Source organism: Rothia sp. HMSC08A08 (assembly GCF_001808385.1).
GTDB classification, from domain to species: Bacteria; Actinomycetota; Actinomycetes; order Actinomycetales; family Micrococcaceae; genus Rothia; species Rothia dentocariosa.
Genome location: NZ_KV793081.1, coordinates 61,659 through 119,329, shown reverse-complemented (window position 1 = coordinate 119,329; position 57,671 = coordinate 61,659). Strand labels below are relative to the sequence as shown.

Sequence of the window (57,671 nt, the reverse complement as noted above, 5' to 3'; positions counted from 1 at the left end):
CGCGCTCTCGAAGAGAAAATCGCCTCCTACACCCCCGATTACGTTGTATTCGCCGGGTTCATGCGCATTGTGGATGCGCAGCTGGTCGCCCGCTTCGAGAACCGGATTATCAACACTCACCCCGCGTTGCTGCCCTCATTCCCCGGGGCACACGGTGTGCGGGATGCGCTCGCCCACGGCGTTAAAATCACCGGGTTGACGGTTCATTTCGTGGATTCCGGGGTCGATACCGGCACGATTATCGCCCAGGCCGCGGTGCCCGTCGAGGACGGTGACACCGAAGAAAGCCTGCATGAGCGCATCAAGGTGCAAGAACGTCAGCTCTTGGTGCGGATCCTCGCAGAATTTGCTGCCCTCCCCAAAACTCAAAACCCCTAGAACTTCCTGCCCGCACGGCGCCGCATCCTGGTGCATGCGGGCAGTATCAATACCCCGCCACGGGGTACCACCCATTCACCGAGCAAGAAGCAACGGAGTAATTAGTGTCTATGAAGAAGCTCGATCGTCTGCCCCTGCGCCGCGCCCTCATTTCCGTGTACGACAAGACTAATCTGGCGGAGTTCGCCCGCGGTCTGCACGAGGCAGGCGTGAAGCTGGTGTCTACCGGTTCGACCGCATCCACGATCGCCGCCGCCGGTGTGCCCGTCACAGAAGTTACCGAGGTTACCGAGTTCCCCGAGTGCCTGGAAGGCCGCGTGAAGACCCTGCACCCGCGCATCCACGCCGGTATTTTGGCCGACCGCCGCAAGCAGGAGCATATCGACACCCTTAACGAACTCGACGTTGAGCCCTTCGACCTGGTGGTCGTGAACCTATACCCCTTCGCAGAGACCGTGGCATCCGGTGCTGACCAAGACGCTATTATCGAGAAAATTGATATCGGCGGTCCCTCAATGGTGCGTGCCGCCGCGAAGAATCACGATGCGGTCGCTGTCGTGGTAGACCCCAAAGACTACGAACGGACCGTGACCGCCGCCCAGGATGGCGGGTTTTCCCTGGAGGAGCGTCGCCGTCTGGCCGCCGGTGCCTTCGCCCATACCGCCGCTTACGATACCGCCGTCGCTACCTGGACCGCCGCGCAGTTCCAGCAGGATGAAGACGCTAACTTCTGGCCCCCGTACGCTGGTTTGGGCTTTGAACGCAGCGAGACCCTGCGTTACGGCGAGAATCCGCATCAGCGCGCGGCTCTGTATGTGGATCCCGCAGCAGCCCCCGGTATCGCCCAGGCTGAGCAGATTCACGGCAAGGCGATGAGCTACAACAACTATGTGGATGCCGATGCCGCCCTGCGCGCAGCCTACGATTTTGATGAGCCTGCGGTCGCCATCATCAAGCACAACAACCCCTGCGGTATTGCAATTGCAAGCCCTAATGTCGCAGATCCAATTGCCGATGCGTACGCTAAGGCTCATGCTTGCGATCCGCTGTCCGCCTATGGCAGCGTGATCGCGGCAAACCGCCCGGTCACCAAGGATATGGCGCAGGCCGTTAAAGATATTTTCACCGAGGTTATTGTGGCGCCCGGATACGAGCCGGAAGCCCTCGAAATCCTGGAAACCAAGAAAAATCTCCGCCTGCTGGTGCTTCCCGAGGGATTCGGGCGTGAGACTATCGAGTACCGCTCGATTTCTGGCGGTGCGCTCTTCCAGGAAGCCGACCGCCTTAACGCCGAGGGTGATAACCCGCAGAATTGGCAGCTGGTCGCCGGTGAACCTGCCGACGAAGCCACTCTGCGCGATCTTGAATTCGCGTGGCGTGCCCTGCGTGCCCCCAAATCGAACGCGATTATGCTCGCCCATAATGGTGCCGCCGTGGGTATCGGCATGGGGCAGGTTAACCGCGTGGATTCGTGCAAACTCTCGGTTGAACGCGCCAATACACTCGGCGGAGAAGGCCACGAGCGTGCCCGCGGTGCGGTTGCCGCATCCGACGCTTTCTTCCCCTTCGCGGACGGCCTGCAGGTTCTTCTCGACGCCGGTATCCGTGCGGTCGTGCACCCCGGCGGCTCGATCCGTGATGACGAAGTTATTCAGGCCGCGAAGGATGCGGGCGTCACCATGTACCTGACTGGAACCCGCCACTTCTTCCACTAAATTCCGGCATTGTCTCAACAATCGAATGCGCCAGCCAGGTAGGCTGATGCACGGTGAATATTGCCAACCCAATCCGGCTGCAAAAGTTATGGTGTGCACGGGTTGGGTTGGCACGCATACGGGGTAAATATTCGATAGGATTAAGACGTGCCTAAAGTCAGTGAAGAATACAAAAAGAACAGGCGTATACAGATTATCGATGTCGCCCGTGAATGCTTTATTAAAGGCGGGTATCAAAAGACCTCGATGAACGAGATTATTGCCGCCACCGGGCTCTCCGCAGGAGCTATCTACAACCACTTTTCCTCGAAAGAAGAGATCATGGTAGAGGCCGCACGCCTTGACATGGCTCCCTTCGAGAAAGTGCGTGCGGATTCTCCATGGGATTATGTTCTGGGGTTCTTGAAGATTCTTGATACGGCAAAAACCCGCCGCTTTCTGCTCGCCACCTGGGGCGAGGCTGTCTCAATGCCCGCTATCAACGCCGTAGTGGGGGAGCAAATGCATCAACTGCGCGCCATGGCAATGGAACGTTACCGTGCCTGGGGCGAACGCGAACTCGATGTAACCGCTGAAGAGCTTGAGCAGTGGCTTAATGTCATGGGCGCGGCGGTGCTTTCGGTGCTTAGCGGGTATGTGGTGCAGACTCAGCTTCTCGGAAAAGAAAACCGTGAAGCCTATTTCGCATATGCAACCGCTATTTTGACTCAGGAATAACCCGGTGTATATGCGCCGCCTGCGCGCGTCTGCCTCCTTCGGGACAATACTCACGGTTCGGCATGGAAAACTCGCTGCAAGGATCGCCGCGAACATGCCAAAGAGCCCTTGGTATGGCCATCTCATACGGTGGGCGTCATATCTGTGCAGGCACTAACCTATACGGTAAGATGAGAGTCACATCATAAGCTCTCATCACATTTTATGCAGAATCACACTTTGAGGAGTGGTATGACCGAGCAGACTCGAACCGTGCTTGAGGCTCCCCTCGCGGAGCTTGACCCCGAGGTCGCCGAAGCACTCGATCTGGAACGTAAGCGCCAGCAAAACACCCTGGAAATGATCGCTTCCGAAAACTTCGTGCCGCGTGCCGTACTCCAGGGGCAGGGGTCAGTGCTGACCAATAAATATGCGGAAGGCTACCCGGGTCGCCGCTACTATGGTGGCTGCGAATTCGTCGATATCGTTGAAGACCTGGCTATTAAACGGGTTAAGGAGCTCTTCGGCGCCGAACACGCCAACGTACAGCCTCACTCCGGTGCCCAGGCGAATAACGCCGTCATGCACGCCCTGCTGACCCCCGGTGAGAAGATCATGGGTCTTTCACTGGCTCACGGTGGGCACCTCTCGCACGGTATGAAGCTGAACGTCTCGGGTAAGCTCTACGAGGTTGTTGCCTACGAGGTAGGCGAAGACGGTCGGATCGATATGGAACAGGTTCGGCAGCTCGCACTCGCTGAGCGTCCCAAGGTTATTATTGCCGGATGGTCGGCATACCCCCGTCAGCTGGATTTCGCGAAATTCCGTGAGATTGCCGATGAAGTTGGTGCCTACCTGTGGGTTGATATGGCCCATTTTGCCGGTCTAGTAGCGGCGGGTCTGCACCCCAACCCGGTACCGCACGCCCACGTGGTTTCGTCGACCGTGCACAAGACCTTAGGCGGACCCCGCTCCGGGTTTATCCTGTGCACCGAAGAGCTCAAGAAAAAGATCGACTCAGCGGTATTCCCCGGGCAGCAGGGCGGACCGCTCATGCACGTGATTGCCGCGAAAGCGACCGCGTTCAAGGTTGCCGCGACCGAAGAGTTTAAAGACCGTCAGAAGCGCACAATCGAGGGGGCGCGCATCCTAGCAGAGCGCCTGACCCACCAGGATATGCGCGATGCGGGCGTTTCCATCGCCACCGACGGTACCGACGTGCACCTGGTACTGGTCGATCTGCGCCACCACGAGCTCACCGGTAAAGAGGCTGAAGACCTGCTGCACGACGCGGGTATTACCGTTAACCGCAACGCGGTGCCGAACGATCCCCGCCCGCCGATGGTGACCTCCGGGCTGCGCATCGGTACCTCGGCCCTGGCAACCCGCGGTTTCGATGCCGAAGGCTTTACCGAGGTCGCCGATATTATCGCTTCGGTGCTGTTGCCGCAGCACGATATCGCCGCCTTGCGCGAGCGCGTGAATAAGCTCTGCGATAAGTACCCGCTCTATGTGGGAAGTGAGAGCTGGTAAAACTTATGAAGACCCCGTTGTACGCTTCGTAAAGCGTCTGCGGGGTCTTTTGCCCAGTGTAAACCTCTCACGGATGAATCCATGACATGAACAGAAAGGAAAACTGCTATGCCGCAGATTCTTGATGGTAAGGCAACCGCCGCCGCCATTAAATCCGAGCTGACTGAGCGCGTTGAGGCGCTCAAAGCACGGGGCATTACCCCCGGTTTGGGAACGGTACTCGTGGGGGATGATCCCGCCTCACACTCCTATGTGGGCGCTAAACACCGCGACTGCGCGGAGATTGGCATTAATTCGATCCGTGTAGATCTGCCCGCCGATATCACCCAGGAAGAGCTTGAAGCCGAGATTGATAAGCTCAATCACGACCCTGCCTGCACGAGCTACATTGTGCAGCTTCCCTTGCCCAAGCACCTGGATACTAACCGTATTTTGGAGAAGATTGTGCCTGAGAAGGACGCTGACGGTTTGCACCCCACTAACCTTGGCAAGCTGGTGCTGAACGTTTCGGAGCCGTTAGATTCACCCCTGCCGTGCACCCCGAACGGCGTGATTGAGTTGGTGAAACGCCACGGTATCGACTGGAACGGTAAGAATGTGGTTGTGCTCGGTCGCGGTATTACCGTGGGTCGTCCTCTAGGGCTGCTGCTGACCCGCCGTGAGATCAATGCAACCGCGACCTTGGCGCATACCGGTACCCAGAACCTTGACGAGGTTCTGCGCCAGGCGGATGTTATTGTCGCCGCCGTGGGTGTGCCGCATGTGCTCAAAGCGGATCAGGTGAAGGACGGCGCAATTCTGCTGGATGTGGGAGTCTCCCGTGCCGAAGACCCTGAAACCGGTAAGAAGAAACTCTTCGGCGACGTTTCCCCCGAGGCGGCCGCGAAGGCATCTTGGGTATCCCCGAACCCCGGCGGTGTGGGCCCCATGACCCGCGCGGAGCTGCTGGTGAATGTCGTAGAGACCGCAGAACGTCAGGCAGCGAAGAACTAGCCTGGCCGTCAGCTCAACGTTCCATGCCGCAGCACGTGAGAGGGCTCTGAGGATAACCGCGCGCCATTGTGAAACACGCTAGGTACGACAATGCCCGGGTGCATATTGTTGTCGCACTCGGGCACTGTTATCGCCCGTCTTATGCCTGCTGTGGAGTTTTTTACAGCAGCATCTCGTAAAAATAGGCATCCCCTTTATAGAGCGTCACGCTGTGCTCAACGGGTGAACCCTGCGAGGTATAGCTGGTGGTGGTCACCTTGAAAGCAGCGGCACCCACGGTTGGCAGATGATTGAAGGCTTCCGCATCCGCCTCGGTCATCAGGGTTGCTTCCATGCGCATCATGCCGTGTTCGATTGTGTACTCGCAATGGTCGTGAGGATCTTTGCGTGAACCGCCAGAGGCCATCGTTTCAAGCAGGCATGTTGCAACCTCAGGTGTCAAATAGGCGAGCTCAAAACCGATAGGCTCACCCTCAGCCAAGCGCAAACGCTTAACCAAAAGCACCGAAGAATCTATGGTGACACTCAAATAACGTGAAATTTCTTCTGTCACCTCAACCCACTGGGTTGAAAGCATTCTGGTTGAAGCCTGCAGCCCGCGCCGCTCCATATCTTCGGCGAACGAGCATACTCGCGGAATGTAGCTTCCCTGAGAACGATCGGCAACGTATGTTCCAGAACCCTGAACGTTATAGATAAGACCGCGCTCCAGTAGAGCCTTGATAGCATTGCGCACCGTCTGGCGGCTTACCTTGAACTTCTCCTGAATAGCGCGTTCAGTCGGGAGTTTATCTCCGGGAGAACCCGGGATTACATATTTTTGTTCCAGGTAGCGGATAACCTGCTCATATTTAGGGCCAGGAACCGGCGGTAGCATGGTGGGATCGTCGTGAAGTTCCTCGGCGTTCTCCATCATAGAACCACGCGCAGAAGCCTCGGGTGCCTCGTGGGAACCCGAGTTAGAGACAGAACCTGAAAAGTTGAGTGAATGAGTCATCACAGATAGTTTACGCCTATCCGACCCTAAAAGCGTTGCACTACGTGTATGTCGAGGCATTTATCCTGGCATAATTGATGTTATGCACACACGCGAGCAAAATTCTGTAACCACCGCCGACTCCGATAACGCCTCCGTGCGTAAAGCCATTATTGGGTCCTGCATCGGCGTTGGGCTCCTTGTACTTCTTCTCGTTCTGGCAATTTTCAACGCCAACAGCGTGCTCGGTTGGATCCTGGCAGGCCTTATTCTTGGATGGCTGGCGCTCGCCGTCTACTTAGTGCGTATCGTGCTGGTATCCATCAAACAGGATCGTGCCGAATTTAGCCGCATCCACCGCGAAGAATCGGATGCGATGCTCGCCGATAAACTTGCCCACAGCTTTCAGATCGTGCTTGTGCAGTCCCGCGAAATTGCCAACCACCTCACGGACGACAGCGAAGAATCTCGCGCCATGATCGAGCGGGCTTTAGATACTATTAACACCACAGCGTCCAATGGGATGGGAATGGTCAACGACGAAATGAGGGGTGAAGAATGAGCCGCGCCGCTAAAACTCTGCGCGTCGCCAGCGTGAACGTCAACGGTATTCGTGCCGCCTACAGGAAAGATATGGCCACGTGGCTCGCTGGCCGCGACGTTGATATTCTCTGCCTGCAGGAGGTTCGTGCCCCCGATAAGATCGTGCGCGAACTTCTCAACGAAGACGACTGGAATATTCTGCACGCCGAAGCCGCCGCCAAAGGACGCGCCGGGGTACTGGTGGCAACCCGCAAGCACCCCAATGCGAACGGTGAGCTTCTGAAAAACCAGCCTGTCGCTACCCGCTCCACGATCGGCGAAGACTATTTCGCAGACGCTGGCCGCTGGGTTGAGGCGGACTACACCCTGCCCACCGGCGAAACCCTGACCGTCGTAAGCGCTTACGTGCACTCCGGCGAGGTTGGAACGCCCCGCCAGGATGACAAGTACCGCTTTCTCGACCGCATGCTCGTGCGCCTGCCCGAACTCGCTCAGCATTCAGATCACGTGCTCATTGTGGGAGACCTCAACGTGGGGCACACCGAGCTCGACATTAAAAACTGGAAGGCAAACCAGAAACGCGCCGGTTTCCTGCCCGAAGAACGTGCATACTTCGATAAATTCTTTGGCGAAATCGGCTATGAAGACGTGGCGCGCAAACTCGCAGGTGAGGTGCCCGGGCCCTATACCTGGTGGTCCTACCGCGGCAAAGCCTTCGATAACGACGCCGGGTGGCGCATTGACTACCATATGGCTACCCCAGCGCTCGCTGCGAAAGCCGTGGAAGCAACGGTCGATCGTGCCGCCTCCTATGATGAACGGTTCAGCGATCACGCGCCGCTCGTCGTCGATTATCAGTTCTAGAATTCACCTGCCGATAAGATGCCGGATGCGCTGGCTAACCGGCCGTCCGCATCGTGCGCCCCTTGAAGAAAGTATCTATCATGTCTGACGAAAAGAAACAGGATAAATCACTCATTCCCAATGCGTCTTTGGATCGTGTGCGTGTCTACTCCGGTGCGCAGCCTTCCGCAGATTCGATGCACCTGGGCAACTATATTGGCGCGGTGAACAACTGGGTTGCCCTGCAGGAGAACCCCGCCAACGAGTGCCTGTTCTTTATCCCCGATATGCACGCTATTACCGTGCCCCAAGACCCACAGTCCCTGCGCGAACGCACCCGCCTGACCGCCGCCCAGTATATTGCCGCCGGTATTGACCCTGCGCGTTCCCCGTTCTTTGTGCAGTCGCAGGTGCCTGAGCACGCGCAGCTTGCCTGGGTACTGAACTGCTTCACGGGTTTTGGTGAGGCCTCACGCATGACCCAGTTCAAGGACAAATCGCAGAAGCAGGGTGCTGATAACGCCTCGGTGGGGTTATTTACCTACCCGGTGCTGATGGCGGCGGATATTCTGCTGTATCAGGTCGATGGCGTACCGGTGGGCGAGGATCAGCGCCAGCACCTAGAGCTTACCCGCAACCTGGCGCAACGGTTCAACTCGCGCTTTGGCGAAACCTTCGTGGTGCCCGAACCCATTATTATGAAGGAAACCGCCAAGATTTATGATTTGCAGGAGCCGACCTCGAAGATGTCGAAATCTGCCACCTCCGATAAGGGGCTTATCAAACTTTTGGATGAGCCGAAGGCGACTGTGAAGAAGATTAAGTCTGCCGTGACTGACGACGGCTCCGTTATTGCTTATGATCGTGAGGCGAAACCTGGCGTCTCTAATCTGCTCTCGATCTATTCCGCGATGACTGGTGAGAGCATCGACTCTCTCGTCAAACGTTATGAGGGTAAGATGTACGGTCATCTCAAGGTTGATTTGGCGGATGTTGTGGTCGAGAAACTTTCGCCCCTGCGTGAGCGTACCCTAGAGCTTATGGCGGACCCCGCCGAGCTTGACCGCTTGCTGGCATTGGGTGCTCGGAAAGCTCGTGAAATAGCGACTGTTACTATCGAGAATGTCTACGATAAAGTGGGTTTTTTGCCCGCACAGCGCGGCTAGACCGAAGGAGGTACGCTGTGACTGTTAAGAACACCTGCGAGAATCTATCACACACTGAGGAATCGCCCACTCTTCACCCCGGGCAGCGTTATTTGAGTCTGATTGCTCACGTGAACGGACCGCTGGGGCAGCGTCTTGTGGACTGGAAGAAGAGAACCGGCATGACTCTTCCCACTGATTTGAGTAATCATGTGACTGTGTATGTTAGCGAGCTGACCGAGCAGAATGAGAACGACTGGCGTTCGGATGCACTGGCGCATTCACTCGCCGCAATTGGTACGGCGCAGGCGCGCGCTGGGGGAGTGTGCACCTTCCGCCCAAACTCTGAGATCGAGTATCTGGACGTTATCTTAGGTGCCGATACTTTTGCCGAACTTCATGGCGCGTGCGTGCAGGAGTTAGGGCAGTGGGCATCGCCTTTCCCTTACGTTCCGCATATTACCTTGGGGCGTTCTTTGACGCCGGATCAGGTGCGGCAAGCGCATCGGATTTTCGACGATTTACCAGAACAAGAACGCTCGTTCACTGTAGATACTCTGCACGTATATGCCTATGATGGCTCGGATTGGGAACCTCTGGGAGCACTATCTCTTAAGCCATAACTGCGCTCCACAATCTTGATATATGTACCTACAGCGCAAGCCCCGATACCGGTTCAGGTATCGGGGCTTGCGCTCTCTAACTTCTTCCTAGTGGGAGTCCGCAGTTACGGGCGCCGCATTCGCGGAAGACACACCGCTGAGTTCATTAGGAACCTGCGGCAGATCAATGCTCATGAGGGTCTTTGGATGAGAAGCATCCGAGAGTGATACCGCGTGAAGCTTCTTCGTCTCAGGGTCGGTCACATAGGCAGTTTTACCGTCTACCCACAATGCCGGGCGAGGATCCTGCCAAGTTTCTGACTCGGTCCACGTATTCATTAGCTGTACAGACCCAAGCTCGGTGCCGTTTGCCGGGTCGTAGATACGCAGCTTACCGTCCGTGGTGAGCAGCAGAGCCTCACCGTTAGGTCCGCGGCCCATGGAACGGAAGGTGTAGCTGACTCCTTTGGGGAGTGAGTATACCTCTCGCGTGCGGGCGACCGTATCAATGATGGCAAACTTCTCGGGACGCTCAAGTTTGGCGTCCTTATCCGTCTTATAATCCGCCAGAACGTAAGGGGAGTCTGCCGTTCCTGCCTGGTTGCCCGAGCGTGAGTAGGGATCTTGGGGGTTTGTCACCTTCGTGAAAGTGCCGTCCCGGTAGATGAGTACGCCGTCGGTGCATCCGATCGTGAAGGTATTATCCCGCGCGATAGCTTCGCCGTGTACACCGGGGCATTCCTTGTTCTCTGTTATGGTCTTACCGTTAGCGTCTACCACGGCTGCGCCCGTGCGGGTTTTGGAATCCCCGACTGCTACGAGGTACTGGTCATTCGGCAGGGGAATAGCGAATCCGTGGTGAGGATTGGGGAGCTTAACCTGCTTGGTTTCAAGGTTAGTTGCCGTGCGCTTATTGGATACCAGGTTTGCGGGGTCGTATACGTCGAAGGTGCCGGTACCGTCTGCGAATGCCGCAACCTTACCGTTATCGGCAATAACATGCCCGGTGTGGTCGGCCTGAAGCGACAGTGTCGAGAGGCTGGGAGCGGTGGTGTAGTAGTGTGAGTGGTCACCGTGTGCTACCGACCATACGCCGGTGTCGAGGAAGGTGTAGCTGGATCCATCGGCTACGATCAGATGGCGGTTATCACCCGCATCGTTCAGGCGCAGGAAACCATCTTTGTGAATATCCTGCAGAAGCTTCATATCTTTACCGTCGTACACCATCACGCCGCCGTCATAAGTGATGGCTAGGCGGGTTGACGCGCCTTTGCCTTCAACGATGGGAGACTGCGAGGCGCTTGCGTTTGAATCCCCTGAGGACGCTCCTGCGGAAGGCTCTGAGGAGCCTGCAGAGGATGTGCCGCCCGCGCATCCTGCAAGGAGCAGGGAGGATACGAGACCGAGTGAACTTAGTGACGTCAAAAATGATTTTCGTGTGTTGGACATACACAGAGACTATCACACATGAGAATCATTATTGAATAAGTAAGAGCCGGGATATAAATAATGGGTGGATCAGCGCGAATATCATGCCGATCCACCCGATGAGTGAGTGTTGAGAATGTTATAAACGCCATACGGCGTGGTTATTTAAGCGATGGCCGCTTTTAGAGAAGATCAGCCAAGCCGCGATCTTTGAGCTCGGCAACTGTGTCTTTCACGGCCTGAGCCTGCTCACGCGGTGCGACGAGGAGCGCATCGGGGGTATCAACCACCACAATATCGTCAAGGCCAATCACCGAGATCTTGCGGTTGCTATTCGCGACAACAATACCGCTGCAGCCTTGATTGATCACATTGTCTTCGTCACCGAGAATTGTGAGGCCTTCACCATGCTTCTCTTGGTTAAGACGAGCAACGGCATCAAAGTCTCCCACGTCGTCCCAGCTGAAGGAGCCGGGGACCATTGCAACATCGCCAGCAGCAGCGGCAGGCTCAGCAACGGCGTAGTCGATTGCGGTCTTGGGGAGAGTGCCCCAAGTCTGTTCCATAATGCTCTCACGCTCGGGAGTATCCCAAGCCTTGGCGATCTTCATAACCCCGGCGTAAAGCTCGGGCTCGTTCTTTTCAAGATGCTGCAGCATCAGGGATACGGGCGCCACGAACATGCCAGCGTTCCAGGTGTAGTCCCCGGAGTCTAGGTATTTTTGCGCGGTTTCGCTATCGGGTTTTTCAACAAAAGACTCGACCGCAAGGGCGTTCGGTGCGTGAGCAAGCCCCAGTGGAGTGCACGCTCTGATATATCCGAACGCGCTCGACGGCTCGGTGGGGGTAATGCCGATAGTGACAATCTTTCCTGAAGCTGCCGTGATAACCGCCTCGGTCACCACGCGTTGAAATTCATCAACGGGGTTGATGACGTGATCAGCGGCGAAGGAACCAATAATCGCATCCGGTTCACGCTCGTGAATAATAGCGCACGCTAAACCAATAGCGGCTGCAGAATCCTTCGGGGAGGGCTCCAAGACGAGGTCGGAGGCTCGTAATTCGGGAATCTGCTGGGTTACAGCGTTGGCATGAGAAGTGCCGGTCACGACCATGACGGAGCCGTTGCTCAAATCAATGAGACGGTCGTAAGTATCACGCAAGAGCGATTTACCTGAATCTGTGAGGTCGAGAAGGAACTTCGGCGCCTGAGCACGCGAAAGCGGCCACAAACGCGAACCAACACCGCCAGCTGGAATAAGCGGGCGGAAACGGGTTAATGCAGTATTCATCAGTTCCAGAATACCGGGGGCTTTTGTAATATGCCGAATTCTTAGAGTGATTTCCAGGAAAGTCTCAGATAAAAAATATCAAGAGATGCATCACATTAGGTAAAGGTTAGTTCCGCATGAACTCAGCTCACGGAGGGGTATCGCAAAATAACTATTTCGTAATTAACCTTGTAGTTTCCTGCGAAATAAGGAGACGAGGTGTCAATAAGCCTGTGAATTACCTGGTATCTTGAAACTAACAATATGAAATCACAGGAGTTGCTGAGCGCGCTTCCCGCCGAGGTTAAACACACAGACCCCGACGTCGTCTCAGCGGCGACAGGAGGTTATTCAGTGCTGAATAGTTCAAAGGGGACCCTGTACCGCGGCCGATGGGGCATGTGGTCTTGGGTCGCTCATCGTGTGACAGGTATCGCTATATTCTTCTTCCTACTGGTTCACGTACTTGATACCGCCGTGGTCCGTATCTCTCCCGAGGCATACAATAGCGTTCTCGGCCTCTACAAAAACCCCGTGATGGGTCTGGGAGAGACCGCGCTCGTGGCAGCCATCGTGTACCACGCCTTCAACGGTATTCGCATTATTCTTATCGACTTCTGGGGAACAGCTACTAACGCCAAAGTCGAGCATGTGATGAGCAAAGGCAAAGACGGTTCCCCCGAGATCAACCAGAAGGCTACCTATCCGCACATTAAGATTCTGTGGGTTGTTCTGTTCCTGTGGGCAATTACTGTTGCAGGATTCGCGGCTCGCCACCTGCCGATCGTCTTCTCACACCTTGGAGGTCACTAAGCTATGTCTACTCCACTCAAATCACGCGTTTCGGTTCCTCGCCTGCGCGATAACAAGATTGATGGTGTGAAATACAACCGCTCCTCCAGCAAGCGCAACAACTTTGAAATGTTCGCCTGGCTGGGGATGCGCCTCTCCGGTGTCGTGCTGGTTGTGCTGATTTTCGGGCACCTCTTCGTGAACCTCATGGTGGGGGACGGCATTCACGCGATCGACTTCGGTTTCGTGGGCGGTAAATGGGCAAACCCCTTCTGGCAAATCTGGGATCTGCTGCTGCTGTGGCTGGCTATGCTCCACGGCACCAACGGCATCCGCGTGGTCATTGACGATTACGCCGAAAAGGATCGCGTGCGTGTGTGGCTGAAGATTATCCTCTTCGCAGCATCCGCTTTTGTGCTGCTGGTCGGAACCCTCACGATCTTCGCTTTTGATCCCTGCCCCTCGGGTGCGGCGGCTAATCTGCTGCCTAGTTTCTGCCCGGCCCCCTAAGGGTAAAACACTAAAGATTTTTGACATACGAGAGAGAGCATCATGCAGGTACATAAGTACGATGTAGTGATTGTTGGCGCTGGCGGCGCAGGTATGCGTGCCGCTATTGAGGCGGGGCAGCGCGTACGAACCGCGGTGCTGACGAAGCTATACCCCACCCGCTCGCACACCGGTGCGGCACAGGGCGGTATGTGCGCCGCCTTAGCTAACGTTGAGGAAGACAACTGGGAGTGGCATACCTTTGACACCGTCAAGGGCGGCGACTACCTTGTCGATCAGGATGCGGCAGAGATTATGGCGAAAGAAGCTATTGACGCCGTGCTCGACCTTGAAAAAATGGGTCTTCCCTTCAACCGTACCCCCGAGGGGCGCATCGACCAGCGTCGTTTTGGCGGGCATACCCGCGATCACGGTAAAGCCGCCGTGCGTCGCGCATGCTACGCTGCCGACCGCACTGGTCACATGATTCTGCAGACCCTCTACCAGAACTGCGTGCGTCACAATGTCGAGTTCTACAACGAGTTCTACGTGCTCGACCTCATTATGTCAGAAGATGAAAACGGCAACCCCCGACCTGCAGGTGTTGTCTCCTATGACCTGGCAACCGGCGAAGTACACGTTTTCCAATCGAAATCCGTGATTTTCGCATCCGGCGGATGCGGCAAGATTTTCAAAACTACCTCAAACGCGCACACCCTTACGGGTGATGGCATGGCAATCGCCTTGCGTGCAGGTCTTCCCCTAGAGGATATGGAATTCGTGCAGTTCCACCCCACCGGTCTTGCGGGCCTGGGTATTCTCGTGACCGAGGGTGCCCGCGGTGAGGGCGGTATTCTGCGTAACTCCGAGGGCGAGCGTTTCATGGAACGTTACGCACCGACCATTAAGGACCTAGCCCCCCGCGATATCGTGGCTCGTGCAATGGCGAACGAGGTGCGTGAAGGTCGCGGCTGCGGACCGCATAAAGACTATGTGCTCCTAGACCTCACTCACCTCGAACCCGCACATATCGACGAGAAACTGCCGGATATTACCGAATTCGCGCGTACCTATCTGGCAGTTGAGCCGCACCACCAGCCTATTCCGGTGTTCCCCACCGCGCACTATGCGATGGGCGGTATTCCCACGAACAACGATACCGAGGTGTACCGCAACAGCGAAGAGACTATTCCAGGACTATACGCAGCCGGTGAGGTAGCCTGCGTGTCGGTACACGGTGCAAACCGTTTGGGAACCAACTCACTTCTGGACATTAACGTGTTTGGTAAGCGTGCTGGCCGCCGCGCCGCAGAATACGCCGCATCCGCAGATTTCGTGCCTGTTCCGGATGACGCTGCCGATCGCACTCTCGCGATGCTCAATAGTATTCGTGACGGGCAGGGCACCGAAAAGGTTGGCGCTATCCGCACCGAGCTGCAGCGTGTGATGGAAGCCGATATGCAGGTGTTCCGTACCGAAGAAACCATTCGCAAGGCTCTCGCCGCCATTGACGAGCTCGAAAAGCGCTACGCAAATATCTCGATTCAGGATAAAGGCAAGCGCTTCAACCTTGACCTGTTGGAGGCTGTTGAGCTCGGCTTCCTGCTGCAGCTTGCCAAGGTGATGTCGGTGGGCGCACTGCACCGCCAGGAATCCCGAGGTGGTCACTACCGCGAGGACTTCCCGAAGCGCGACGACGTGAACTTCATGAAGCACTCGATGGTTTATCTAGATCCCGAGTCTGAGTTTGAGGGTGTGCAGGGTCTGCGTTTTGATACCAAGCCCGTTGTCTACACTCGCTACGAACCCAAGGAGCGTAAGTACTAAAATGGCTGAACACGAAACTCCCGAACCGGAATCGGTCAAGCTCTTTGAAGGTATGTCCGGTTCAGACTCCGGGAACATCCCCACCTATGACGTGACGATTCGCGTGCGCCGTTACAACCCCGAAGTATCGGATAAAGCATACTGGGATGACTTCAACCTGACCATGTACCGCACCGACCGCGTGCTGGATGCATTGCATAAGATCAAGTGGGAGCTCGACGGCTCGGTCTCATTCCGTCGTTCCTGCGCGCACGGTATCTGTGGGTCGGATGCGATGCGCATCAACGGACGTAACCGCCTAGCGTGCAAGACCCTGCTCAAGGATCTGGACATTACCAAGCCCATTATCGTTGAGCCGATTAAGGGTCTTCCCTGCGAGAAGGACCTGATTGTCGATATGGAGCCTTTCTTCCAGGCGTACCGCGAGATCATGCCCTTCTTCATCAATGACTCGAATGAACCGGAACGTGAGCGTCTGCAGTCTGCGGAAGAACGTGCCCGATTCGACGACACCACAAAGTGTATTCTGTGCGCGGCTTGTACCTCCTCTTGCCCCGTTTTCTGGACGGACGGTCAGTACTTCGGTCCTTCTGCCATCGTGAATGCGCATCGTTTTATCTTCGATTCGCGCGATGACGCTGGGGACCTGCGTTTGGAAATCCTCAATGATAAAGAAGGCGTGTGGCGCTGCCGCACAACCTTCAACTGCACCGAGGCTTGCCCGCGTGGCATTCAGATCACTAAGGCTATTGCCGAGGTCAAGCAGGCTATTTTGGCGCGAGCCCTCTAAGCCTAGCGGCTGGAGAACTCGTAGAGACACAAAATATGCGGTGTGGGCGCAAGGTTGGTGTGCCCACACCACATTTTTGTTTGCGATATTAGGACGAACTGGTGCTCGCTAGATAATTTCCGCGTCTGCAGGCGGCGGTTTCAGTCTCGTCACAATCCGTCACAATGTCATAAATCCGCCACACAACGCGATGATTCGTCACGTCGCGTACAAAAACTTCAACGAACGTAAGAGGGCCGCCGGAAGGTGTGTACTGGCTGCGGATTCGCGCTATTCTCGAACTATGGTTTTTGCAAACTCACGTTACGATCTTTCGACCCCTGTCTTCGACGACTGGGCGGCTCGCATGATGCCTACCCTTGTGGAATTCCGCCGCGAGGTGCACCGTACCCCGGAGCTCTCATTCCGCGAGGTGAAAACGACTGAACGCATTATGACGACGCTGCGTGAGGCAGGGCTGAACCCTATCGCTTGCGAAGGCACCGGCTGCTACGTTGATATCGGAAACGGACCGTTTGCTTTAGCTCTTCGCGCTGATATTGATGCGCTTCCTATCGTCGAACAGACGGATCTGCCTTATTCATCGACCATACCCGGGGTGATGCACGCCTGCGGGCACGATATTCACCAGACCGTCATGCTCGGGGTTGCTCTGGCGCTTCACGAGCTGAACGAAAAGACTCCGCTGGGGCGCAGCGTGCGTATCCTGTTCCAGCCCGCCGAGGAACAGTTGCCGGGCGGGGCTGTGCAGATGATTGAGCAAGGTCTTTTACGCAATATCCCGCGTGCTTTTGCTCTGCATTGCGATCCGAAGGTCGAACTGGGGAAAATTGGCACGCGCATCGGGGCGATTACGAGTGCTTCAGACACGATTAAGATTCACCTGAGTGGTCACGGTGGTCATACCTCTCGGCCGCATCTGACCGAGGATCTTATCTACGCGATGAGTCAGATTGCTGTGCAGGTTCCTTCCGTGCTCACGCGCCGTACCGATGTGCGTTCCGGCGTGCTGGTCGCGTGGGGGCAGGTGAGCGCCGGGGTTGCCCCGAACGCTATTCCCGCTGAAGGCTATTTGGCGGGCACCATGAGATGTCTGGATGTTGAGGTGTGGCGTCAGGCGGGTAACCTGCTGGACGAGGTAATTGAGCAGGTCGCGGTTCCCTTTGGCGTGCAGGCGAGGGTTGAACATATTCGTGGTGTGCCCCCGGTCGTCAATACCGACGCGGAAACTACCATGTTGGAAAACGCGGCGCGCGCCGAATTAGGCGAAGAGTCCATCGTGTTGGTTGAGCAATCAATGGGTGGAGAAGACTTCGCGTGGATTCTGCAGGAGGTTCCAGGCTCGATGTTCCGCCTAGGAACTCGCGCCCCGGAAGATCCTGTCTACGACTTACATCAGGGGGACTACGCTCCTAATGAGCAGGCGATTGGCGTGGGTGTGCGCGTGATGGCGGCGACCGCGTTGCGTGCCGTGCGTTTTGAGCTCGCGAAGGCTGCGAAGGCCGCGAACCCGGTGCGGGATGAGGCGCGTTAATATTACGGACAACCTGTAATAGAGGATATTCCGGGCACTGGCGCCGAAGCACGCAGCACCGAGAAATATTTATGGGGGTCTCCGCCAAATCTTTACGAAAACTTTATGAAAGAACGGGTTTCGTCACAGGAGGAATACGTCAAGTGCGGGTGCATCGCCGAAATAGCGGGCATCTGCCGGGGGAGTGGGATTGCGCCTGAAAAACCAAAATAGTGATGTCTACCCTAGAAAAAACGGTGTTAAGCCGCGCATGAACGTCAAAACCTGCGTCATACCCACTCATGAACAACATTTGCAGGATAAACTATAGGGGATGACCGAACCGCGCCGCATCATTGCGGGGCACCGAACAGCTGACGAGTGGGAGAACTCTGTGGGATTCTTTGGAATCGGTAAGAAGAAGTGGGAAGAGCAGGCGAAAGCCGCCCAGGCTGAGGCAGAAGCACAGGCTGACGACGTAAAATCCGCCCTCCCTAACTCCGATGCAGAGGCATCGGATCGTACCCTCGCGGAACGTGTGAATGAACAGCAGCGTTGGGAGAATTCCCTGCGCCGGTTTGTGCAGGCTGAGAGCACTCGCATGCAACAGGAAGAGCAGAAGAGCAAAGATACTTCTGACCTTAACGTCGATGCTTTGAAACAGTCTGCACAGCACAGCGGCTCTTCTGCTGAGCCTTCGGCGTCCACAGCAGGCGAAGCGAGGACTTCCGGGTCAGCAGAAGGCAAGAAAACCGTGGGCGCTTCCTCACAGGCTGCGAACGCAGATGCCGCTCAGACGGGTTCTTTCACACAGGAATCAGCTCAGGCACCCGACGCTTCCGCCCCGAAACGTGCACCCCAGATTTCTGAATACCGCGCAACGAGTATGCCTGCGGATGCATTTGAGACTAACTCTTCCGCCACTGCGGTTCCCTCATCGAACGCAGTGTCGGTTTCGGGTACCGCGTCGGTACAGAGTGAAGCAGGCTCCCAGAAACAAAACGTGCAGGACGCACTTAAAGAATTTAACGAGACGAAATACGGCACCGAGTACAAGGGGAATACCTCCTCAGTATCCTCACACGCCGAAGCGGCTGCTTCCCCGTCTTCTTCTGCAGAGAAAGAATCTGCGGACATCAAGACCCCGAACGTTGAGGATCGTGAGCGGGAGAAACTTGCCGCAGGAGTCGTGCCTACCGATGCCGAAGAGAAGCCTGCTTTCGTGCCCGCGCCCGGTGTTGAGTCTAAGAACTCAAACGATAAGAAGACAGCGAACGCCGACTCGAAGTCTACGCTTGAGTCCACACCCCAAGAATCCGAATCTGCTTCGGATGTAAAAGTCTCTGCTTACGAGAAAAAGTCACCTAGCCCTGAGGCTCAGGCGACGAGCGGGTTGGAGTCTACACCGTCGGCTTCGAAGAAGTCCGACAAGATCGAGTTTGTCGGCTCGGGGGCAACGGGCTCCGCCAAACATCTTGATGACCGTAACGACCCTGAAACCTTGGCTCCCGAGAAGAATCGCAGCGTCGAAACTTCGGCTGAGAAAACCTCTGCCGAGAAGATGGCTGTACAGCACGAGAAGACCGTGGCCGATGAGGTCCCAGCCCACTCTTCCACAGATAAAGACTCCAAGAAGCAGGACGTCGAAAAAATTGCGCGCGATGAAAAAGCCTCTCAGAGCGGCGCCGCAGCCGCATCATCGCATGCGGCGGCAGCATCCGTTGAAGGGAACGAAAAGGCGGAGGTTCTCACCCCCGAGAATCCGCTGCACGACCTCGTAACTGCGATGTGCGGATACGGCTCCGGGAAGGTGTCCTACGAACTGCGCCAGCTGGGCGACGATATGCACTACCGGATTTTCCATCGCGGCAGCGAAGTCGAACAGGGTGTTGTGGTTCCGACCGATGCGTGGTTCTCGTCGATTGCCTCGCTCTACGTTCGAGCACAGGACGCGGGCAGGGTGTGGAACCGTGCCCTCGTGGTAGCAAGCCCCAGCGAGAACGGGTTGGTAGCGGTACAGGCTTCGTACACGAACACCGCCGATGCATCGAGTTACACCACGGATTACGTTCTCGAAACGAGCGAGAAAGACTCGGCTTCGCAGAAAGACTCATCAGCGAAAAGCGCCGAGTCGGCAAAGTCCTCCGCCGACCAGAGCACCGCATCCACCGATGCTGCAGATCAGAAAACGTCGACCGCGAAGACCTCAGCGCTGGCTGATTCCGCCGATGATACCTCTTCGCAGAAGGAATCTGAGGCAAAGCTCGCTCAGGATAAGAGCGATGAACAAGCTAAGACCGCTGAGTCTCAGAAGGCGAAAGATCTTGACGACCACACCCAGAACGTCAAGTCTGCTGATGCCGACAAAGCCAATACTCAAGATTCACAGAAGTCTGAGAAATCCGAACATACCGTAGATTCCGAGAAGAAGTCCTCCGAGGCTCAGGACAAGGCGCAGGAAGTTTCTGCGAAGGCTCAGGCAGATACTGCAAAGTCTGATTCTGCTACAGCAGAATCGACCAAGAGCAGTTCAAGCGCGCTCGCTGCAGGTACCCTTGGCGCCGCAGGCGTGACAGCCGCCGGGATCGCGGCATCGTCGAAGAGCGACCGCGAGGATTCACGCTACGAATACGATTACGATGCGGATCCGCAGAATGTCACCGGTCGTCACGATGCTCAAGCTGCTGAGCAGAGCAAGACCGAGATTGACAGCGCTAAAGCCGATGCTGTCTCCGAGAAATCGGCGGTGTCTGGCGCATCTGCAGCCAAGGACTCTTCCGGCCTCTCAACCCCCGAAGCTGAGGTAGAGAAAACCAAGGTTGAGAAATCTTCTGAAGACGAAGAAGAACTCAACAGCATGCAGGCGGCTTTGGCGACTATCGTGGCATCCTCCGAAGCGAAGAAGACTGCATCGAACGCGAAGGAAGACGCTGCGGATACTTCCGCTGCGGTGAAGACTTCGGGTACCGGCTCGAAGTCCGCTGCTGATAAGACGAGCGAGGACTCACAGAAGGCGGCTGATTCCGAAAGCACCGTCAAGGCTGAGAGTGATGCCAAGACTACTGCGGGTTACACCTCGGAGAATCAGAGTGCGAATGTAACTCAGGCTGTGGTGGAGGAATCCCAGGCTGGCACCACCAGTACCGACAGTTCCTCTGCACTGCCCAAGCATGTGGATGACCTCGCTCTCGTCCCCGAAGTCGAGAAGGACTCGCTGACAGGCTCGACCGACACGAAGCCTCAGGAATCGGCGTCGAATAAGCAGGATGCGCCTGCCGCGCAGACCGCATACGCTGTTGCTGCTCAGTCCGGAGAATCAACTGTAAACGGTAAGACCGCGCAGCATGAATCCGCAGATCTGCCTCCCGCAGAGGCCGAGCCGGATACCCCCGCGCATCAGGCACATTCCTCCGTGCTCGCTGGCGATGCGCTTGCCGAGGGAAACCTGGTACTCACCGACGCCAAGGTGATCGAGCATCTGGCACCGGTAACCGAAGCTCTTTTCGGCGAGAATGGCAGCGCCAAGGATGCAACGACCGTGTTGATCCGGGTGCGCTCGGTGGGCTCTTACTACGATGTGCTCACCCATGTGCGCCGCAACGGATTCTGGGAGCAGGTACGAACCTTCGAGTTAGTTTCGGAAGAAGATTTGGGTATTCCCACGCTCAAGGCCGACTCCTACAGCGAAGGTGAAGGGTCGCCACTCGCCATGAGCCTGACCTTCACCCCGGGCGTGCCCGTGCAGTCTGCATTCGATTACTCGAATGAGCAGGCTTTCGTACGGTACCCCCGCCAGCTTGAGGCCGATCGCTACGTAGAGGAACTGCGCATGTTCCCGCGTCTGGGGGCTAAGATTCCGGCGCATATGGCGAATGCTCTGACTCACTGGAGCATGTAGGAGAAGCCCGCCCGTGAATGAAGATAGAGTTTCTGAGAAAACGGTAGCTGAGGTTGCCGCACGAGCTGGGAAGGCCTTCGAGCGTCTGGTGCAGACGATGGCAACCCTGCGCGCGCCCGGCGGGTGCCCCTGGGACGCCGAACAGACTCATCAGTCCCTCATTCGATACCTCATTGAGGAATCCTATGAGGTCGTGGAGGCTGTCGAGGCACCCGAGGGTACGAACCTGCAGCTTCTACGCGAAGAGTTGGGCGATGTTCTGCTTCAGGTTCTCTTCCATGCCGATATTGCGGCGGCAGAACCGGGCGGCTTTACGATCGAGCAGGTGATCGAGGGTCTGGACGCAAAGCTTCACGATCGGCACCCGAATGTTTTCAGCGATTCTTCGGACGAGTCTCGGATGACCGCCGCCGAACAACAGGTTTTCTGGGATGAACTAAAGAAAACGGAGAAATCCGATCGAGGTCCGCTTGACGGCATTCCCCCTCATCTTCCTGCGCTGGCTCTAGCGGAGAAGACAATTGCTAAGGCCCGCAAGGCCGACATTGTGCTTCCGCCGGAGCCTACCTCCTTGGACGATGATCTTCCTTTTACCTATAGTGAGGAAGAATTCGGTGAGCTACTTTTTTCGCTTGTGTGCCGCGCGCGTCAGAATGGGCTGGATGCGGAACGTGCCCTACGCACCTATACCCGCAAGTTTATTGAGTACAACCAATAGCCTCGTGGCCGCGTAGGCTGAAGAGTATTTATCAGGCACCTTTAGATGCGATAGTTTTTCGCATCTAAAGGTGCCTGTTTTATGCCCTGAAATAGAGCTTCACTGGTTACATTCGTGGGTGGGGCATAAAGCACTACACACCTGTGTTGCGCGATGTAGAAACCGGCTCTAAAGATGTTCAATCGTTTTAGTAGAGTGTGATAAAGAACTTTGTCGTTATCGGTTGGGGTTCGAATTGGTGCCTGCGGTGCGAGGACATGCTGCGTCCACAGGGGGAATGACTTTTGAGAGGCGAGTTTACAAGGGACTAAAGGTGTTGGATACCCTCAGGAATCGCAAAAAATCCCGTGGTAACTAGTGTGTTTGTGTGGGAGTTTTGGTAAAATTTAGGGCAACGGGACTCGCCCAACATCACAGGAGCGAGCCGTCATATCCTGTACTCTCTAAGGAGCAATTTCATGGCTGTTATTACCGCAGTTCACGCCCGTCAGATTTTGGATTCCCGCGGCAACCCGACCGTTGAGGTTGAGGTTCTGCTCGAAGATGGTGCTTTCGCACGCGCCGCTGTGCCTTCGGGCGCATCCACCGGCGAGTGGGAGGCAGTCGAGCGTCGCGATGGCGACAAGTCCGTATACCTAGGCAAGGGCGTTCTGGGCGCCGTCAAATCTGTTATTGAAGAGATTTCGGAAGAAATTATCGGTATCGACGCCGCTGATCAGCGTACTGTTGATGCAACCATGATTGCTCTGGACGGCACCAACAACAAGGGCAAACTCGGCGCTAACGCAATCCTGGGTGTTTCTCTGGCCGTCGCTAAGGCAGCCGCAGAGTCCGCAGATCTTCCCCTCTACAAGTATCTGGGTGGCCCCAACGCCCACGTGCTTCCCGTTCCCATGATGAACATCCTCAACGGTGGTTCTCACGCAGACTCCAACGTTGATATTCAGGAGTTCATGATTGCTCCCATCGGTTTCGAGAACTACTCGGATGCTCTGCGCGCCGGTGTTGAGGTTTACCACTCGCTCAAGTCCGTGCTGCACGACCGTGGCCTCTCTACCGGCCTGGGCGATGAGGGCGGCTTCGCACCGAACCTTGAATCCAACGCTGCGGCTCTTGATCTCATTATTGAGGCAATCGAGAAGGCTGGCTACAAGCCCGGTGAACAGGTTGCTCTCGCACTGGATGTGGCATCCTCCGAGTTCTATAACGACGGTGCCTACGACTTCGAGGGTCAGAAGAAGTCTGCCGAAGAGATGAGCGCATACTACGCTGATCTTGTGGCGAAGTACCCGCTGGTTTCCATTGAGGATCCGCTAGACGAGAACGACTGGGCAGGCTACAAGACCCTGACCGAGCAGATTGGTGACAAGGTTCAGATCGTCGGTGACGACCTGTTCGTGACCAACCCCGAGCGCCTTGAGAAGGGCATCAACGAGGGGGCGGCAAACGCTCTGCTGGTGAAGGTCAACCAGATTGGTTCGCTCACCGAGACCCTGGACGCTATGGAACTGGCACAGCGCAACGAATACCGCTGCATGGTTTCTCACCGTTCCGGCGAAACCGAGGACGTCACCATTGCCGACCTCGCTGTGGCAACTAACGCGGGTCAGATCAAGACCGGTGCACCCGCACGTTCCGAGCGCGTGGCAAAGTACAACCAGCTGCTGCGCATTGAGGAAGAACTGGGCGATGCCGCTGTTTACGCTGGCAAGTCAGCATTCCCCCGCTTCAAGAAGGCGTAACGCGATAATATACGGACAGCTAGAACCGTATACATCATAATTTGGTGCTCTCGACTGGTACATTACCTGCGAGAGCACCAGATTTTTATCTCCTGTTTTTCTTCGTAGACTTCTCTCTAGAAGGGCGCATACGACGATGGCGCGCTTTATGGTTCTTGAACATGTATCCCTCCGAATCTAACAGCTCAGTTTTTTTCCTAGGTGTTAGGGGAATGCACCCGCAATAGTTCGGGTATATCACTTTTTCGGGGGATAACTCCGTCTGAACGTTTACGGTAGCTTAGAATGGTAACCAGAGACTTAGGGGCAGGGAAGGAAAGCACTACATGATGGCTCAGCGCGACGGACGTGAACGACGCAAAAGCCCGGCGGGGCAGGAACCGCGTCGAGGTCGCACATCACGTGGCAGCCAGTCCGCCGCCGCGCGCGAAAGTCTTTCCGATGCTCCACCGTCTGCCCGTAAATCCCGTGCTCGCAAGCAGAAGGCGCATAAACCCGGTTCATCCCGCACGACCAACACTGCAGATAAGCGGGCTCAACAGAAGCCAACTGCACGGCGCTCGAAGGCCACCCTGCCGCCCCCGCAGCCAGCGCATCGTGAATCGCACAATCAACAGGTTAAGTTCGCGAGCGTCAAATCTTCTGCACCTGCGGCGAAGGAACCCCACATCACCGCAACCCATCGAACCGTTGAAGAACGCTCGTATTTGCAGCGCCCCGCCTGGATGCGCGCCGCCAATAGTTTCTTCGGTGCCCGTACCCGGGCACATCGCACCGATAGGGAACGCGATGCACGTGAACGCCGCATCCACCGCGAACACGATGAGGATGAGAATTACGAGACTCCCGTCGCGGCGCATCGCTTTAGCGGAAAATTTTTGGGCATTCTTATTATGATCGCGGTGCTCCTGCTGGGTACCGCATACCCGCTGACTAACTATGTTGATCAGCAGCGAGAAATTAACACTACCCGCGCCCGCATTGCTGAACTCAAACAGGAAAACGTGCAGCTTCAAGCCGAGAAAACCTGGTGGCAAGACGACGACTATGTGCGCCAGCAGGCCCGCAGCCGTCTATTCTATGTGGCGCCGGGCGATACCCCGTATACAGTCACCGGTATAGATTCGGATGACGGCCGGGCTGACAGCACCTCTGCCTCCGGGAAAAATGCTCCCGAAGATTCGTGGACGAACAAACTTTGGGGGTCCCTGAACGATGGTAAGGCTCCTTCGCCTAAACCTGCTGATAAGTAACGCCGGTACGGCTGTACACGTGAACCGTGCTGTACGATAAAACCTGACGTACCGATTCTTCAAGAAAGATCTATGAGCACTGTAGAAGACCTCAAAAACCGCGCCCCGCAGGGTTTCGGCGTTACCGTAGAAACCTTGACGCCCACCGACCAAGATATCCGAGTGCTCTCAGCACAGTTGGGCCGTACTGTGCGGGATGTTATTGAGATTCCCGCACGCTGTGTATGCGGTAACCCGCTCGTTGCCGCCACAGCGCCGAGGCTATCGAACGGAAGCCCGTTCCCAACCGTGTTTTACCTGGCGCATCCGGCGATTACTGCGGCCGCATCCCGCCTGGAAGCGGGGGGCCTCATGTATGAGATGACCGATGCGCTCGCGGCTGATACCGAACTTGCGAGTCGGTACACCCTAGCACACGAAAACTACCTGGCCGAGCGTGAGCGCATACGTCTGATCAGCGGAACCGATGAGGTGCCCGAAATTGAGAATATTTCGGCGGGCGGGATGCCCACGCGCGTCAAATGCTTGCATGCCGTGATTGGTCACACCCTAGCGGTGGGCCGCGGCATTAACCCTATGGGGGACTGGGGTCTGGATGAGATCGCCGATTGGTGGACCCCGCAGGTTTGCGCATGTGAACCATCATGGCGGGATGCCTAATTTCAGCCATTTTTAAGAACTTTGCCCGTGCCGTTCCCTGTAACCGGTACGGGCACCTAATATGTAAGTAGCTCGACGCATTAATCTGCGGCAGGCTAGATAACCTTAAAAACCTCACGCTTTGCGTGGATTGGAGCCCATTATGCGTGTTGGCGCAATTGACTGCGGTACCAACTCTATCCGTCTTCTGATCGCTGACGCCAGCACCGAAACCGTTAACGGTCGCACGGTAACCCGCCTCAACGACGTGGTGCGGCAGATGCGTATCGTCCGCCTGGGGCAGGGGGTTGATGCCACTGGATGGCTTGCTCAAGAGGCCTTGGACCGCACTTTTGAGGCAACGCGGGAATACGCAAAACTTTTGCGTAAACACAAGGTTAAGAAGCTTCGTTTCGTGGCGACGAGTGCCACCCGCGATGCCGGAAACCGTCAGGTTTTTATGGATGGTATTCGTGACATTCTGGGTATTGAACCCGAGGTAATTACTGGCGACGAAGAGGCGGAACTGTCGTTTGCGGGCGCCGTACTGGCGGTCGGTGCCGATGAGTCTAAGACCGTAGTCTTTGACCTGGGCGGTGGGTCTACCGAATTCGTGCTTGGGACCGAAGACGGCGTGCAGGCGGCAAGAAGCGTAAATATCGGGTGTGTGCGCCTGACCGAACGGCATATGGCATCTGCTCCCGCAACCTCGGATCAGATTCAACGTGTTGAAGCTGACACCGATGCGGCAATCGACACCGTATTGCAGAGCGTTCCTCTCGAAAAGGCTACCCGGGCCGTTGCCGTTGCCGGTACTGCAACCACGATCGCCGCCGCTGCATTGGGGCTAAAGACCTATGATTCCGAGGTTATTAACGGTTCTTCCATCTCTGTAGATACGGTGCAGAAAACGGCAGAGATGCTGCGCTCTATGACCCGCGAGGAGCGCGCCGCGCTGGGGTATATGCACCCCGGTCGGGTTGATGTTATTGGCGCCGGGGCTACCATTTACGCCCGTATCATGACTCGTTTGCATGAGATCACCGAAGGAAACATCGATTCTGTGACGGTGAGCGAACATGACATTCTGGACGGTATAGCACTATCCCAGGTACGTTAAGCATGTACAACTAACACCCAACGACGGTAGGTACACAGGTATGACGCGTTCCAACCACATCGTCACGATGACGCGCACAAGCATACGTCGGGTCGTAGCGCTTCTCGGATGCGGGGCGCTCGCGACCGGTTTAGCCCTGTCCGGAGCTCCTGCATCTGCCGCTCCGACGGCCTCACCAACCCCTATAACGCTCACTCCCGCTGAAGCAGCTGTTCTAGGTAAGGACGACGTTCGTCAGCACGAATATTGGCTTACCGACTACAGGATTGTGGATGCGTGGAAACAATCGACGGGATCGGGTGTGACGGTTGCCGTCATTGACACCGGTGTCGACGGCACCCACCCGGATCTCGTAGATAATGTGCTGGAGGGTTATGACGCTTCTGGCGAGGGCTCTCCTAACGGTTGGCAGGGGCTGGGTGTAGAACCCATGCACGGCACCGAAGTTGCATCCCTGATTGCCGGCCACGGTCATAATGTTTCCGGTATTCCTAAGATTGCCGGTCAGCCTGGTAAACCTGCGGGCGTTATCGGCGTGGCGCCGGATGCCAAGATTCTGCCTATCTCCCTTAACATGGTCTCGAATGCTGAGAAAAGTATTGATGAGCAGATTCCCGCCGCCGTGCGTTATGCGGTAGATCATGGCGCGCAGGTCATCAATCTTTCTATTGGCTCGAATAAGACGACCTGGCCCAAGAGCTGGGACGATGCTTTTGCCTACGCCGAAGAGAAGGGCGTGGTCGTCGTAGCATCCGCCGGTAACCGTGGCAGCGGTATTACCCAGGTGGGTGCCCCGGCGACTATTCCGGGGGTACTGACGGTTGGCGGCGTGGATCGTCAGCGTGAGGCTTCCAAGGGCTCTTCGACTCAGGGTATTTCTATTGGTGTGACGGCGCCGAGCAACGATATGATTGCTGCCGCGCCGGGGAATAAGTACATGATATGGTCGGGGTCTTCGGCGTCCGCTCCGCTGGTTTCCGGTCTTGCGGCGTTGATTAAGTCTAAGTACCCCAATCTGAGTGCGGCTCAGATTATTCAGCGTATTACTGAAAGCGCCGACGACACTGGCGCTGCCGGGCGTGACCCGGTGTATGGGTTTGGCATCATAAATCCGCTGATGGCCTTGGATTCTTCGACTCCGCAGGATGCTACGGAGAATCCGCTAGGGTCGCTGAAGGCATGGATAGCCGTGCACCGCCGTCAAGAGGTGCCTGCGCCAACTCCCGCCGATGCTTCGGCCACACCGGTGCATGAAGAAGGCGAGACTATCGTTAAGGCGAAGATCCCAGAGCCCAGCCGCCCGGTTGAGGACCGCGGATTTTTGCCGTTTATCATCGTGGGTGCTCTCTTCGTGATTTTGGGGCTGCTCACGGTGCGCAGTGTTCGTCGTCTGCATCGCTTGCACGTTAATGTACGCAATGTAGTGCCGCATCCTCATCTGCACGGGCACGGTGAGCCAAAGCAAGCTTCACATTCCAAGCCTTCCGCAGCTTCGGTTGCTGTTCCGGATGCTCCTGCTCCGGTCGCTCCTGCCATTCAGCCGCCCGTTGCCAGCGCGCCCCAGAGCCCCGAACCTGAGACTGCTGTGCCTGATGCGCAGGCACAAACACAGGTTGTACCTGCCTCTGTTCCCTCCCCGGCACCAGATGCCGCAGCCGCAGTGCCGTCAGCGCCCTCCTCCGGTCTCCAACCTGGGGCGGATCAGAACTTAGATAAACAGCAGGATGCGGCTGCAACCCAGAAGAGCGCAGTCGCAGCGGGTACCGAGCAGAGCGCCGTGCCCACGCAGCCTCCTGCCATCGTGCAGAACGTTGGCACAACGGAGCACAATGTTGACTCGGCACAGAACGTCGGCGCAGTACAACCTGCGGCATCAGCATCAAGCGTGGCTGAACAGTCAACGGTGGCTACAGGACAGCCATTACCTCAGACGCAGAAACCGGCAGAGTCTCAGCAGACCGACCAGCACAATACGATAACGCAGGTTCCTGCCGCATCCGCGAAAGCGACTCAACCGGCAGACCAGGGGAATGCGCCTGCGCCCGAGCAAAAGCCCATCACACCTGAACCTCAGGAATCAGAAAAACCTGCTTTGGCTCAGACTGTAGCTCAGAGCGAGGGCGTATCTCGCACCCCGCAGAGTCCCGCCCCCGAGCCGGCTAACTCGACCGTAGGGCAGGAATCCTCCGTTCCTGAAGCGTCACAGATATCGGCAGATACGATTGGGAAAGCTTCGCACCGGCCCACTCAGAAGAACGGTATGGCACAGCATCGAGCCCACCGTTTAAGTAGGGGTCCGTTACCTCCGCATCGGAAACCTCGTCTGCCTCATATTTCCGGGATTAAGCGTCAAGTTCCGGAAACAGGTGTTCCAGATGTTCCTGACGAGGCAGCGAGTTCAGCATCCGTACAGAATCCTACGGGGCAGGACGGTCGCCTGGCCTCAGCACCGCGAAAGGTCGCTTCCGCCCAGAAGAAGCATAATATGCGCACGCCGCGCAAGAAGACGGCTAACTCGTCGCGCCTTCGTCCGCAGGGTGCCGCTTCGGGGCGTTCCTCAATACCCGCCGCGCCGGAATCTGGTATTCCAGAGCCTTCATCGGCTCACGAACCTGAGCCACGGAATCCTAGCTCCTCCTAGTGATGGTGAAAAGCACGCAGTTAATAAACATTTCCGATAAAAATGTGGAAGAAAACTTCGTGACTCCTAACACCCGGTCTGTGGGTAGAGCAAAGGTTTAAAACACCCTAAGGACGCGCTACATGATGCGGAACGCAACCCCGCTGACGGGGCAAAATCTTGCGCATAAACGCGAAACGTTATCATCCAAGGGCGGTTTTCCTTACTTCGTATGCCTACATAAATGTGTTTTCCTCGAGATAAACGCGTAAAATAGTGGCATACAACATGCAGGAAAAATAGTGTTTTCGCGTTTGCGGCACCGAACATCGGGGCTTACGGAGAAAGCTTAAGAGTTTCTGTTCGTTCACATGTCCATGTATCCTGCACCCTGGGAAGCGCATGTGAACGTATCATTGAGTGCTCGCGCGCTAAAGGCAGCGAGTAAACAAAATCTAGGAAGTAGCAATATATGTCGTTTCATAAGGCACAGGATCGTCCCCGTATTCTTATTGTTGGTGGTGGCTACGTAGGCTTTACCGTCGCCAAGAAAATTCAGAAGGCTATCAAACAGACCGGTGGCGTGGTAACCATCGTAGAGCCTAACCCCTATATGACTTACCAGCCGTTCTTGCCCGAAGTCGCTGCGGGCTCGATGGAAGGCCGTAACGCTACCGTTCCGCTCCGCCAGCACCTGCGCGATACCGAGTTGATTCCCGGGCATGTTGTCTCCGTTAACCATGCAGAGCGTACTGCTACAGTTGAGCCCATCGACAATGGCGAACCCTTCGAACTGAAATATGATGAGATCATTCTCGGCGCTGGCGCCGTGACCCGTGCGTTCCCAATCCCCGGTCTTGCCGAAGTTGCTATCGGCATGAAGACTGTCGAAGAAGCCGTCTCCGTGCGTAACTGGGTGCTGGAACGTATTGAGGTTGCCTCCGTACTGGATGACCCCGATGCACGCCGTCGCGCTCTGACCGTCGTCGTCGTAGGCGGCGGTTTCGCCGGTGTTGAGACCATCTCCGAACTGGAAGACATGGCTCGCGAAGCTGTTAATCGTAACGACCGTTTGAGCGTATCTGACCTGCGCTTCGTGATGATCGAAGCTGCGCCGCGCATCATGCCGGAGGTTCCGGAAGACCGTGCCGAGAAGGTTGTGGCTGAGCTTCGCGCTCGCGGCATTGAGGTTCTGCTCAATACCTCCCTCTCGGACGCTACCGACGGTCACCTGCAGCTCATCAACATGACAGATAAGTCGCCCGCTGGTGAGATGGATACCGATACGCTCATTTGGACTGCTGGTGTTGCTGCATCGCCGATGCTCAAGAACACTGATTTCCCGATCGACGAGCGCGGTCGCGTTCGCGTGAACGCAGATCTGCGTGTGGCTGGCGATAATGGCGTGGTCGAGGGCGCTTGGGCGGCTGGCGATAACGCTGCCGTTCCCGACCTTTCCGGAGGCGGCGTGGGCGGCTTCTGCGTACCAAACGCACAGCACGCATCTCGCCAGGCTTTGGTTCTCGCCAAGAATATTCTGGCATCACGCCGCGGCGAGCCTCTGACCGACTACTACCATGAGACCATCGGTGTGGTTGCCGGTCTAGGTCTGTGGAAGGGCGTTGCAAACTTCAAAGGTAAGACCCTTGCAGGTCCGCTCGCATGGATTATGCACCGCGGCTACCACGGTTCTGCAATCCCCACGACCGAGCGTACCGTGCGCGTTATGACGACCTGGGCGCTCAACCAGCTCTTTGGTCGTGACACCACGACAATTCGCCACCAGCGTTCCCCGCGTCTCGCTTTCCAAGAGGCTACCGGAACGGCACCGGCGAAGACTAAGGCAAAGCTCTAACGAGCTTAAAGCGTCGAAACCCGCAAACTAATGCTATTCTTAGTAATGGTCTTGCGGGTTTAGACTTTGCCCCTATAGCCCAATTGGCAGAGGCAGCGGACTTAAAATCCGTCCAGTGTGGGTTCGAGTCCCACTGGGGGCACGCTATAATAGCCCGTCGCATCCAAATGTTTTATCGGATGCGACGGGCTATTTGTATGCCTTGGGAGGCGAGCGTATCTCTACCTTATGAGAATCATGGGATCGCTGGGTAGGGGAGAATCCACGGTATATAAAGAAGGCACCGTCGCGACGACGGCGCCTTCCGGGTGGGTAGACGAATGAGTGATAGATACGTTCTGGAAGAACGCTCAGGCGGTTAAGCCTCATTGCGACTGAAGAACGAATCTAGTGAGTACCTGCCTCCACCGGTCAGAATGAACATGATGGCTGCCATGCCCAAGACGAAAACGTACTCGAAGCCTGCGCCGGTCTTCTGATCGGTGATGAAGGGGTCGTTGATGTGAACAAAAATAAAAGCACCTGCCATAGCGATTGCGATGGCGGCGGCCGCAAAACGAGTTCCTAAACCAAGGATCAAGAGAGCTCCGCCAATAAGCTCGGCACCAATGGTAAAGTACGCCGAAAGCTCGGGTGCAGGAATACCCATTTTGGCGAACGCTGCACCTTCTGCTGCGGGACCGATCAGGAATGCCTTCTGGAAACCGTGCATGACAAAGGTGAAGCCCAGCGCTACGCGGAAAATTAGGGTGCCAACAGATTTAGTTATTTCATTCTTCATAACTACAAGGTTGTCAGGTAAAGTTTTATCAAGCAAAGGTAAACATCTATAAATCTTTTTTACATAGGTTCTACACAGCTTAAACACAGGTTCGGCGTGATGCTGCACTCTTAAAGAGTCTATATGGGCCTCAAGATGAAGAATTGTGACAGTAAACCCCCGCCCTGACTGCTTGTCGGGGCGGGGGTTTATGCATCTGTAGGGGAGCGCAGACGGAGGGAACGTTCAGAAACTTAGCGTGCTTCGCATGCTATGCCGTCACCGTCACGGTCAAGATGCTCGGAATATCCCGGTGCACCGCGGTGCATATTACGATACCCTGCGGCACGGGCATCAGCGCAGGTTTGAAATGCCAAAGCCGGGGCGGGGTTCTGCGCGGGAGGTGCATCCACCTGGGGCACAGGAGCAGGGGCACTCGCCGGGACTACAGGAGCAGGGGCACTCGCCGGGACTACAGGAGCGGGGGTATCAGGCGCAGGCTTCGGAGCTGGTGGTGCTTCTGCGGCTCCTGCGCAGGGTGTAAGAACGTTGATCATAGCCTCTTTTTCGGCTGGTTTGACCCACAGGGGGTACTTAGCTTTCACCCGAATCTGACGTGCCACATAAGAGCAGCGGAATGATGCGTTTGCTGGCAGCCAGGTGGCGGCATCCGAATCGCTTTTCTGCTGATTCGCAGGACCATCAACTGCCAGAAGGTTTTCGGGATCATTGGCGAGTTGTAAGCGTTCTTGAGCTGAAATCTCCTGAGCACCCGACTGCCAGGCGTCGGAAAGCGCCACAACGTGGTCGATCTGAACCTGCTCCGAGGTATCTTTCCCACGCATGAAATTAATGACCTTCCCGGTGTAAGGATCGTTAAGAATGCCCGAGATCACCACGCATCCGCGAGAGTTTTTATGCTGTTTTGCAGTGAGATCCCGGTTGAGAATGTCATTGCGGGTATCGCATCCGTTACGGTCGATATCGCTCCAGGCATCTCCGAACTGGGCACGGGAGTACCCGGTCTTAGGGGCGCGGCCTTTAACGGGAAGGGTATTGAGGATGCGCAGGGCCTCACTAGCCTCGTCAGATCCTATAGGCGCCGTTCCTTGAGGCTCAACGGAGCTGGTATCAGGATTGACGATAGTGACGGTTCCGGGGCGAATTTGGGAACCCGGATGAGCCGTCGAAGTATCGGCATTATTCTCTTCGGGTGATTCACCTACCTCGGTCACGGTGGGTGTTTGTTCCGAATCCTGCGCGGAAACCGTGGGTTGCTGTGAGGCCTCCGTGCTTTGTGAAGAAGTAGAAGAGTGTTCGTTCGCTGAGGGGGTGCTGGACGCAGAGACGGTAGACTCAGAAATTGTGATAGTTTCAGAGGAGCATCCGCTCAGCGCAAGTCCTAGGGCTAGAAAAGCTGCGGAAAATCTTGTACCGAGTTTCAAGGAACGCCCTTGATCTGATGCAGATGACCAAAAAACATGCGCGTCAGAGCGCGATGGCAGTGTTTTTAACATCAATGATTCCTAGAGATTGTATGTGTGCATAGAGTGAATGCTTTTCACAGTATAGAAAGAAAACGCCCGTAAAGGGGGAATTTTGGTGATGTCACACGATTTGTGTATATAAAGAAACTAAAATTAATGGAGAAATGTGCGGAGCAGAACGATATTCTCTCCCGCGTACAGTCAGCTTGTGTTTATAAACGTAGCCTTTGTACATGCCGATTATTAGAGGAACCCCAATGCCCACACAGCAGGAAAACCGCAGTAACAAGCCCGTGCGTATGGTTGCCGTAGATATGGATGGTACTTTCCTGAATGATGATAAGACGTTCGATGTTGAGCGTTTTGAGAGAATCCTAACCTGCTTGTCTCGGCATGGAATTTATTTTGTGGTGGCAAGCGGAAATACCTACACGAAATTACGCCAGTATATGCATGGTTTTGAACATCGAGACATTATTTATATCGCAGAAAATGGTGCCTATGTAGCGGATGATTCCGGGGAACTTGCGGTGCATCATTTTGCTGCCGAGGATCTGCCGCGTGTGTACGAGATACTGAACGGTATGCCTCAGCTTGGGATCGTTGTGTGTACGGAAGAGAGCAGCTTTATACTGGAAAACCGCGAAAAAACGGTTATGAACATTATCCGGGACTATTTTGAGGTGCAGGGTAAGCCGCTGCCGCAGAATATCGATCCCTTCGCTTTTGCCAGTATGTTTTATCCCGGAACCGAGCGTATTAGTTCTTACGAGCAGGTGCGTGGTGTTCCCATCAAATTTTCTCTGCAAGTAACGCATCGGGATCTGCCGGATGCTACAGCACAGTTACGGCGCACCCTGCCGCAGACGGTAACCCCGCTCGTTAGTGGTTTCGGTGCAATCGACCTGGTGCGTGCCGGTGTGAATAAGGCAACGGGGCTGAAAGACCTGTGTGATCGTTTGCAGATAACCCCTACTCAGATAGTAGCCTTTGGCGATAGCGATAACGATCTTGAGATGCTCTCGTTCGCCGGTACCGGTGTGGCAATGGCCCATGCTTCAGACGAGCTCAAGGCTGTGTCTCAGCGGGTGATTGGCTCGAATAATGACGGTGCGGTGCTCGACTATTTAGAGAGCATGCTCGACGAATTAGACGGGTAAGCCCCCGTACCAATAAAGGAGTTTAGCTCTTATCCGACTTGCAATGTGGGTTCCCTAGCCTCCGCGCTGCCTCCACCACGGCGGCGCGACGTTTGTGGTGCTCTTCCTCGGTAGGTTCGCCGCAGAGCATGCGAGATACCTGCGGCATAGCCGACCACCACCCCACGATAGCGAGAATAAAAAGTACAAGATAGGCGGCGTCTATATCGTCCGTGACGGAACCTGCCTCTTGCCCAGCGCGCACCGCATTCGCTTTGAAGGTGTAGTGACCGCGCCTGGGAGCAAGCCTGGGGCCTGTTATCGGCGCGTTACCCTTAGCGTTCACCACTCTCATACTTTTGCTGGTGGGCTTCCTAATTCTGGCTTTGCTTTCACTCGCGGCCGCTTCGCGAATAAACAATCGGCTAGTTTGAATGAGGTCCGTAATTTTGAGCGCCTGCAGAAGTCTTAAACTGTGGGGGAGTACAGCTTAGGGTGAAAAAAACATGATGGCACCTCAAAATTACCCTGGAATATGAGCTTTTATGGAGGAATAATCCCCGGAATCTCTCAGAATTCGATAGAATATTGAGAAACTCTTTGTAAATCTCACCGAAGGAGAGAATGATGGCGGGTAACCCGTTTATTAATTCAATCGCCAAGCAAAATAAGCAAGGCGATCCCCGTTTCGGGCGTTTTGGTGCGGGTGGTTCCTCGTCACAGGGTCAGTATCAGGCACAGCCGAACTACTCCAGTGAACCGCAGCAGTACGGTCAGCAGACCTACGGGTATGGTCAGCCGCAGCAAGCGAACTATGACCAGTACCAGCAGGCGCAGTACGATCCGTATGCACAGCCCGGCTATGCTCCCGTTGCCGAGGGCGACCGCCTCACCATGAACGATGTGATCATGAAGACCGGTCTGAACCTGGCTCTTGTGGTGCTCGGTGCCGCAGTTTCCTGGTATCTGCCCTACCTCATGTTCGTGGGCCTTATCGCAGGTCTGATCCTGGGTATCGTTAACGCCGTCAAGCGTAAGGTTTCCCCGGCTCTGGTTATGCTGTACTCCGTGTCCGAGGGCCTGCTTTTGGGTGGTATATCCGGTCTGCTCAATAAGAGCTACCCGGGCATCGCTATTCAGGCTTTGCTGGCAAGCGTGATTGTCGCCGGTCTTACTTTAGCTCTCTTCGCAAACGGTAAAATCCGTGCCACCCCGAAGATGACCAAGATCTTCATGATCGGCATGTTCGCTTACCTGATCTACGGTATTGTTTCCTGGCTCGGTGCGGGTCTGTTCGGTTCGCCCCTGGGCAGCCTGAGCATCGGCGGTATTCCGCTGGGTCTGATTGTGGGGCTGTTTACTGTTGCTATGGCAACCTACTCGCTTCTGCTGGATTTCACCAACACTGCCGAGGCGGTGGAAGCAGGTCTTCCCGAGCGCGAGTCATGGCGTTTGGCATTCGGCCTGACCGCATCGCTGGTCTGGCTGTACATTGAGATTCTGCGTATTCTCATGTACATCAACGAAATGGTCAACAGGGACTAACAGCATTGAGGATACGGCGGTACTCACAACCGGTGGGTGCCGCCGATTCTTTGTTTTGAGCCTGCTAGACTTGCGGAATAACTATATGCCGCAGCAACGGCATGGGCGAGAGACGATTTCTATAGCACCGACTTTTCAGGAGATTTGAGTGAGCGAATCCGTAGCCGGACAGAAAACCGGCAGCACGCATCAAAACCTAACGGCAGGGGAGGGCGAACAGGATGTGCGGGCACAGAAATTAGCCCGTACCGGCGTACCCTACGCTCTTAATACCGCGGCGGCGTGGTCGTGGCGTCTGATCGTGGTGGTCGGTGCCGTGTGGCTTGTATGGCAGGGGCTTTCAAAGGTGTCTCTGCTGATTATTTCGGCGATGGTAGCTGCGCTTTTGGCTGCGCTTCTAAGCCCCGCCGTCTACGCTATGCGTAAGCACGGTATTCGTGCTGGCGGTGCGACCGCTATCGCCGAACTCGGCATGATTTTAGGAATTGCCGCTTTACTGGCCCTTACCGGGCAGCAGCTTGTGCGGGGGTTTGTCTCGCTTACCAACAACGCCATTCAAGGGTATCAGCAGCTCGTGGACTGGCTTAAGAGCATGGGGTATGAGCTGGGCGCTGATCAGCTTAACCAGATTCTTAATCAGATAGAACAGGCGGTGAGCAATAACCCCTCAACCGTTTTGCGGAGCGTATCAGAGGTTGGTTCTACCGCTGCGGAGTTTGCCACCGGCGTGCTTATTACTCTTTTTACCCTCGTCTTCTTCCTGATGGAGGGAGAGCGCATCTGGCTGTTTATCGTCAAGCTCTTCCCGAAACAGGCACGCGATGCGGTGAACGGCGCGGGCCGTGCAGGGTGGAAGTCCCTGGGCGCTTATGTGAGGGTGCAGATCTTGGTGGCCGCTATTGACGCTGTGGGCATTGGTGTTGGCGCCGCCATTTTGGGGGTTCCGCTGGCGATTCCGCTGGGCGTTCTGGTTTTCTTAGGGTCTTTCATCCCGGTTATTGGTGCTCTTATATCTGGGGCGGTCGCCGTCCTGCTGGCACTGGTAGCTTTGGGACCGGTTCAGGCGCTCATTATGATCGGCATTGTGCTGTTGGTGCAGCAGCTTGAATCGCATATTCTGCAGCCGCTCATCATGGGTAAAGCGGTCTCGCTGCATCCGCTCGCCGTGATTTTTGCGGTGGCAGGCGGGTCCATGATTTTCGGCGCAGCGGGTGCACTATTTGCGGTTCCCGTGCTCGCCGTTGTGAACTCGGTTGTGCGCTACTTGGCTGCACGGCAGTGGGAGGATGACCCGGAGCTGCGCCGTGAAGAGTTCCTCTTCCCGCATGAGGTTGAGCGCCGTGAGAAATCAAAAAAGCGTGAAGAAAAAGCACAGAAGGTTGTTGCGCAGGCGCGGGAAGCGATTCGTGGTGAAGACGATTCCGAAGGCACCGCACTTGAGACTAGCTCTGCACAGGCGACTAAAACTGTCTCGCCTTCCAAAGCCGATATGTAATTGTGCAGTTTCCCTCCAGAAAAGCCCGCGTGAGATGAATAACGTGGGCTTTTCTGTTCTGTATTAGGCTTCTTCATCGCCTAAAATAGAGGGCAGAAGCTGATGAGAGCGTAAAGAACGGATCCGATGTGAACGCACCCCTAACCGATCTACCCGTAACCCTGGAGAATATCGAGACAGCAGCGTCGCTCCTCGACGGGGTTATCGAGCGAACCCCTGTGGCGCATTCTCGTGCCCTGAGCCTCAAACTGGGGTCGGAAGTTTTCTTCAAATGTGAGAATTTGCAACGTGCGGGCTCCTTCAAAGTGCGTGGCGCCTATGTGCGCATGGCAAAACTCAGCGATGCAGAAAAGAAACGTGGCGTGGTGGCCGCATCTGCGGGTAACCACGCGCAGGGTGTTGCTCTCGCAGCGGCAAAACTGGGTATCAAGGCGCGTATTTACATGCCCCTAGGTGCGGCCCTTCCGAAGGTGACCGCAACCCGCGACCACGGTGCCGAGGTCGAACTGCACGGTACGACCGTGGACGAGGCGCTGGCTGAAGCAAAACGCTATGCCGAAGAGACCGGCGCGGTGTTTGTGCATCCCTTCGATAATGAAGATATTATCGCGGGTCAGGGAACGATCGGTTTGGAAATCCTGGAACAGGTGCCTGAGGTCGATACCATCATTGTGGGTGTTGGCGGAGGCGGCCTGCTCGCTGGTCTTTCGGCGGCGGTCCGTGCGAAGGAAGACCAGTTGGGTAAAAAGATTCGCATTATTGGTGTGCAGGCTGAGCATGCGGCGGCATATCCGCTTTCCTTGGCTGCGGATGCGCTCGTCCCGTTGAAGAAGGTCTCGACGATTGCAGATGGCATTGCGGTGGGGCGCCCCGGTCAGTTACCGTTCTCCATTATCAAGAAGCTTGTCGACGATGTAGCGACAGTGAGTGAAGACGATATCGCCCGCGCCCTTATCTTCTTGATGGAACGCAATAAGCTGGTGGTTGAACCCGCCGGATCGGTTCCGGTGGCGGCGCTCATGAACGGCAAGCTCAAGGAAACATACGGCGATTTGGGAACTGTCGTGTGTGTGCTCTCGGGCGGCAATATCGACCCGATGCTCATGCTGAAGGTGATTCAGCGTGGTCTTTCGGCGGCAGGTCGGTATATGACGATTAAGATGATGCTCTCAGACCGTCCGGGTGAGTTAGCGACGATCTCGCGCATCATTTCGGAGAATGACGCGAATGTTACTGGTGTGGATCACACGCGCGTGGGCGGTTCCCTGTCGATGGGCGATGTCTCCATTACGATCGATATGGAAACCAAAGGCGTGGAACACTGCCGTCAGGTTATCTCGGCCTTGGAGGAAGAAGGCTTCAAACCCATCGTGGTGTACTAATTTTTGAGAGGTCATCTGGCATAAAACCACAGGATATAAAGGTGGGGTTCGGTCATAAACCGAACCCCACCGTGCGTTTAAAGCTTCGTGATTCTAGCCTTGGAAAGGCTTGACTGAAACAATCTTCGCGGTCAATTCCTTGCCGTTGGGAGCAAGATAGGTGACTTCATCGCCTTCTTTGGCCCCCAGAATCGCCGCACCCATCGGAGACTTTTCCGAGAAGACCTTCAAATCAGAGTTGGCGGGCAGAGTCTCCTCAATTTCGCGAGAGCCCAGCAGGAACTTCATGGAACGGGAAGCTACTTCGGCCTCAATAACCATGCCGAGGGCAACCACACCGTCATCGCTGGGGGCGTCTCCTACCTGGGCGTTTTCTAGAAGATGCTTAAGCTGGTTGATGCGAGCTTCGTTTTTACCCTGCTCATCGCGTGCCGCATGGTATCCGCCGTTCTCACGCAAGTCTCCCTCGTCGCGAGCGGCGGCGATGCGGTCAACGATTTCTTGACGATACGGACCTGAGAGATATTCAAGCTCCTGGGTCAGCCGATCGTATGCGTCCTGAGTGAGCCATGCGCCGTTGCTTTCAGCCATGCTTCTCCTTTGGTTATGCTCCGGTATAAACCGGCGCGTTGGTCTGGGGGTTCTCCCCTGGAAAGTATCACCCTATTCTAGGGCAGAAAGTACACATGCCCTAAATATCTGAGTGTTAGGGCGTGTATCATTTCGCTGAGCGCTCACCGAATCGTGGATGTGATACGCCTATTTAAGCCGACAGGAATCCACGGTAACCGTGGTTGCCTCCGAGAGTATGCGCAGGTTCGCGCTGTGTTGTGTGACTCGGGTGTTGCCCTGCTCGGCGCTGTTAGGACCAATTTCGACGTCGGCCCATCCCACCGCAACACGGGAAGAATTAAGCGCCTTAAGCGAACAAATCGCGGTGTCTTGTGGGTTTTTAGAGAGTTCGAAACGTCCCTGCGCCTCGTCATTGCTGATGAGGGTAAACCCGGTATCGCGTGCACTTGGGCGGGATTGAGAATCTATCTGTACCCACACCACAAAAGCGCCCGCCACAACCGTAACACAGGCAGCAAGAAGCACCCACATTCGCGTGGAGAGGGCACGCTGCCGAACAGGTTTGGCGCCATAGCGCTGCGCTAGGGTATCGGCATGAGAACCGGTAGCTGCCGTTTCGCTCGCCTGCGTGTGTGAAGGATCTGTCATAGTTCTCTTCTCGTGGTGTCTAGTGGACGATGCGGTACAGAAGATGGTCTGCATCACGATACTTTACACCGTCATAATGCTTCATTTAGAGTGGTTTTCTTGCGCTATTTCTGTATGATTACACTTTTAGGAGATGGTCTTAATCTCTACCATTTTAAACCCCACAGTATAAGCCCTTTGTCATCATAAGGATTAACGTGAGCGACGCGCTAGAAAAAATCAAAGCAATTCTGCCTGAACATCCCGCAGTGCAGGATCTTAAGCCTCTTGATGAGGAATACGCAGGGTTGCGCATCCTAGCCGTCCACGCTCACCCGGACGACGAATCCTCTAAAGGTTCCGCGACCGCTGCCGCTTATACCTCCCGCGGCGCCCGCTATATGGTTGCCACCATGACAGGCGGCGAACGCGGGGACATCCTCAACGAAGAAATTCGTAACGCTCCCAGAGCACACCGTGACCTGCCCGGATTACGCCGCACCGAAATGGCCCGTGCTGCTGAGATTTTAGGCATCGAACATCGATGGATAGGGTTCATGGACTCCGGTCTGCCCGAAGGCGACCCTCTTCCCCCACTTTCTTTCGGCAGCTTCGGTACACTGCCTCTCGAACAGGCCGCCGCACCGTTGGTAAGACTCGTACGCGAGTACAGGCCTCATATTATTCTCAGCTATGACGAGGTGGGAGGATACCCGCACCCCGACCACATCATGACTCATAAGGTTGCCGTCGAGGCCTACGAAAAGGCTGGTGACCCCGAAGCATACGTGGGGGAAGGCGAACCCTGGAAACCCCTAAAGCTTTACTATGATCGTGCCTTCAACCCCGAACGCACCGTCGCCCTGCACGAGTACCTGCTCGATCAGCGGGGCGAGAGCGTCTTTGAAGGTTTCATCGAACATATGGCGCACCGTTTCAATGATGCCCAAGACGGCACCAGGCACGAAACCACCACGCGAATTCTCTGCAGTGACTACTTCATCCATCGCGATCAGGCGCTTTTATCGCACTCCTCACAGGTGGATCCGCAAGGTATTTTCTTTGCGATCTCTACCGATGAGCAGAAGCATATTTGGCCCTGGGAGGACTATACACTTATCGACTCGCGGGTGCCGGTAACCCTGCCGGAACATTCCCTGAGCGACGGCATATTTTTCTAGCCTATCGCCTCCGTAAGCGATCATGCGGTGCCCCTCGACGATGCAGAGGCTTGCAGGCCTTGAGTACTGTGAACATAGCTAAACTCTTGGCGCATTCCTAGCTGAAACATGAACCTCAGGAGGGAATATACAAGATGTCACGCGGTAGAATGAAGACTTAGACAATCACACATGACCGGCTTACCGCTAGAAACCGGAATGTTCAGAAGGATAGTCATGAGCCACCTCATTCTTGATACGCTCGCCACAGTCCCCGACCTTGTGGCATTTGCCGCTCACGGTGTTGCGCTTGCAGCAGATAACACCCCAGCCGCCAACCCCGATGGGTCTGTTGCAGGTTCGCCCGGTATTGGCGGTTTCTTTGCGACTGCGGCGCTATCCCTCCTCGTCATTATTCTTGGCATCGATATGACCCGGCGTACTCGCCGTCTGCGGTACCGTGCACAATATGCAGCCGCTCAAGAGGCCGAGCAAGCCCAAGCCCAAGCCCAGCAGGATACAGAGTCCGAGGACGATCAGCATGGCACCCGCTGATACTCTGGCGCTGCCCGTTATTACCGTGCATGGGGTTCCCTCTGAACCGGGAACCTCCCCGGAACCGAGCGTCTATGAACGCTCTATGGCAACTTCTTTAACCCCGCAGATGCTTCCTACACACATCGGTGTGCTGGTGGACGGCAACCGGCGTTGGGCCGCACAGCGGGGGCTGAGCACCCGTGAGGGGCACGCGGCAGGAGCCGAGCGCATCATTGACTTTCTGGGCTGGTGCGCCGATTTGGGAATACCTCAGGTCACGTTGTATATGCTCTCAACCGAAAATCTCAAGCGACCCGCCGATGAACTTACCGGGCTTATTGCCGTTATTGACGAATTTCTGCGGCGGCTGCATACCGCGCAGCAGGGACCCGTGCACGCGGTTGGTAACGTTTCCCTTATCCCCCATGAGCTTCGCAACACCCTGGAGCGGGTTATAGCAGAGACCGCGCCCTTGCCGGGGGTGCGCGTGAATATCGCGGTTGGCTATGGTGGACGCCAAGAAATTGTGGATGCGGTGCGTGAACTTATTCTTGATGCCGAGGCTCAGGGCTGCTCGATGCGCGAGCTGGCAGATACCCTGAATGTTGAGGATATTTCGCGTCGCTTGTACACCCGCGATATGCCCGATCCTGATCTACTGATTCGTACCTCTGGTGAGCAGCGCCTCTCGGGATTTCTGACCTGGCAAAGCGCCTACTCGGAATTCTATTTCTGCCAGGCTCTCTGGCCTGATTTTACGCGGGTAGATTTCTTGCGTGCCCTGCGGGATTATGCGGGTCGCACCCGCCGCTTTGGATCTTAGCCACTCATGCTTCAAGAACTCTCGAAACTCTTTACACAGGGAGTACCCGGCTGGTTCGCCGGTATTCTGCTGATTCTTTATCTGCTGTACGCAGCTGGGTGTACGGTAAAACTATGGGGCTGGGATCTGCGAAAACACAGGCTACCAAACCGCATCGTATTTCCTTTCGTATTTGCCACCCACACCGCTTTGCCGGTTATTGCTGCTCTGAGCGGTCAGTGGGGAACTATCCTGCGTGTATGGGGGAGTGGTCTTGTACTTTGGGCCTTCTACCTCCTGATGAGGATGCTCTCCTTCGGGGCGCTGGGCCGAGGGGACGTGAAACTTGCTCTCGCGCTTGGCGGGCTCATTGGCTACTTCTCGTGGGCTAACCTATTGTGGGCGACGTTGGTTACCTTTGTTGTGGGCGGATTATGCGCCGCGGTCTTGGTACTGAGCAGGTCCGTTACACGGCGCACCCGCATAGCCTTCGGACCGTTTATGCTGATAGGAATGATAGCGGCGGTTTTGGTGCCAAGCTACTCATTCCTATCGTTCTAAAGGCCTCGGGCCAAAACCACCGATCGACGAAAGGATCTTTGATGCCTACCCCCGAGTACATCGTGAATTTACGCAAGAAAATTGGTCACGAATATTTATGGCTTTCGGGCGCTACCGCAGTGATCCGTCGCGATGAGGATGGCAAGGTACTGCTGGTTAAACGCAGCGATAACGGCAGGTGGACTCCCGTGACGGGTATTGTCGATCCTGGCGAGAACCCGGCGCTTACCTGCATACGTGAAGCCTATGAGGAGGCGGGCGTGCGTATTGAGGTTCTAGAGCTTGCTCAGGTCAAGGCTGACCCCGCGATGCGCTTTAGCAACGGGGATCGCTGCCAGTTTTTAGATCACACGTTTTTGTGCCGGTGGGTATCCGGGCAGGCACGAGTGAATGATGAGGAATCTTCCCAGGTGCGATGGGTAGATGTGACGGATCCTCAGGAGCGTTCTATGCTCTCTGAGCGGATGCTTGACCGCATTGATGCGGCGCTGAACTATGACGGACATTGTCGTTTTGACTATGTATCTCACGCTCCCAAAGATGGACCTGAATCCTCTCGGTAACCGTCAATACTCCCTCTAATACACCCTTAAGCCGATAGCCGCGCGCCCGCATAATACCTGTTTGCTATGCGTTGAAGACCGTGTGTACTCCCAAGATCGTATCTGAGTATTTTTCTCGTACTTACCGTTGTTCATATCTGAGAAAAATAAAAATGGGGGTTTTATGCATTAATTTCGGTTTCTTGTAAAAATCTAAAATCTGTAAATTATAGAAGATTACCACCGAAAATATCTATGTATTTTTCAGATGTAACACACCGTTAAAAAATAAACCTGTGCATAATATTGTGACAATAAACATGTGGCGTCTTTATGAAAAGTATATGTTGCTTCATGGGTATTTAGCGTTGATATATCAGCGAAGTAGGTTGGATGGGTGGGTAATATTTATAGTGTGTGCATTGCTAGGATAAGAATTAAATTATGTGTCAGAAGAAATTTTTAAATAGGAAAACCCTGTATTTTGAGTTAAAGCTTTGATAAGGTGAATATGAGTGTTGAGAGATTTAACTTGCTCACTCCCAACCACATCTATACAAATGGAGAATAATAATGTCTCTTATCTACCCTACAAACAATTCACCTAACGAATCGCCCGGAAGAGCCAGAAATGCTCTCGGACGTAGCGCCTGTGCCCTCGTGGTGGCAGGCGCTTTAGTGCTTCCTCTGACCCCAGCGGGAGCTGTCACCGATCCTGGTGCTTCAACCCCTGCATCCACCGCTACGGTGACCCCGCAGGTTGTGGCCGATCAGGAACCTCAAGCAACTCCGCAGCTCGTGGTCGAAACCCCCGATGAAGTCAACCCCTACTACGGGAAGACGCTCAAAATCAAAGGAACCGGTTTCTACGGTGTGGCGGCAGATCAGCAGGTCAGCCTCAAAGTTACCCCTTCAGATACACCAGCCGATTCCCCATATTTCACTACGGAATACGGCGTATATAACCTGGGGTATGTGAATGTTCCCGCATCGCAGATTCATGACGGAACCTTTGAGGTCTATTTGAATACCCAGCCGCTGCCGCTGAACGATTTCCATCCGGAACTCGATTACGTCGTCAGCAGTACCCTGACCTCGACAACGCAGCAGGCGCAAGGATATGAAATCTTGCCCACCACGGCATACAACACCCAGGCACCGGTGCTGGTTGCACGCCAGAACACCAATCTGGAAGTCGAGGGTAAGCCTAACTCGTTGGTGGAAGACTCCGTGAAGGTGCGCGGTACCGGCTATGACCCAAAGTTTATTCCTCAAGGCGGATACTTGCAGGTTTCTCTTATTGAGGGTGATTGGCCCAGAGGTCAGGTTGTTACTCAGGAAAGAACCGTGTCATCGGTGAAAATTTCTGCCGAGGAGCTCTCGCAGAGCGGCCTCTTTGAAACTGCGCTTCCCTATCCGGCAGGTCTGGATGCACGCCGCAGCTACCGCATCGGAACCCAGGTCATCAATCCCGACGGAACGTTGGCAAACAACGCTTTGACTGAATACCTGGATGTTGAGTTTTCCTCGGAGAGTAAAGCACCGCAGCTGAACGTGAGCGTTCCCGCTGTGAACCCGACCGCCGATACCGAGATTACTGTGACCGGTACTGGATATTATGGCTCTGGAAATGCCGAGATACAGGGTCAGAGCATGAACCTCGTTATTAACGAGATAGACCAGAAGACCGGCAAACCAACGGGCGCGGTTCTCACTCATCCAGTGGATTATACCTACCGGGTGGAAGAGAAAGACCTCTACGATGGCTTTACCGACGGTACCTTCCAGACCACCTTCACCATTCCCGCGAATACCCTCAAAACCGGGCACGTATACGAGCTTAGTACGGGGGTATATCCAAAGGACCCGAAGGACGATGTTATCTTCGAAGCCCACCAAAAGCTCCCGTTAACGACTGCGGATCAACCGGTTCCAAATCCCAAACCGGCAGAGCCCCAGCCGGGCCCCGAACCCGCACCAAACCCCAAACCCGCACCCGGTGAGAAACCTACACCCGAATCGGATTTCAAGGATGTGCGCGATCGTACCGCACATCGCGATGCGATTCTTTGGGCTTCGCAGCGGCAGCTTGTCGATAGCGCGGACGACTATTACCGCCCCTACGATGCTATAACCCGCGAACAGTCCGTTGTGGCCCTCTACCGCCTGGCAGGAAGCCCTCAGGTTACTCTTCCGCAGGAGTCTCCCTATGTGGATGTTACCCCGGAACACCCGCACTACCGGGAGATTATTTGGGCACGCGAACGTGGTATCAGCTTCGGTTGGAGTGACGGTCATTTCCGCCCCGAGGCGGCTGCATCTCACGCCAGTATGGCTGCGTTTTTGTACCGTTACGCTGGGGAACCTAGCGTGAACCTACCGGAACAATCCCTGTATGCCGATATGACGGCTGATTCCCCGTTCTACCGGGAGAGTACCTGGCTGAAGAAGAGGGGTCTTGTTTTCTGGTCCGAAAACTGGTTCCAGCCCGATAGTGCCGTTACTCGCGCCGACTTTGCGGAACTTATCTATCAGTACGAACAAGGCAAATAGACCGAGCAAAATTCTGAGATAGAGATTTATCTATCCGCCCGCACCGCGCGGGTCTTAGCTCAAACGTTGAGGGGCTTCTACACATCGTGTAGAAGCCCCTCAACTATGTTCTAGGAGTGTCTGTTCACATGAAAACGATATGCGGACTAGAAGTTGCCCAGCATCTTAGTGACGTCTAGGGCTTCATCGAGCTGAGCCTCAGTGACCTCACCGCGTTCAACGTAACCTAAAGCCACCACGGCATCACGCACAGTGACCTTGTTTGCCACGGAATACTTGGCAATCTTCGCGGCGGCCTCGTACCCGATGAGCTTATTCAGCGGGGTTACGGTCGAGGGGGATGCCTCCGCCAGGAAGCGGCAACGCTCTACGTTGGCGCTCAGGCCGTCGATCATCTTCTCAGCCGCCACGCGAGAAACGTTGGCGAGCAGACGGATGGACTGGAGCAGGTTAGCCGCCATTACTGGAATACCCACGTTCAGCTCGAAGGCTCCGTTGGTGGAGGAAAGCGCGATGGTCGCATCATTACCAATTACCTGTGCCGCAACCTGAATAGTAGCCTCACAAATCACCGGGTTTACCTTGCCGGGCATGATGGACGAGCCGGGCTGCAGATCGGGGATGTGCAGCTCGCCTAAACCAGTGTTCGGGCCTGAACCCATCCAACGGATATCGTTGCTGATTTTCATCAGACCGTATGCAAGGGTGCGCAGCTGACCGGAAACCTCAACCAGACCGTCGCGGTTTGCCTGCGCCTCGAAATGGTTACGTGCCTCGGTCAGGGGTAGACCGGTTTCTTCAGCAAGCAGCTCAATCACACGTGCCGAAAAGCCCGCTGGGGTATTGATACCGGTACCCACTGCGGTGCCGCCTAGGGGAACCTCAGCCACGCGGGGCAGGGAAGCGTTCACACGTTCGATGCCGTAACGCACGGTAGCGGCGTAGCCAGAGAATTCTTGGCCTAGGGTAATGGGGGTTGCATCCATCAGGTGGGTGCGTCCGGACTTGACGACGTCCTTGAACTCTGCGGACTTCTTTTCCAGCGAAGCAGCGAGAACCTCAAGGGAAGGGATCAGCTCTTTGACCAGTGCCTCAGTCACGGCAACGTGCACGGAAGTGGGGAAAACATCGTTGGAAGACTGGGACGCATTCACGTGGTCATTGGGGTGAACTTCAATGCCCCGTGATTCCAGGGAACGGGTTGCCAAAGTCGCCAGAACCTCGTTGGTGTTCATATTCGACGAGGTGCCCGAACCGGTCTGGAAGACGTCAATGGGGAAATGCTCGTCGTACTCACCGGTTGCTACCAGATCCGCCGCCTCGCGGATAGCCTGGGCGCGCTCAGCATCGAGCACCTGAAGTTCCTCATTGGCGGTCGCGGCTGCCTTCTTAACGAGGGCAAGAGCGCGAATATGGGCTGATTCGAGGGTTTGCCCCGAAATCGGGAAGTTATCGACCGCGCGCTGAGTCTGTGCACGGTAGAGTGCGTTGGCGGGCACGCGAACTTCGCCCATGGTGTCATGTTCAATGCGGTATTCAATATTTTCAGCCATAACTCTAGTTTAGGGCTCAAAATGGCGGGTTTTCATACCCTTCGTGTAAAAATCGGAACATTTGGGGAATACCGTGCATGATGATACTCACCACGCTGTGGGGTTGTGTGGCGGTACCGTATGAACTCAAGTAAAGCCTGTTGGAGCTTCTGGGGTTATGTTGGTTTTCTCGGGTGGATAACACGAAGGAGGCAGCGACCACCGATAAAACGCGTGGGAATTACTTCATCTCGCGCGAGTCAAAGACAATATCGACCGCGCCGGAATCCAAATGATAGAAGTAGCCCAGCACAATGGTCTCGCCGCGAGCAACTGCGTCGGCAATAATGCGCGATTCCTGAAGCAGACGGGAAGCCGTCGCAGACGTATGAGCCCGTACCATCTCGTTCACATGCTGGCTTGGCTTCTCGCCGTGGGGAAGTTCTTGGGCCAGCACCGTAGGCTGAATAGTCTCAACTACTCGCGTAATAAATCCGCCCGGAAGCTGCCCCGATTCCACCGACGAGCAGGTAGCCTGAACAGCCCCGCAAGATTGATGTCCCATAATGATCAGCACCGGCGTCTTGAACTGGGTAATGGAATATTCCAGCGAACCAAGGGCACCATCATCAAGAACCTGTCCTGCGGTGCGTACCACAAAGGCATCGCCAAGACCCAGGTCAAAGATATGTTCCGGTGGCGTACGCGAATCCGCACACCCAAAAATCGTAGTGAAAGGAAACTGTCCGCCTGTGAGTTCGTCGCGACGTGCCACATCCTGGTGCGGATGCGAAAGCTCGCCCCGTACAAAGCGTGCGTTACCCTCTTGCAGGCGTTCCAGCACATACTCAGCGGTGGGTTGAACCGGACGAGAACCCATGAGCAGGCTCCTTAAAGTGAGAGGTATCTTCCCTCTATTTTACCGAAAACAGACCGTACATTTTGCTAGAGAAGATCACGAAATATTAGAAGTATTGGATGCACCCGGGGAGACCGTCATCGTCGGCGCTTTCATATAGGCGACCGTCGCATCCGCCAACTGGGCGAACTCCGCCGGGTCTGCCGTGCCGGTGAGTATCACGGTTGTCGTTTCACCGTTACCGTGAGGCACCTGCGCCACGTAGGAGTACACTTTTTCGTTGTTCTTCTTCGAGGTGGCTGAACGTACTTCCCACTCCACGCCGCCGATAGATTCGGTGCCCTGTTTCGCGGCGTTATCGACCTGTTGAGCCACCCAGGTAGGGTTTGTATCCTTTGCTTGGATCAACTCAATAAAATGATTTTTACTGGTCACCTGTCCGCTCTTAAAATACGGGATATTATCGGGAGTATTACCCGTCCACCGCGCGTAGTTATAGTGCCAACTCTCAAGCTGCGGCACCGCCACCGGGAAGCCCGCCTGCTGGGTAGATTCAGCCGCTACCTGCGATAAATTCACCTGTGGGCGGTACGGATTCTTATCCGGCTGCGGCATGAGCCAGAGCACCGGAATGAGAATAGCCACCATCGCCAGCATCGAAATAATCATATTGCGCGCCGGAGCATTAATGCGTTTCGCTTGTTTTTGTGTAATTTGTGGCACAACAGATGAATCGGTAGAAGCATCTGCGTGAGCCTTCGGCGCATGAGCGTTCTGACCATCGCTCTCAGCCGGTGTATGCGCGTGATTCTGAGAGTTTTCCACTCACACATTCTCTCATACGCTCTAAGACATACCGTTTCCCACACCCACCTGGGCGGATGTTCACCACGGTACATGCGTCCACGCAAACCCGTTCAATACACGCGAACATTCCGCCGGGCGCGTTATGCTAGTAAACAGGAGGTGCCGGTTCAAAGCGCTGGAACGAACCAGCCAGCCGGCCATGACAACGACCTCGAAGGTGAGCAATGACTGAAAACAATAACCACGCCGACCGCAACCTAGCTATGGAATTGGTGCGCGCCACCGAGGCCGCAGCCATCGCATCCGGTCCCTGGGTGGGCGCAGGCGATAAGAACCGCGCGGACGGTGCCGCCGTGGACGCGATGCGCTACCGTCTCTCGACCGTGCACTTCAACGGAACCGTTGTGATCGGCGAGGGCGAAAAAGATAAGGCTCCCATGCTATTCAACGGCGAAGTTGTTGGCGATGGCATCGGCCCCAATCTCGATATTGCGGTAGATCCCATCGACGGAACTCGTCTGACCGCATTGGGCATGGACAACGCCCTCTCCGTAATCGCGGTAGCAGACGGCGGTTCTATGTTCGACCCCTCCGCCGTGTTTTACATGGAAAAACTGGTGACTGGGCCCGAAGCCGCAGAGTTCGTAGATCTTCGCCTGCCCGTCAAACAGAACCTTCACTTGGTCGCTAAGGCACAGGGTAAGAACGTAAGCGAACTGACCGTGTGCGTTCTGGATCGTCCGCGTCACGCTAAGCTCATTGAAGAGATTCGTAATGCCGGTGCACGTACCCGCATTATCCTTGACGGCGATGTTGCCGGGGCTATCGCGGCCTGCCGTGAAGGAACCGGTGTTGACGTGATGCTCGGTACCGGCGGAACCCCCGAAGGCATCGTCGCCGCGTGCGCTATCAAGGCCACCGGAGGCGTAATTCAGGGCCGCTTAGCACCCACTGACGATGCCGAGCGTGAGAAGGCGCTCGCTGCGGGGCACGATCTTGACCGCATCCTCACAACTGACGATTTGGTCACCAGCGATAACTGCTTCTTCGCCGCAACCGGTATTACCGACGGCAAGCTGCTGCGCGGGGTGCGCTACGGCAAGAATATTGTGACCACCCAGTCGCTCGTCATGCGTTCCTCCTCGGGAACCGTGCGCATTGTGGAGGCTGAGCATCGCCTTTCTCGCCTGCGCGAGATTCTGTCGCATACAAAGTAACGTCTTGATATAAAGCCTGTGCCGCGCTCTTAATCATTGAGAGCGCGGCACAAGCTTTATTGTATGAGCGTGGTCTGCCTGGGAACCTAGGCTGCCGAAGTAGCGTTATTTTTTCAGGCGTGCGCGAACCTTAGCTACTGTAGATTTCGCGGTTTCCTGAGCGGTTCCCAGTGCTTTCTTGAGTGCGGGACGCGCGCGGTATGCGTAGCCGTAGGCGCGGTAGCCTAGCGTGTTCACCGGAATGTCCCAGGTGCCGGGGTACTCAACCGAACGCCCGCCGAAAGACTTCTTAAATTTGGTGAACCCCGCCCATTCGTGATCAGGCTGATCTTCGGGCGCGATGCCGAAAAGATCCACATATTTCAGGCCCTTTGCTTTAGCGTCCAAGATGAAATTGGTCACTACCGGAATGCCTGCCGAGAGCTTACGATGCGCAAAAGACGCCGCCGCGTGGGCATAGGTGCGCGTATCGTCAGAATCGTAGACAAATGCCGCCGCGATAGGCTCCTTGGAACCATCCTCGCCAGTCAGCTGAGCAATATAGAGGGACGCGGCATCGGCAGGCATGAGGGTCTTTGCCACCTGCATCAGATAGTCGTCCTGCTGACGGTTGAACCCGTTACGGTCGGCGGTCTCAGAGAGGAACGTGAAGAGCACCTTCATATCCTCGGGATTCTGAGACACCTCAATGCTGACACCTTTTTTGTGGATATTACGGTGCAGATTGCGGTTATTGGACTTCATATCCTTCAAAATTGCGGCTTCGTCGCCGGAAAGATCAATAATTTGCGTGTGTGAAGGCTGAACTTGGCGCGGTGCCAGCGCAGCGCCGCGTGCCTTCAGGAACTCTGCCGCATCCTGCGAACCCCAGATAGCGGAGTCAATTGGTTCGATGCGCACAAACAGGCACCCATGAGCCTTTGCTTCTTCTTTCAGCGAGTCGAGCGCGGCATCGAAAGCCTGCGCACTCTGTGCCACCGGGCCGTAGGGGCTGTAAAGATACTTGCCGGTGCGCCCACCCTCAACGGTAGCGAGATAGGACCAGCCTTCGCCCTCGTGGCGAATGACGGTATGACCAAGAGAATGCTGAAAACGTGCCCAAATATCGGATTGAAGAATATTGCTCATTCAACTATTTTAGCCTCAACCGCAGGTTACGATGAGCGAACGCGACCTTGGGAGTAGATAAAATACGAGCCGTTCCGTGAAGATACGGAACGGCTCGATAACACCGAGAAACGACCATACATTAGGGCACGTAAGCCTGCGGTTCGTCCCCTTCATCACGTGTAGAGTCGGCGGTCGGGGCGGGTTTGGGAGCCGCCGGTGCCTGTACTTTTTCTTCTTCGGCAACCTGGGCGCGATGCTCGGCGAGCTTAGCGCGCAGAGCCGTTCCCTTATCTACCGCGCTCTGGCGCAGATCCTTCGAGAAATCGAGAAGATCGGAGTGCACCTGCTGCGCGAAGTTGTCGGTGGCGCATCCTAGGATGCGCAGCGCCAGAAGTCCCGCATTACGTGCGCCGTTGATAGACACGGTCGCCACCGGAACCCCCGCGGGCATCTGCACGATAGAAAGCAGGGAATCCATGCCTTCGAGATTCTTCAGCCGCACCGGGACACCGATAACGGGCAATGCGGTAACCGAGGCGAGCATACCGGGAAGATGCGCGGCCCCGCCGGCACCGGCGATGATTACGCGAATACCGCGCTGATGAGCCTGCTGGCCGTAGGCGATCATATCTTCAGGCATGCGGTGTGCTGAGACGACATCCGCTTCATAGGGGATACCGAATTCTTCAAGAACCGTAGCGGCTTCTTCCATGATGGACCAGTCGGAATCTGACCCCATCACAACGCCAACAACGGGCTTATCTGAATCGTACGGGGAGCTCATGAACAATCCTTCCTGTGAGCTAATAAGACACTACGGACACGAAATATACCGGCAAACTCTTAGAGCGGGCGGCCGTCACGCACAATAGATGCCACATTCGCGGCGGCATCGCGTAGCGCCCGAGTCTCAGCTGCCCGACCGGTAATATTCACATGACCAATTTTACGTCCTGGGCGGGTTTCTTTACCGTAAAAATGAATTTTGGCGCGTGGCTCGGCACTGAGCGCAAGCGGGTACACACCGAAAATATCTTCATTCTCGCCGCCCAGGTAATTCTTCATAATGGCAACTTCGTCGCGCATAGTAGTTGCGCCCAACGGCATATCGAGTACCGCACGCAGATGCTGCTCAAACTGACTGGTTACCGAACCTTCCTGAGTCCAGTGCCCAGTATTGTGAGGGCGCATCGCGAGTTCATTAATGTAGAAGCCTGCTGAAGAGCCCGGAACCTCGAAGAGCTCCGCCGCCATTACGCCGGTAACCCCAAGTTCGGTGGCTAAGGTAACGGCTGCATCGGATGCCGCCCGGGCGATCGCGGGGGAGAGGCTCGGTGCGGGTGCAATAACTTCATCACAGACCGAATTCACCTGAATTGTCTCTACGACAGGCCAGGGGAGAACCTGCCCACTTTCCCGGCGCGCCACGAGAGCGGAAAGCTCGCGGGTGAACGGAACCTTTTCCTCCGCCAAAAGCGCCGAAAAATCGGTGCGGTGAGGAAGCTCATCAAACCAGGCAGCGGCCTGCTCACGGGCGTGCTGAGGAGAATCCAGCACCATCACGCCCTTGCCGTCATAGCCGCCGCGCGGGGTCTTCAAAACCACGGGCCAGCCGATCTCATCGCCAAAGGCGAGAAGCTCATCCAAAGTTTCAACGCGTGCCCAGCGCGGGTTCGGTAGTCCAAGATCTTCTACAGCCTGGCGCATCATGAGCTTATCCTGGGCATATTGCAGCGCATCCGGATGCGGCTGCACATTCACCCCCTCGGCAATAAGCGCCTGCAAAAATTCGGTGGGAACATGCTCGTGATCGAAGGTAATAACATCTTTGCCACGAGCGAACTCCCGCAAAGTCTCTAAATCCTTATAATCTCCCACGGGCGCGCTGCGCACCGCTGCCACGGCGCCCACCGTAGGGCTTTCAGCGAGAATATGAAGGTCAAATCCAAGGTTCGTTGCTGCGGGCGCCATCATGCGTGCCAGCTGGCCGCCTCCGATAACACCAAGTACAGGTCCAGTTACAGGGTAAGTCACATCACTCAAGTGTACTCTTATGCCCCCAAATACCGGTAGTATTCCGCGCCGCAGACTTGAAAATAACCTGGGAAGTGCATGATAAAACTCAATAAAATAAGGTAAAACGGGATCGGCTGTACTAGTATTTTAGGGATGCTATCAAAATTTAACTCACAGACGCCCAGGTCATCTTAACGGGCAGAAAAGATGGAGAATATGGCTTCAGACTCTCGCTCTACACTGGGTGATCGTCTTAAATCACTGTGGAATACCTACGGTCTAGAGGTACTTAAATTCGGTACCGTTGGCGGTGCCGCATTCTTGGTAAACGCTGCCGTGGTGTGGGCGCTGATGCTTGGTCCTTTCGAGAACGCACATACCAAGGCAAAAGTAATTGCCAGCGTTGTGGCTACCATCTTTGCATGGATTATGAACCGCCTGTGGACCTTCCGCGAAGACCGATCCGAGAACTGGAAACGTGAGGGCATCGAATTTGCCTTTGTGAATATTCTTGGCATTTTGGTTGAGGCCGGATGCGTGTTCTTCACTAACTACGTGTTGGGGCTGCGTTCGCCGGAAGCATCGTTTATCTCCGGTACGATTATCGGCACCGCGCTGGGAACGATTCTGCGGTACTTCCTCTACCGTTTCTGGGTTTACGGCAAGCACCGTAAACAGGTGGATGAAGGGGACGCTACCGAACACGAAGAATTGGGGTACATTTTGAACCAGGCGACGGGCGTGTTGACCGGCTCGGTTCCCGTGGTAGACCCTGCGGCACAGGCCCAGCGTTCGCAACAGAATGTTGAAATTACCGATATTGATAAGCCCTCTACCGGTAAACGTTCATAAATAAATAGACTGTCATACTGCGGCGGATTCTTTTTCTGAGGTTCCGCCGCAGTCTTTTTACCCTCTGAGCGAACTACGCTGCCGTTTTCTAGGAGTGTCCCAAGGTGAGATCTAGAGCTCGCTCAGAACGCAGGAGCGGGTCTAACTCGGTAGCGGTAAAATCAGCCAGCGGATCGGGTAGGAATACGGCATAACCCACGATGAGGCAGGCAAGCGCTTCTGTCACGATCGTGAGGGCTGAGGGTGCCGAGTCGACCTCTGAGGGAAGGTGAAGACGAAGCGCTAATGCTCGTTCCCCTGAAGGAAGACGGTAATCGTGACCAGCATGCTCATGTGCCCGAGAGAGCACTCGTGCCGTTAGCTCTGCCGATGTTAAGTTATTGCCCACGGGCGCTAAGGTCGAAGCTGGCAAGCCAATGAACTGGTCAGCCTCGCTGCGTACGAGCGCGCAGAAGTCGAGAACTTCGGCATCAATCATTGAGTCGACCTCGTGAAGGTCTCCAAGGTAGCGCATCGAGAGAGGTCCGCGATCAACGAGAAGAAGATAGTCGGGGTTATTGAGGTTCTGAGCATGATCGGTGGTATCTGAGGCGCCTACAAGCGGTTCTTCATCGTCGAAGCAGCTGCCAGCGTAGAGAGTCGCGCAGGCGAGAACCAGAAAACGCCAGTGCAGGGGACCCGTAATCTGCACCCCAGATTCCTCGGTAACTTCGCACTCATTCACCAGAAGATTTGCGCTCTTTGCTACCCAATTCATGAAGACGCGACCGGAGAGCTCGATGCGTTCACCCCCGCGTGCATGCCAGATAAGGGCGGGAGTCTGCACACGCGCGAGAGCATCGAAAATACGCGTGAATGAGCGGGCATTTGCCACGGTCGAGAGTAAATTTTCAGCCATAGAATAACTTTACCGTGTGTAAACTCCCAAAAATTTCGATGCATGATATTACTTTCGGCAGTACACGCGACCACATCATGAGATATTTTTCCTGACGTCATAACAGTTGAAGAAGAAAGTATTTGTAGTCATAAATTTGCGTGCGATGCAAATATACTCTTAAGGATGTTGAAGTTATATTACGGGCGCATTACGGGTGTGAAGTTCATAAAATATCTTGCAGGTGGGTTATTAAAATGTAATAAGTGACACGATTAGGTTTTGAATAGGATATAAAAAACCTGTTTTGACTAGGTGCTTAGGAGTTTGAAAGAGCTTCGTTCGAGGCGTAATCTCGGGGGTTTTGGAGGGGGTGTGGAGGAACAGATATATACAGAAGATAACGCCCAAAACTTTCATGATGAAGTAATTATTTTGTGGTCTAACACCGTATAAACATTGAAATATTTGACGGTGATCTGCACATACACGGATAAAAGTTGTAAGTCCAGTTTGACGAATGGGCGTGTCGCCCTTCTAATAGTTATGTAGGTTTATTTGCAGAAACATCTTTCATGCCCAAAAACTATAAATCTACAGAGCCAAAAAAGATTCGTTTGCACACCAACGAATCACCGCAGACTCATCTAGCCAATGAGAACACGGAAGGAAAAACTATGGGTTCATACACCTGTGCTGGGTATTCACGCCTGAGTACCGGTATTGCCGGTGAACGCACAGGCGGAACCCGCCAACATACTATGCAAACCGCGCAATCCCTAGAAGAACAAGCAAATATGTTCCTGAGCGTTGCCGACGCAACCACTGAGGAAGGCAGCTTTGCGGCTTCCACAGTTGAGGTAGGCAACATGTTTACCTGCGTCGAAGGCCTCGATATGTGGGCCGCCGCCGCAGGCATGTACGGAACTGAAGGTGATGACGGAGAGCTCGCCTGGCAAACTGATGCGCTGTGTGCCCAAACCGACCCAGAAGCCTTTTTTCCTGAAAAAGGAGGGTCTACTCGTGACGCTAAACGCGTCTGCGAATCGTGCCCCGTTCGTGAAGAGTGTCTAAAATATGCAATGGACAATGATGAGCGCTTCGGAATATGGGGCGGTCTCTCAGAACGCGAGCGTCGCCGGCTACGTAAGCAGGCAAGCTAAGGCGCTAGGAAGGCACAACAGTACCCATGCAGAAAGTTAGACACTGCTCCCGGCAGACCTGTCAACATGAAGCCACGGTGACCCTCAGCTACTCATACGCTGACTCTACGGCGACGATCGGCCCGCTGTCCGAGTACCGCGAGCCACACGCTTACGATCTTTGCGATTATCATGCGGCACGATTAACCGCACCGCAAGGATGGCGAGTCGTCTACACGGTGGAGCTTAAAGCTGAACGATCCTGAGGTACTGCCAGCCTCTCACAACCTTCATAGGAACCTTCCGCCGCTCAGCGGAAGGTTCTTCTCCTATGAAAATAGGACAAACACCCTATCTATACCACTCTATTCAGAAAAGACACCTATGGCACAGGAAAGTCACAGCGGTACCGCATCCTCAGGGCAGAGATCCTGGGATGCGCTACGCTCCGCGATCGGCACCGAAACCGTTGAAGAAGCGGCGGCGCGTGCTTCCGCCCCCGCAACACAAAGAACACCCGAATCACTGCTGGGAGTATCGGCACAGATGTACACCGAAGCTCCGGATTTTGCAGACAACCCCGATATTCCCAGCGATCTAGCATCCGGCGCACATGACACGAGTCAGCAGGAAGGGGAAAGCGTAGGGCAGCGGGTACGTACCTACACCAGCGTCTCAACCGGGTTTGTTCCTCTTATCCGTGAGGCAAAGGGATCT

Annotated in this window: 52 protein-coding genes and 1 tRNA gene (2 of these 53 cut by a window edge); 38 read left to right on the top strand and 15 right to left on the bottom strand. The window is 55.4% G+C overall.

All coding sequences use genetic code 11. The annotated features are described in order from the left end of the window. From purN to HMPREF3164_RS09930, 5 genes are all read left to right on the top strand, one after another. Positions 1-378 carry the 3' portion of a phosphoribosylglycinamide formyltransferase gene (purN, locus tag HMPREF3164_RS09950; RefSeq protein ID WP_070450797.1) on the top strand. 186 nt of this gene lie to the left of the window's left edge, so the window shows 378 of its 564 coding nt (coding positions 187-564); its start codon lies beyond the left edge, outside the window; its stop codon occupies positions 376-378. 110 nt (positions 379-488) lie between these two features. Next, complete coding sequence (purH, locus tag HMPREF3164_RS09945) at positions 489-2,093, top strand: bifunctional phosphoribosylaminoimidazolecarboxamide formyltransferase/IMP cyclohydrolase (protein WP_070450833.1); 1,605 nt, start codon at positions 489-491, stop codon at positions 2,091-2,093. A 147-nt stretch (positions 2,094-2,240) separates the two neighbouring features. After that, positions 2,241-2,810 carry a TetR/AcrR family transcriptional regulator gene (locus tag HMPREF3164_RS09940; RefSeq protein ID WP_048753255.1) on the top strand — a complete coding sequence of 190 codons (570 nt, stop codon included), beginning with the start codon at positions 2,241-2,243 and terminating at the stop codon, positions 2,808-2,810. Between the two features lie 231 nt (positions 2,811-3,041). After that, a complete protein-coding gene (gene glyA / locus HMPREF3164_RS09935) occupies positions 3,042-4,322 on the top strand; it encodes a serine hydroxymethyltransferase (protein ID WP_048754446.1) in 1,281 nt (426 codons plus the stop codon). Positions 4,323-4,430: 108 nt separating this feature from the next. After that, positions 4,431-5,315, top strand: coding sequence for a bifunctional methylenetetrahydrofolate dehydrogenase/methenyltetrahydrofolate cyclohydrolase (locus tag HMPREF3164_RS09930; protein ID WP_048754445.1), 885 nt, complete (start codon positions 4,431-4,433; stop codon positions 5,313-5,315). A gap of 160 nt (positions 5,316-5,475) precedes the next feature. On the opposite strand, the gene HMPREF3164_RS09925 is transcribed toward HMPREF3164_RS09930, so the two are convergent. Continuing rightward, positions 5,476-6,312, bottom strand: a complete 837-nt coding sequence (locus HMPREF3164_RS09925) for a GntR family transcriptional regulator (RefSeq protein ID WP_246822676.1) — start codon at positions 6,310-6,312, stop codon at positions 5,476-5,478. Positions 6,313-6,394: 82 nt separating this feature from the next. On the opposite strand from HMPREF3164_RS09925, the gene HMPREF3164_RS09920 reads away from it, so the two are divergent. The 4 genes from HMPREF3164_RS09920 to HMPREF3164_RS09905 all read left to right on the top strand — a co-directional run bounded on the left by HMPREF3164_RS09920 (position 6,395) and on the right by HMPREF3164_RS09905 (position 9,445). Then, on the top strand, positions 6,395-6,853 hold the full coding sequence (locus tag HMPREF3164_RS09920; RefSeq protein ID WP_070450795.1) for a hypothetical protein: 459 nt from the start codon (positions 6,395-6,397) through the stop codon (positions 6,851-6,853). Then, on the top strand, positions 6,850-7,698 hold the full coding sequence (locus HMPREF3164_RS09915; RefSeq protein ID WP_013398556.1) for an exodeoxyribonuclease III: 849 nt from the start codon (positions 6,850-6,852) through the stop codon (positions 7,696-7,698). Before HMPREF3164_RS09920 ends, HMPREF3164_RS09915 begins: the two co-directional genes overlap by 4 nt. Positions 7,699-7,778: 80 nt before the next feature. Continuing rightward, the gene (gene trpS / locus HMPREF3164_RS09910) at positions 7,779-8,843 is read left to right on the top strand and encodes a tryptophan--tRNA ligase (protein ID WP_070450793.1); all 1,065 of its coding nucleotides are present in this window, start codon (positions 7,779-7,781) and stop codon (positions 8,841-8,843) included. A 17-nt stretch (positions 8,844-8,860) separates the two neighbouring features. Then, positions 8,861-9,445: a 2'-5' RNA ligase family protein gene (locus tag HMPREF3164_RS09905; RefSeq protein ID WP_070450792.1), complete on the top strand. Its 585-nt coding sequence runs from the start codon at positions 8,861-8,863 to the stop codon at positions 9,443-9,445. A gap of 87 nt (positions 9,446-9,532) precedes the next feature. On the opposite strand, the gene HMPREF3164_RS09900 is transcribed toward HMPREF3164_RS09905, so the two are convergent. Together HMPREF3164_RS09900 and HMPREF3164_RS09895 are read right to left on the bottom strand one after the other, a co-directional pair. Then, the gene (locus HMPREF3164_RS09900) at positions 9,533-10,873 is read right to left on the bottom strand and encodes a hypothetical protein (protein WP_083297379.1); all 1,341 of its coding nucleotides are present in this window, start codon (positions 10,871-10,873) and stop codon (positions 9,533-9,535) included. A gap of 161 nt (positions 10,874-11,034) precedes the next feature. Further along, positions 11,035-12,144, bottom strand: a complete 1,110-nt coding sequence (locus tag HMPREF3164_RS09895; RefSeq protein WP_070450788.1) for a mannose-1-phosphate guanylyltransferase — start codon at positions 12,142-12,144, stop codon at positions 11,035-11,037. Between the two features lie 333 nt (positions 12,145-12,477). On the opposite strand from HMPREF3164_RS09895, the gene sdhC reads away from it, so the two are divergent. From sdhC to HMPREF3164_RS09825, 14 genes are all read left to right on the top strand, one after another. Beyond that, entirely contained in the window at positions 12,478-12,936 is a 459-nt protein-coding gene (sdhC, locus tag HMPREF3164_RS09890) for a succinate dehydrogenase, cytochrome b556 subunit (RefSeq protein ID WP_037231971.1), read from the top strand. Positions 12,937-12,939: 3 nt separating this feature from the next. Then, the gene (locus HMPREF3164_RS09885; RefSeq protein WP_004006060.1) at positions 12,940-13,425 is read left to right on the top strand and encodes a succinate dehydrogenase hydrophobic membrane anchor subunit; all 486 of its coding nucleotides are present in this window, start codon (positions 12,940-12,942) and stop codon (positions 13,423-13,425) included. Between the two features lie 42 nt (positions 13,426-13,467). Beyond that, complete coding sequence (gene sdhA / locus HMPREF3164_RS09880; RefSeq protein WP_004006061.1) at positions 13,468-15,231, top strand: succinate dehydrogenase flavoprotein subunit; 1,764 nt, start codon at positions 13,468-13,470, stop codon at positions 15,229-15,231. A gap of 1 nt (position 15,232) precedes the next feature. Continuing rightward, positions 15,233-16,021: a succinate dehydrogenase iron-sulfur subunit gene (locus HMPREF3164_RS09875; protein ID WP_013398564.1), complete on the top strand. Its 789-nt coding sequence runs from the start codon at positions 15,233-15,235 to the stop codon at positions 16,019-16,021. Between the two features lie 283 nt (positions 16,022-16,304). After that, positions 16,305-17,555, top strand: a complete 1,251-nt coding sequence (locus HMPREF3164_RS09870) for an amidohydrolase (RefSeq protein WP_070450786.1) — start codon at positions 16,305-16,307, stop codon at positions 17,553-17,555. A gap of 313 nt (positions 17,556-17,868) precedes the next feature. After that, complete coding sequence (locus tag HMPREF3164_RS09865) at positions 17,869-21,432, top strand: hypothetical protein (protein WP_070450784.1); 3,564 nt, start codon at positions 17,869-17,871, stop codon at positions 21,430-21,432. A 13-nt stretch (positions 21,433-21,445) separates the two neighbouring features. Then, entirely contained in the window at positions 21,446-22,150 is a 705-nt protein-coding gene (locus tag HMPREF3164_RS09860; protein ID WP_070450782.1) for a nucleoside triphosphate pyrophosphohydrolase, read from the top strand. Positions 22,151-22,608: 458 nt separating this feature from the next. Beyond that, positions 22,609-23,892: a phosphopyruvate hydratase gene (eno, locus tag HMPREF3164_RS09855; RefSeq protein ID WP_004006066.1), complete on the top strand. Its 1,284-nt coding sequence runs from the start codon at positions 22,609-22,611 to the stop codon at positions 23,890-23,892. Between the two features lie 326 nt (positions 23,893-24,218). Continuing rightward, the gene (locus HMPREF3164_RS11000; RefSeq protein WP_246822675.1) at positions 24,219-25,145 is read left to right on the top strand and encodes an FtsB family cell division protein; all 927 of its coding nucleotides are present in this window, start codon (positions 24,219-24,221) and stop codon (positions 25,143-25,145) included. A gap of 72 nt (positions 25,146-25,217) precedes the next feature. Beyond that, positions 25,218-25,805: a DUF501 domain-containing protein gene (locus HMPREF3164_RS09845; protein ID WP_070450781.1), complete on the top strand. Its 588-nt coding sequence runs from the start codon at positions 25,218-25,220 to the stop codon at positions 25,803-25,805. 142 nt (positions 25,806-25,947) lie between these two features. Beyond that, positions 25,948-26,904: a Ppx/GppA phosphatase family protein gene (locus HMPREF3164_RS09840; protein WP_048751314.1), complete on the top strand. Its 957-nt coding sequence runs from the start codon at positions 25,948-25,950 to the stop codon at positions 26,902-26,904. Positions 26,905-26,944: 40 nt separating this feature from the next. After that, positions 26,945-29,545 carry a S8 family peptidase gene (locus HMPREF3164_RS09835; protein ID WP_070450779.1) on the top strand — a complete coding sequence of 867 codons (2,601 nt, stop codon included), beginning with the start codon at positions 26,945-26,947 and terminating at the stop codon, positions 29,543-29,545. A 451-nt stretch (positions 29,546-29,996) separates the two neighbouring features. After that, positions 29,997-31,379: an NAD(P)/FAD-dependent oxidoreductase gene (locus tag HMPREF3164_RS09830; RefSeq protein ID WP_048751316.1), complete on the top strand. Its 1,383-nt coding sequence runs from the start codon at positions 29,997-29,999 to the stop codon at positions 31,377-31,379. Between the two features lie 68 nt (positions 31,380-31,447). After that, a tRNA-Leu gene (locus HMPREF3164_RS09825) sits at positions 31,448-31,521 on the top strand. Positions 31,522-31,737: 216 nt separating this feature from the next. Here HMPREF3164_RS09825 and HMPREF3164_RS09820 read toward each other — a convergent pair. Next, positions 31,738-32,160: a DoxX family protein gene (locus tag HMPREF3164_RS09820; protein WP_048751375.1), complete on the bottom strand. Its 423-nt coding sequence runs from the start codon at positions 32,158-32,160 to the stop codon at positions 31,738-31,740. A gap of 233 nt (positions 32,161-32,393) precedes the next feature. Further along, on the bottom strand, positions 32,394-33,656 hold the full coding sequence (locus tag HMPREF3164_RS09815; protein WP_246822674.1) for a GmrSD restriction endonuclease domain-containing protein: 1,263 nt from the start codon (positions 33,654-33,656) through the stop codon (positions 32,394-32,396). Positions 33,657-33,883: 227 nt separating this feature from the next. Between HMPREF3164_RS09815 and HMPREF3164_RS09810 the strand changes: the two genes are divergently transcribed. Then, positions 33,884-34,786, top strand: a complete 903-nt coding sequence (locus HMPREF3164_RS09810; protein WP_070450777.1) for a Cof-type HAD-IIB family hydrolase — start codon at positions 33,884-33,886, stop codon at positions 34,784-34,786. A gap of 22 nt (positions 34,787-34,808) precedes the next feature. Here the strand turns inward: HMPREF3164_RS09810 and HMPREF3164_RS09805 are convergent, their stop codons facing one another. Continuing rightward, positions 34,809-35,114 carry a hypothetical protein gene (locus tag HMPREF3164_RS09805; RefSeq protein WP_239662162.1) on the bottom strand — a complete coding sequence of 102 codons (306 nt, stop codon included), beginning with the start codon at positions 35,112-35,114 and terminating at the stop codon, positions 34,809-34,811. 278 nt (positions 35,115-35,392) lie between these two features. Here HMPREF3164_RS09805 and HMPREF3164_RS09800 point away from each other — a divergent pair, with 278 nt between their 5' ends. From HMPREF3164_RS09800 to ilvA, 3 genes are all read left to right on the top strand, one after another. Next, entirely contained in the window at positions 35,393-36,310 is a 918-nt protein-coding gene (locus tag HMPREF3164_RS09800) for a Bax inhibitor-1/YccA family protein (RefSeq protein ID WP_070450776.1), read from the top strand. A 148-nt stretch (positions 36,311-36,458) separates the two neighbouring features. Beyond that, positions 36,459-37,805: an AI-2E family transporter gene (locus HMPREF3164_RS09795; protein WP_070450774.1), complete on the top strand. Its 1,347-nt coding sequence runs from the start codon at positions 36,459-36,461 to the stop codon at positions 37,803-37,805. Between the two features lie 128 nt (positions 37,806-37,933). Next, a complete protein-coding gene (ilvA, locus tag HMPREF3164_RS09790; RefSeq protein ID WP_048751320.1) occupies positions 37,934-39,187 on the top strand; it encodes a threonine ammonia-lyase in 1,254 nt (417 codons plus the stop codon). A 93-nt stretch (positions 39,188-39,280) separates the two neighbouring features. On the opposite strand, the gene greA is transcribed toward ilvA, so the two are convergent. Together greA and HMPREF3164_RS09780 are read right to left on the bottom strand one after the other, a co-directional pair. Then, positions 39,281-39,778 (bottom strand): transcription elongation factor GreA, encoded by a 498-nt coding sequence (gene greA, locus HMPREF3164_RS09785; RefSeq protein WP_004006080.1) that lies wholly within the window; start codon positions 39,776-39,778, stop codon positions 39,281-39,283. Between the two features lie 168 nt (positions 39,779-39,946). Further along, complete coding sequence (locus tag HMPREF3164_RS09780) at positions 39,947-40,408, bottom strand: DUF4307 domain-containing protein (protein WP_048751322.1); 462 nt, start codon at positions 40,406-40,408, stop codon at positions 39,947-39,949. A gap of 197 nt (positions 40,409-40,605) precedes the next feature. On the opposite strand from HMPREF3164_RS09780, the gene mca reads away from it, so the two are divergent. From mca to HMPREF3164_RS09750, 6 genes are all read left to right on the top strand, one after another. Then, a complete protein-coding gene (gene mca / locus HMPREF3164_RS09775; protein WP_037231844.1) occupies positions 40,606-41,568 on the top strand; it encodes a mycothiol conjugate amidase Mca in 963 nt (320 codons plus the stop codon). 216 nt (positions 41,569-41,784) lie between these two features. Then, positions 41,785-42,102: a hypothetical protein gene (locus HMPREF3164_RS09770; protein WP_239664701.1), complete on the top strand. Its 318-nt coding sequence runs from the start codon at positions 41,785-41,787 to the stop codon at positions 42,100-42,102. Then, entirely contained in the window at positions 42,089-42,907 is an 819-nt protein-coding gene (uppS, locus tag HMPREF3164_RS09765) for a polyprenyl diphosphate synthase (RefSeq protein ID WP_070450772.1), read from the top strand. The genes HMPREF3164_RS09770 and uppS overlap by 14 nt, the downstream gene beginning before the upstream one ends. A gap of 6 nt (positions 42,908-42,913) precedes the next feature. Further along, positions 42,914-43,447, top strand: a complete 534-nt coding sequence (locus HMPREF3164_RS09760; protein ID WP_070450770.1) for a prepilin peptidase — start codon at positions 42,914-42,916, stop codon at positions 43,445-43,447. A gap of 41 nt (positions 43,448-43,488) precedes the next feature. Next, positions 43,489-44,010, top strand: a complete 522-nt coding sequence (locus tag HMPREF3164_RS09755; protein ID WP_004006086.1) for an NUDIX hydrolase — start codon at positions 43,489-43,491, stop codon at positions 44,008-44,010. Between the two features lie 552 nt (positions 44,011-44,562). Then, positions 44,563-46,542 carry an S-layer homology domain-containing protein gene (locus tag HMPREF3164_RS09750; protein ID WP_070450768.1) on the top strand — a complete coding sequence of 660 codons (1,980 nt, stop codon included), beginning with the start codon at positions 44,563-44,565 and terminating at the stop codon, positions 46,540-46,542. Between the two features lie 146 nt (positions 46,543-46,688). On the opposite strand, the gene HMPREF3164_RS09745 is transcribed toward HMPREF3164_RS09750, so the two are convergent. The 3 genes from HMPREF3164_RS09745 to HMPREF3164_RS09735 form a co-directional block, all read right to left on the bottom strand. Next, positions 46,689-48,095 (bottom strand): class II fumarate hydratase, encoded by a 1,407-nt coding sequence (locus HMPREF3164_RS09745; RefSeq protein WP_013398590.1) that lies wholly within the window; start codon positions 48,093-48,095, stop codon positions 46,689-46,691. 220 nt (positions 48,096-48,315) lie between these two features. Further along, positions 48,316-48,954, bottom strand: coding sequence for a carbonic anhydrase (locus tag HMPREF3164_RS09740; protein WP_070450766.1), 639 nt, complete (start codon positions 48,952-48,954; stop codon positions 48,316-48,318). A gap of 75 nt (positions 48,955-49,029) precedes the next feature. Continuing rightward, positions 49,030-49,758: a DUF4245 domain-containing protein gene (locus HMPREF3164_RS09735; protein ID WP_070450764.1), complete on the bottom strand. Its 729-nt coding sequence runs from the start codon at positions 49,756-49,758 to the stop codon at positions 49,030-49,032. A gap of 206 nt (positions 49,759-49,964) precedes the next feature. Here HMPREF3164_RS09735 and glpX point away from each other — a divergent pair, with 206 nt between their 5' ends. Further along, a complete protein-coding gene (gene glpX / locus HMPREF3164_RS09730; protein ID WP_004006091.1) occupies positions 49,965-50,957 on the top strand; it encodes a class II fructose-bisphosphatase in 993 nt (330 codons plus the stop codon). Positions 50,958-51,062: 105 nt separating this feature from the next. Here glpX and HMPREF3164_RS09725 read toward each other — a convergent pair whose 3' ends face one another. The 3 genes from HMPREF3164_RS09725 to HMPREF3164_RS09715 form a co-directional block, all read right to left on the bottom strand. Continuing rightward, a complete protein-coding gene (locus tag HMPREF3164_RS09725) occupies positions 51,063-52,085 on the bottom strand; it encodes a lipid II:glycine glycyltransferase FemX (protein WP_070450762.1) in 1,023 nt (340 codons plus the stop codon). A gap of 121 nt (positions 52,086-52,206) precedes the next feature. Beyond that, positions 52,207-52,851, bottom strand: coding sequence for a 5-(carboxyamino)imidazole ribonucleotide mutase (purE, locus tag HMPREF3164_RS09720; protein ID WP_013398594.1), 645 nt, complete (start codon positions 52,849-52,851; stop codon positions 52,207-52,209). A 59-nt stretch (positions 52,852-52,910) separates the two neighbouring features. Then, a complete protein-coding gene (locus tag HMPREF3164_RS09715; protein WP_070450829.1) occupies positions 52,911-54,101 on the bottom strand; it encodes a 5-(carboxyamino)imidazole ribonucleotide synthase in 1,191 nt (396 codons plus the stop codon). 198 nt (positions 54,102-54,299) lie between these two features. On the opposite strand from HMPREF3164_RS09715, the gene HMPREF3164_RS09710 reads away from it, so the two are divergent. Next, positions 54,300-54,935, top strand: coding sequence for a GtrA family protein (locus tag HMPREF3164_RS09710; RefSeq protein WP_041321997.1), 636 nt, complete (start codon positions 54,300-54,302; stop codon positions 54,933-54,935). A gap of 88 nt (positions 54,936-55,023) precedes the next feature. On the opposite strand, the gene HMPREF3164_RS09705 is transcribed toward HMPREF3164_RS09710, so the two are convergent. Next, complete coding sequence (locus HMPREF3164_RS09705) at positions 55,024-55,833, bottom strand: TIGR03089 family protein (RefSeq protein WP_070450760.1); 810 nt, start codon at positions 55,831-55,833, stop codon at positions 55,024-55,026. Positions 55,834-56,489: 656 nt separating this feature from the next. On the opposite strand from HMPREF3164_RS09705, the gene HMPREF3164_RS11445 reads away from it, so the two are divergent. The 3 genes from HMPREF3164_RS11445 to HMPREF3164_RS09695 all read left to right on the top strand — a co-directional run. Beyond that, positions 56,490-56,975 carry a WhiB family transcriptional regulator gene (locus tag HMPREF3164_RS11445; protein ID WP_013398598.1) on the top strand — a complete coding sequence of 162 codons (486 nt, stop codon included), beginning with the start codon at positions 56,490-56,492 and terminating at the stop codon, positions 56,973-56,975. 26 nt (positions 56,976-57,001) lie between these two features. Further along, complete coding sequence (locus tag HMPREF3164_RS10995) at positions 57,002-57,220, top strand: DUF3499 family protein (protein WP_080513867.1); 219 nt, start codon at positions 57,002-57,004, stop codon at positions 57,218-57,220. A gap of 118 nt (positions 57,221-57,338) precedes the next feature. Then, positions 57,339-57,671: the 5' portion of a TIGR01906 family membrane protein gene (locus HMPREF3164_RS09695; RefSeq protein ID WP_070450758.1), read on the top strand. The gene runs 1,041 nt beyond the window's last position; only the first 333 of its 1,374 coding nucleotides appear in the window; its start codon is at positions 57,339-57,341; its stop codon lies off the right edge, out of view.

What these genes read in the sequence shown, in the direction of transcription:
- purH (WP_070450833.1), top strand. Translation starts at nt 489, where the DNA reads ATGAAGAAGCTCGATCGTCTGCCCCTGCGCCGCGCCCTCATTTCCGTG.
- glyA (WP_048754446.1), top strand. Translation starts at nt 3,042, where the DNA reads ATGACCGAGCAGACTCGAACCGTGCTTGAGGCTCCCCTCGCGGAGCTT.
- HMPREF3164_RS09930 (WP_048754445.1), top strand. Translation starts at nt 4,431, where the DNA reads ATGCCGCAGATTCTTGATGGTAAGGCAACCGCCGCCGCCATTAAATCC.
- HMPREF3164_RS09925 (WP_246822676.1), bottom strand. Translation starts at nt 6,312, where the DNA reads ATGACTCATTCACTCAACTTTTCAGGTTCTGTCTCTAACTCGGGTTCC.
- HMPREF3164_RS09920 (WP_070450795.1), top strand. Translation starts at nt 6,395, where the DNA reads ATGCACACACGCGAGCAAAATTCTGTAACCACCGCCGACTCCGATAAC.
- HMPREF3164_RS09915 (WP_013398556.1), top strand. Translation starts at nt 6,850, where the DNA reads ATGAGCCGCGCCGCTAAAACTCTGCGCGTCGCCAGCGTGAACGTCAAC.
- trpS (WP_070450793.1), top strand. Translation starts at nt 7,779, where the DNA reads ATGTCTGACGAAAAGAAACAGGATAAATCACTCATTCCCAATGCGTCT.
- HMPREF3164_RS09900 (WP_083297379.1), bottom strand. Translation starts at nt 10,873, where the DNA reads ATGTCCAACACACGAAAATCATTTTTGACGTCACTAAGTTCACTCGGT.
- HMPREF3164_RS09895 (WP_070450788.1), bottom strand. Translation starts at nt 12,144, where the DNA reads ATGAATACTGCATTAACCCGTTTCCGCCCGCTTATTCCAGCTGGCGGT.
- HMPREF3164_RS09885 (WP_004006060.1), top strand. Translation starts at nt 12,940, where the DNA reads ATGTCTACTCCACTCAAATCACGCGTTTCGGTTCCTCGCCTGCGCGAT.
- sdhA (WP_004006061.1), top strand. Translation starts at nt 13,468, where the DNA reads ATGCAGGTACATAAGTACGATGTAGTGATTGTTGGCGCTGGCGGCGCA.
- HMPREF3164_RS09875 (WP_013398564.1), top strand. Translation starts at nt 15,233, where the DNA reads ATGGCTGAACACGAAACTCCCGAACCGGAATCGGTCAAGCTCTTTGAA.
- HMPREF3164_RS09870 (WP_070450786.1), top strand. Translation starts at nt 16,305, where the DNA reads ATGGTTTTTGCAAACTCACGTTACGATCTTTCGACCCCTGTCTTCGAC.
- HMPREF3164_RS09865 (WP_070450784.1), top strand. Translation starts at nt 17,869, where the DNA reads ATGACCGAACCGCGCCGCATCATTGCGGGGCACCGAACAGCTGACGAG.
- eno (WP_004006066.1), top strand. Translation starts at nt 22,609, where the DNA reads ATGGCTGTTATTACCGCAGTTCACGCCCGTCAGATTTTGGATTCCCGC.
- HMPREF3164_RS11000 (WP_246822675.1), top strand. Translation starts at nt 24,219, where the DNA reads ATGATGGCTCAGCGCGACGGACGTGAACGACGCAAAAGCCCGGCGGGG.
- HMPREF3164_RS09845 (WP_070450781.1), top strand. Translation starts at nt 25,218, where the DNA reads ATGAGCACTGTAGAAGACCTCAAAAACCGCGCCCCGCAGGGTTTCGGC.
- HMPREF3164_RS09840 (WP_048751314.1), top strand. Translation starts at nt 25,948, where the DNA reads ATGCGTGTTGGCGCAATTGACTGCGGTACCAACTCTATCCGTCTTCTG.
- HMPREF3164_RS09835 (WP_070450779.1), top strand. Translation starts at nt 26,945, where the DNA reads ATGACGCGTTCCAACCACATCGTCACGATGACGCGCACAAGCATACGT.
- HMPREF3164_RS09830 (WP_048751316.1), top strand. Translation starts at nt 29,997, where the DNA reads ATGTCGTTTCATAAGGCACAGGATCGTCCCCGTATTCTTATTGTTGGT.
- HMPREF3164_RS09820 (WP_048751375.1), bottom strand. Translation starts at nt 32,160, where the DNA reads ATGAAGAATGAAATAACTAAATCTGTTGGCACCCTAATTTTCCGCGTA.
- HMPREF3164_RS09815 (WP_246822674.1), bottom strand. Translation starts at nt 33,656, where the DNA reads ATGTTAAAAACACTGCCATCGCGCTCTGACGCGCATGTTTTTTGGTCA.
- HMPREF3164_RS09810 (WP_070450777.1), top strand. Translation starts at nt 33,884, where the DNA reads ATGCCCACACAGCAGGAAAACCGCAGTAACAAGCCCGTGCGTATGGTT.
- HMPREF3164_RS09800 (WP_070450776.1), top strand. Translation starts at nt 35,393, where the DNA reads ATGGCGGGTAACCCGTTTATTAATTCAATCGCCAAGCAAAATAAGCAA.
- greA (WP_004006080.1), bottom strand. Translation starts at nt 39,778, where the DNA reads ATGGCTGAAAGCAACGGCGCATGGCTCACTCAGGACGCATACGATCGG.
- HMPREF3164_RS09780 (WP_048751322.1), bottom strand. Translation starts at nt 40,408, where the DNA reads ATGACAGATCCTTCACACACGCAGGCGAGCGAAACGGCAGCTACCGGT.
- HMPREF3164_RS09770 (WP_239664701.1), top strand. Translation starts at nt 41,785, where the DNA reads ATGAGCCACCTCATTCTTGATACGCTCGCCACAGTCCCCGACCTTGTG.
- uppS (WP_070450772.1), top strand. Translation starts at nt 42,089, where the DNA reads ATGGCACCCGCTGATACTCTGGCGCTGCCCGTTATTACCGTGCATGGG.
- HMPREF3164_RS09760 (WP_070450770.1), top strand. Translation starts at nt 42,914, where the DNA reads ATGCTTCAAGAACTCTCGAAACTCTTTACACAGGGAGTACCCGGCTGG.
- HMPREF3164_RS09755 (WP_004006086.1), top strand. Translation starts at nt 43,489, where the DNA reads ATGCCTACCCCCGAGTACATCGTGAATTTACGCAAGAAAATTGGTCAC.
- HMPREF3164_RS09750 (WP_070450768.1), top strand. Translation starts at nt 44,563, where the DNA reads ATGTCTCTTATCTACCCTACAAACAATTCACCTAACGAATCGCCCGGA.
- HMPREF3164_RS09745 (WP_013398590.1), bottom strand. Translation starts at nt 48,095, where the DNA reads ATGGCTGAAAATATTGAATACCGCATTGAACATGACACCATGGGCGAA.
- HMPREF3164_RS09740 (WP_070450766.1), bottom strand. Translation starts at nt 48,954, where the DNA reads ATGGGTTCTCGTCCGGTTCAACCCACCGCTGAGTATGTGCTGGAACGC.
- glpX (WP_004006091.1), top strand. Translation starts at nt 49,965, where the DNA reads ATGACTGAAAACAATAACCACGCCGACCGCAACCTAGCTATGGAATTG.
- HMPREF3164_RS09725 (WP_070450762.1), bottom strand. Translation starts at nt 52,085, where the DNA reads ATGAGCAATATTCTTCAATCCGATATTTGGGCACGTTTTCAGCATTCT.
- purE (WP_013398594.1), bottom strand. Translation starts at nt 52,851, where the DNA reads ATGAGCTCCCCGTACGATTCAGATAAGCCCGTTGTTGGCGTTGTGATG.
- HMPREF3164_RS09710 (WP_041321997.1), top strand. Translation starts at nt 54,300, where the DNA reads ATGGCTTCAGACTCTCGCTCTACACTGGGTGATCGTCTTAAATCACTG.
- HMPREF3164_RS09705 (WP_070450760.1), bottom strand. Translation starts at nt 55,833, where the DNA reads ATGGCTGAAAATTTACTCTCGACCGTGGCAAATGCCCGCTCATTCACG.
- HMPREF3164_RS11445 (WP_013398598.1), top strand. Translation starts at nt 56,490, where the DNA reads ATGGGTTCATACACCTGTGCTGGGTATTCACGCCTGAGTACCGGTATT.
- HMPREF3164_RS10995 (WP_080513867.1), top strand. Translation starts at nt 57,002, where the DNA reads ATGCAGAAAGTTAGACACTGCTCCCGGCAGACCTGTCAACATGAAGCC.